The 57,671-nt window shown below is 70.1% G+C and carries 48 protein-coding genes (2 of these 48 running past the window's edge); 21 read left to right on the forward strand and 27 right to left on the reverse strand.

The features are described 5' to 3' along the window. A protein-coding gene (locus tag ACFY29_RS03485; RefSeq protein WP_386983067.1) for a carboxyl transferase domain-containing protein crosses the window boundary here: on the forward strand, positions 1 to 5,085 show its 3' portion. 375 nt of this gene lie to the left of the window's left edge; 5,085 of the gene's 5,460 nt are visible here — the last part of the coding sequence; its start codon lies beyond the left edge, outside the window; it ends in the stop codon at positions 5,083 to 5,085. Between the two features lie 132 nt (positions 5,086 to 5,217). Continuing rightward, entirely contained in the window at positions 5,218 to 6,030 is an 813-nt protein-coding gene (locus tag ACFY29_RS03490) for an endonuclease/exonuclease/phosphatase family protein (protein WP_386983070.1), read from the forward strand. A gap of 85 nt (positions 6,031 to 6,115) precedes the next feature. On the opposite strand, the gene ACFY29_RS03495 is transcribed toward ACFY29_RS03490, so the two are convergent. From ACFY29_RS03495 to ACFY29_RS03515, 5 genes are all read right to left on the reverse strand, one after another. Further along, positions 6,116 to 7,051: a hypothetical protein gene (locus ACFY29_RS03495; protein ID WP_386983072.1), complete on the reverse strand. Its 936-nt coding sequence runs from the start codon at positions 7,049 to 7,051 to the stop codon at positions 6,116 to 6,118. 72 nt (positions 7,052 to 7,123) lie between these two features. After that, complete coding sequence (locus tag ACFY29_RS03500) at positions 7,124 to 8,095, reverse strand: pyridoxal-phosphate dependent enzyme (RefSeq protein ID WP_386983074.1); 972 nt, start codon at positions 8,093 to 8,095, stop codon at positions 7,124 to 7,126. 395 nt (positions 8,096 to 8,490) lie between these two features. After that, the gene (locus ACFY29_RS03505; RefSeq protein WP_386983076.1) at positions 8,491 to 9,603 is read right to left on the reverse strand and encodes an RNA-guided endonuclease InsQ/TnpB family protein; all 1,113 of its coding nucleotides are present in this window, start codon (positions 9,601 to 9,603) and stop codon (positions 8,491 to 8,493) included. Positions 9,604 to 9,634: 31 nt separating this feature from the next. Next, a complete protein-coding gene (locus tag ACFY29_RS03510; protein WP_386983078.1) occupies positions 9,635 to 10,228 on the reverse strand; it encodes an alpha/beta fold hydrolase in 594 nt (197 codons plus the stop codon). Positions 10,229 to 10,349: 121 nt separating this feature from the next. Next, on the reverse strand, positions 10,350 to 11,876 hold the full coding sequence (locus ACFY29_RS03515; protein ID WP_386983079.1) for a glycerol-3-phosphate dehydrogenase/oxidase: 1,527 nt from the start codon (positions 11,874 to 11,876) through the stop codon (positions 10,350 to 10,352). A 45-nt stretch (positions 11,877 to 11,921) separates the two neighbouring features. Here ACFY29_RS03515 and ACFY29_RS03520 point away from each other — a divergent pair, with 45 nt between their 5' ends. The 3 genes from ACFY29_RS03520 to ACFY29_RS03530 all read left to right on the forward strand — a co-directional run bounded on the left by ACFY29_RS03520 (position 11,922) and on the right by ACFY29_RS03530 (position 14,915). Continuing rightward, entirely contained in the window at positions 11,922 to 13,487 is a 1,566-nt protein-coding gene (locus tag ACFY29_RS03520) for an FAD-binding oxidoreductase (protein WP_386983081.1), read from the forward strand. After that, on the forward strand, positions 13,488 to 14,351 hold the full coding sequence (locus tag ACFY29_RS03525) for a diacylglycerol/lipid kinase family protein (RefSeq protein WP_386983083.1): 864 nt from the start codon (positions 13,488 to 13,490) through the stop codon (positions 14,349 to 14,351). It abuts the gene before it with no gap. Positions 14,352 to 14,414: 63 nt separating this feature from the next. Further along, positions 14,415 to 14,915, forward strand: a complete 501-nt coding sequence (locus tag ACFY29_RS03530; protein WP_386983085.1) for a GNAT family N-acetyltransferase — start codon at positions 14,415 to 14,417, stop codon at positions 14,913 to 14,915. On the opposite strand, the gene ACFY29_RS03535 is transcribed toward ACFY29_RS03530, so the two are convergent. The 3 genes from ACFY29_RS03535 to ACFY29_RS03545 all read right to left on the reverse strand — a co-directional run bounded on the left by ACFY29_RS03535 (position 14,912) and on the right by ACFY29_RS03545 (position 17,210). After that, positions 14,912 to 15,505 carry a TetR/AcrR family transcriptional regulator gene (locus ACFY29_RS03535; RefSeq protein WP_386983087.1) on the reverse strand — a complete coding sequence of 198 codons (594 nt, stop codon included), beginning with the start codon at positions 15,503 to 15,505 and terminating at the stop codon, positions 14,912 to 14,914. The genes ACFY29_RS03530 and ACFY29_RS03535 overlap by 4 nt on opposite strands. A gap of 46 nt (positions 15,506 to 15,551) precedes the next feature. Next, entirely contained in the window at positions 15,552 to 16,103 is a 552-nt protein-coding gene (locus tag ACFY29_RS03540; RefSeq protein WP_386983088.1) for a YciI family protein, read from the reverse strand. 63 nt (positions 16,104 to 16,166) lie between these two features. Next, positions 16,167 to 17,210, reverse strand: coding sequence for a fatty acid desaturase family protein (locus ACFY29_RS03545; RefSeq protein WP_386983090.1), 1,044 nt, complete (start codon positions 17,208 to 17,210; stop codon positions 16,167 to 16,169). Positions 17,211 to 17,518: 308 nt separating this feature from the next. Between ACFY29_RS03545 and ACFY29_RS03550 the strand changes: the two genes are divergently transcribed. Both ACFY29_RS03550 and ACFY29_RS03555 read left to right on the forward strand, forming a co-directional pair. Continuing rightward, entirely contained in the window at positions 17,519 to 18,481 is a 963-nt protein-coding gene (locus ACFY29_RS03550) for a GNAT family N-acetyltransferase (RefSeq protein ID WP_386983092.1), read from the forward strand. A gap of 110 nt (positions 18,482 to 18,591) precedes the next feature. After that, entirely contained in the window at positions 18,592 to 19,050 is a 459-nt protein-coding gene (locus tag ACFY29_RS03555; RefSeq protein ID WP_328418012.1) for a PPC domain-containing DNA-binding protein, read from the forward strand. A 56-nt stretch (positions 19,051 to 19,106) separates the two neighbouring features. Here the strand turns inward: ACFY29_RS03555 and ACFY29_RS03560 are convergent, their stop codons facing one another. Further along, positions 19,107 to 20,015, reverse strand: coding sequence for a hypothetical protein (locus ACFY29_RS03560; RefSeq protein WP_386983094.1), 909 nt, complete (start codon positions 20,013 to 20,015; stop codon positions 19,107 to 19,109). Between the two features lie 323 nt (positions 20,016 to 20,338). Between ACFY29_RS03560 and ACFY29_RS03565 the strand changes: the two genes are divergently transcribed. Next, the gene (locus ACFY29_RS03565; RefSeq protein ID WP_386983096.1) at positions 20,339 to 21,136 is read left to right on the forward strand and encodes an SAM-dependent methyltransferase; all 798 of its coding nucleotides are present in this window, start codon (positions 20,339 to 20,341) and stop codon (positions 21,134 to 21,136) included. A gap of 82 nt (positions 21,137 to 21,218) precedes the next feature. Here the strand turns inward: ACFY29_RS03565 and ACFY29_RS03570 are convergent, their stop codons facing one another. The 5 genes from ACFY29_RS03570 to ACFY29_RS03590 form a co-directional block, all read right to left on the reverse strand. After that, positions 21,219 to 21,827 (reverse strand): hypothetical protein, encoded by a 609-nt coding sequence (locus ACFY29_RS03570; protein WP_386983098.1) that lies wholly within the window; start codon positions 21,825 to 21,827, stop codon positions 21,219 to 21,221. Between the two features lie 142 nt (positions 21,828 to 21,969). Further along, positions 21,970 to 22,482, reverse strand: coding sequence for a signal peptidase II (gene lspA, locus ACFY29_RS03575; protein ID WP_386983100.1), 513 nt, complete (start codon positions 22,480 to 22,482; stop codon positions 21,970 to 21,972). A gap of 46 nt (positions 22,483 to 22,528) precedes the next feature. Beyond that, positions 22,529 to 23,119: a dihydrofolate reductase family protein gene (locus ACFY29_RS03580; RefSeq protein WP_328418022.1), complete on the reverse strand. Its 591-nt coding sequence runs from the start codon at positions 23,117 to 23,119 to the stop codon at positions 22,529 to 22,531. Between the two features lie 186 nt (positions 23,120 to 23,305). Then, positions 23,306 to 23,986, reverse strand: coding sequence for an N-acetylmannosamine-6-phosphate 2-epimerase (locus tag ACFY29_RS03585; protein WP_386983103.1), 681 nt, complete (start codon positions 23,984 to 23,986; stop codon positions 23,306 to 23,308). Next, positions 23,983 to 24,933, reverse strand: a complete 951-nt coding sequence (locus ACFY29_RS03590) for an ROK family protein (RefSeq protein ID WP_386983105.1) — start codon at positions 24,931 to 24,933, stop codon at positions 23,983 to 23,985. Before ACFY29_RS03590 ends, ACFY29_RS03585 begins: the two co-directional genes overlap by 4 nt. 265 nt (positions 24,934 to 25,198) lie before the next feature. Here ACFY29_RS03590 and ACFY29_RS03595 point away from each other — a divergent pair, with 265 nt between their 5' ends. Then, positions 25,199 to 25,639 carry an exo-alpha-sialidase gene (locus ACFY29_RS03595; RefSeq protein ID WP_386984617.1) on the forward strand — a complete coding sequence of 147 codons (441 nt, stop codon included), beginning with the start codon at positions 25,199 to 25,201 and terminating at the stop codon, positions 25,637 to 25,639. 81 nt (positions 25,640 to 25,720) lie between these two features. On the opposite strand, the gene ACFY29_RS03600 is transcribed toward ACFY29_RS03595, so the two are convergent. Next, a complete protein-coding gene (locus ACFY29_RS03600) occupies positions 25,721 to 26,734 on the reverse strand; it encodes a hypothetical protein (protein WP_386983107.1) in 1,014 nt (337 codons plus the stop codon). 68 nt (positions 26,735 to 26,802) lie between these two features. Here ACFY29_RS03600 and ACFY29_RS03605 point away from each other — a divergent pair, with 68 nt between their 5' ends. Then, a complete protein-coding gene (locus ACFY29_RS03605) occupies positions 26,803 to 27,384 on the forward strand; it encodes a TetR/AcrR family transcriptional regulator (RefSeq protein ID WP_386983109.1) in 582 nt (193 codons plus the stop codon). Between the two features lie 67 nt (positions 27,385 to 27,451). Here the strand turns inward: ACFY29_RS03605 and ACFY29_RS03610 are convergent, their stop codons facing one another. Continuing rightward, positions 27,452 to 28,240, reverse strand: a complete 789-nt coding sequence (locus ACFY29_RS03610) for an SGNH/GDSL hydrolase family protein (protein WP_386983110.1) — start codon at positions 28,238 to 28,240, stop codon at positions 27,452 to 27,454. A gap of 285 nt (positions 28,241 to 28,525) precedes the next feature. Here ACFY29_RS03610 and ACFY29_RS03615 point away from each other — a divergent pair, with 285 nt between their 5' ends. Next, positions 28,526 to 30,769: a penicillin acylase family protein gene (locus ACFY29_RS03615; protein WP_386983112.1), complete on the forward strand. Its 2,244-nt coding sequence runs from the start codon at positions 28,526 to 28,528 to the stop codon at positions 30,767 to 30,769. 81 nt (positions 30,770 to 30,850) lie between these two features. Here the strand turns inward: ACFY29_RS03615 and ACFY29_RS03620 are convergent, their stop codons facing one another. Beyond that, positions 30,851 to 31,039 (reverse strand): ribonuclease, encoded by a 189-nt coding sequence (locus ACFY29_RS03620; protein ID WP_355603931.1) that lies wholly within the window; start codon positions 31,037 to 31,039, stop codon positions 30,851 to 30,853. 61 nt (positions 31,040 to 31,100) lie between these two features. On the opposite strand from ACFY29_RS03620, the gene ACFY29_RS03625 reads away from it, so the two are divergent. After that, the gene (locus ACFY29_RS03625) at positions 31,101 to 32,630 is read left to right on the forward strand and encodes a pyridoxal phosphate-dependent decarboxylase family protein (protein WP_386983115.1); all 1,530 of its coding nucleotides are present in this window, start codon (positions 31,101 to 31,103) and stop codon (positions 32,628 to 32,630) included. A gap of 21 nt (positions 32,631 to 32,651) precedes the next feature. Here ACFY29_RS03625 and ACFY29_RS03630 read toward each other — a convergent pair whose 3' ends face one another. Next, the gene (locus tag ACFY29_RS03630) at positions 32,652 to 34,814 is read right to left on the reverse strand and encodes an ABC transporter permease (protein ID WP_386983117.1); all 2,163 of its coding nucleotides are present in this window, start codon (positions 34,812 to 34,814) and stop codon (positions 32,652 to 32,654) included. Between the two features lie 170 nt (positions 34,815 to 34,984). Here ACFY29_RS03630 and ACFY29_RS03635 point away from each other — a divergent pair, with 170 nt between their 5' ends. After that, complete coding sequence (locus tag ACFY29_RS03635; protein ID WP_386983119.1) at positions 34,985 to 35,647, forward strand: TetR/AcrR family transcriptional regulator; 663 nt, start codon at positions 34,985 to 34,987, stop codon at positions 35,645 to 35,647. 266 nt (positions 35,648 to 35,913) lie between these two features. Here the strand turns inward: ACFY29_RS03635 and ACFY29_RS03640 are convergent, their stop codons facing one another. From ACFY29_RS03640 to tnpA, 5 genes are all read right to left on the reverse strand, one after another. Then, a complete protein-coding gene (locus tag ACFY29_RS03640) occupies positions 35,914 to 36,792 on the reverse strand; it encodes a CHRD domain-containing protein (protein ID WP_386983121.1) in 879 nt (292 codons plus the stop codon). Positions 36,793 to 37,196: 404 nt separating this feature from the next. Beyond that, positions 37,197 to 37,508 (reverse strand): NIPSNAP family protein, encoded by a 312-nt coding sequence (locus tag ACFY29_RS03645; protein ID WP_386983123.1) that lies wholly within the window; start codon positions 37,506 to 37,508, stop codon positions 37,197 to 37,199. Between the two features lie 65 nt (positions 37,509 to 37,573). After that, complete coding sequence (locus ACFY29_RS03650) at positions 37,574 to 40,135, reverse strand: M14 family zinc carboxypeptidase (protein WP_386983124.1); 2,562 nt, start codon at positions 40,133 to 40,135, stop codon at positions 37,574 to 37,576. A 293-nt stretch (positions 40,136 to 40,428) separates the two neighbouring features. Continuing rightward, positions 40,429 to 42,066, reverse strand: a complete 1,638-nt coding sequence (locus tag ACFY29_RS03655; protein ID WP_386983126.1) for an amidase — start codon at positions 42,064 to 42,066, stop codon at positions 40,429 to 40,431. A gap of 51 nt (positions 42,067 to 42,117) precedes the next feature. Further along, positions 42,118 to 42,513 (reverse strand): IS200/IS605 family transposase, encoded by a 396-nt coding sequence (gene tnpA, locus ACFY29_RS03660; RefSeq protein ID WP_386983127.1) that lies wholly within the window; start codon positions 42,511 to 42,513, stop codon positions 42,118 to 42,120. A gap of 38 nt (positions 42,514 to 42,551) precedes the next feature. Between tnpA and ACFY29_RS03665 the strand changes: the two genes are divergently transcribed. Beyond that, a complete protein-coding gene (locus ACFY29_RS03665; RefSeq protein ID WP_386983129.1) occupies positions 42,552 to 43,745 on the forward strand; it encodes an RNA-guided endonuclease InsQ/TnpB family protein in 1,194 nt (397 codons plus the stop codon). On the opposite strand, the gene ACFY29_RS03670 is transcribed toward ACFY29_RS03665, so the two are convergent. Beyond that, entirely contained in the window at positions 43,742 to 44,044 is a 303-nt protein-coding gene (locus tag ACFY29_RS03670) for a hypothetical protein (protein ID WP_386983131.1), read from the reverse strand. The genes ACFY29_RS03665 and ACFY29_RS03670 overlap by 4 nt on opposite strands. A 185-nt stretch (positions 44,045 to 44,229) precedes the next feature. Between ACFY29_RS03670 and ACFY29_RS03675 the strand changes: the two genes are divergently transcribed. Then, a complete protein-coding gene (locus ACFY29_RS03675; RefSeq protein ID WP_386984619.1) occupies positions 44,230 to 47,601 on the forward strand; it encodes a hypothetical protein in 3,372 nt (1,123 codons plus the stop codon). Between the two features lie 46 nt (positions 47,602 to 47,647). On the opposite strand, the gene ACFY29_RS03680 is transcribed toward ACFY29_RS03675, so the two are convergent. After that, positions 47,648 to 48,589, reverse strand: coding sequence for a GlxA family transcriptional regulator (locus ACFY29_RS03680; RefSeq protein WP_386983133.1), 942 nt, complete (start codon positions 48,587 to 48,589; stop codon positions 47,648 to 47,650). 17 nt (positions 48,590 to 48,606) lie between these two features. Continuing rightward, positions 48,607 to 49,053: a DUF6010 family protein gene (locus tag ACFY29_RS03685; protein WP_386983135.1), complete on the reverse strand. Its 447-nt coding sequence runs from the start codon at positions 49,051 to 49,053 to the stop codon at positions 48,607 to 48,609. A gap of 129 nt (positions 49,054 to 49,182) precedes the next feature. Here ACFY29_RS03685 and ACFY29_RS03690 point away from each other — a divergent pair, with 129 nt between their 5' ends. From ACFY29_RS03690 to ACFY29_RS03700, 3 genes are all read left to right on the forward strand, one after another. Continuing rightward, complete coding sequence (locus tag ACFY29_RS03690) at positions 49,183 to 49,434, forward strand: hypothetical protein (protein WP_386983137.1); 252 nt, start codon at positions 49,183 to 49,185, stop codon at positions 49,432 to 49,434. Positions 49,435 to 49,500: 66 nt separating this feature from the next. Beyond that, entirely contained in the window at positions 49,501 to 50,844 is a 1,344-nt protein-coding gene (locus ACFY29_RS03695) for an MFS transporter (protein ID WP_386983139.1), read from the forward strand. Then, complete coding sequence (locus ACFY29_RS03700) at positions 50,841 to 52,592, forward strand: glycoside hydrolase family 2 protein (protein WP_386983141.1); 1,752 nt, start codon at positions 50,841 to 50,843, stop codon at positions 52,590 to 52,592. Before ACFY29_RS03695 ends, ACFY29_RS03700 begins: the two co-directional genes overlap by 4 nt. Before the next feature lie 6 nt (positions 52,593 to 52,598). On the opposite strand, the gene ACFY29_RS03705 is transcribed toward ACFY29_RS03700, so the two are convergent. Next, on the reverse strand, positions 52,599 to 53,579 hold the full coding sequence (locus tag ACFY29_RS03705; protein ID WP_386983143.1) for a DUF2804 domain-containing protein: 981 nt from the start codon (positions 53,577 to 53,579) through the stop codon (positions 52,599 to 52,601). Positions 53,580 to 53,952: 373 nt separating this feature from the next. Between ACFY29_RS03705 and ACFY29_RS03710 the strand changes: the two genes are divergently transcribed. The 3 genes from ACFY29_RS03710 to ACFY29_RS03720 all read left to right on the forward strand — a co-directional run. Next, entirely contained in the window at positions 53,953 to 55,182 is a 1,230-nt protein-coding gene (locus tag ACFY29_RS03710) for an ROK family transcriptional regulator (RefSeq protein ID WP_386983145.1), read from the forward strand. A gap of 367 nt (positions 55,183 to 55,549) precedes the next feature. Next, positions 55,550 to 57,148 (forward strand): carboxylesterase/lipase family protein, encoded by a 1,599-nt coding sequence (locus tag ACFY29_RS03715; protein WP_386983146.1) that lies wholly within the window; start codon positions 55,550 to 55,552, stop codon positions 57,146 to 57,148. Positions 57,149 to 57,268: 120 nt separating this feature from the next. Then, positions 57,269 to 57,671, forward strand: partial view of a carboxylesterase/lipase family protein gene (locus ACFY29_RS03720; protein WP_386983147.1) — the beginning only. The gene runs 1,178 nt beyond the window's last position; only the first 403 of its 1,581 coding nucleotides appear in the window; its start codon is at positions 57,269 to 57,271; its stop codon lies beyond the right edge, outside the window.

A 57,671-nucleotide genomic window follows, 5' to 3' on the forward strand; every position in this document is an offset into this window, starting at 1 on the left:
CTGATCGCCGAGGAGGTCGGCGTACCGGTCGCGCCGTGGAGCCGCGGTGCCGTCGAGACCCTGGATGCCGCTCGGACGGCGGCGGCCGAGATCGGCTACCCGCTGATGCTGAAGGCGACCGCGGGCGGCGGCGGGCGCGGCATCCGCGTGGTCAGGAACGAGGCCGAGCTCACCGACGCGTACGACCGCACCAGCCAGGAGGCGGCGCGGGCGTTCGGCAGCGGCATCGTGTTCCTGGAGCGCCTGGTCACCGGTGCCCGGCACGTCGAGGTCCAGGTGATCGCCGACGGGCAGGGCACCGCCTGGGCGCTCGGTGTCCGCGACTGCTCGGTGCAGCGACGCAACCAGAAGGTCATCGAGGAGTCGGCGTCGCCGGTGCTGAGCCCGGCGCAGGCGGCCGAGCTCAAGACGTCGGCCGAACGGTTGGCCGTGGCGGTCGGTTACCGCGGCGCGGCCACCGTCGAGTTCCTCTACCACCCCGGCGACCAGCTGTTCGCGTTCCTCGAGGTCAACACCCGCCTGCAGGTCGAGCACCCGATCACCGAGTTGACCACCGGGTTCGACCTGGTCAAGGCGCAGCTGCACGTCGCCTCGGGCGGTCGGCTCGACGGCGCGCCGCCGGCGGAGCGCGGGCACGCCATCGAGGCCCGGCTGAACGCCGAGGACCCCGACCGCGACTTCGCGCCGTCACCGGGCCGTATCGCCCGGCTGGACCTGCCCGCCGGCCCGGGCATCCGGGTCGACACCGGTGTCAGCGAGGGTGACACCATCCCGGCCGACTTCGACTCGATGATCGCGAAGATCATCGCGTACGGCCGTGATCGCGACGAGGCGCTCGGCAGGCTGCGCCGCGCGATGGCGAACACCACGGTGATCATCGAGGGCGGTGCGACGAACAAGAGCTTCGTGCTCGACCTGCTCGACCAGCCCGAGGTGATCGACGCCAGCGCGGACACCGGCTGGATCGACCGCGTCCGTGGCGAAGGCCGGCTCGTGGCGCACCGGCACTCCGCGGTCGCGCTGGCGGCCGCCGCCATCGAGACGTACGAGGAGGAGGAGCGCGTCGAGCGGCAGCGGCTGCTGTCAACGGCGTCCGGCGGGCGCCCGCAGGTGCAGCACAAGAGCGGCCGGCCTCTGGACCTCAAGCTGCGCGGCGTCGGCTACCGCATGCGCGTGGCGCGGGTCGGCGCGCACCGGTTCCGCGTCGGCATCGAAGCGGCCGGCGCCGTGCGCACCGCTGACGTCGAGCTCGACCGCTTCGACCGGCACACCGGTCAGATCGTCGTCAACGGCATCCGGTACCGCCTGCTCACCGGCACGTACGGGCCGACCCACCTGGTCGAGGTCGACGGCGTGACGCACCGGGTCAGCCGCGACGAGGGCGGCGTCGTCCGCTCCCCCATGCCCGCGCTGGTCGTCGCCACGCCGCTGGAGGTCGGCGCCGAGGTCGAGGCGGGCGCGCCGGTGCTGGTGCTGGAAGCCATGAAGATGGAGACGGTGCTGCGGGCGCCGTTCAAGGCCCGGCTGAAGGAGTGCGCCGTCTCGGTGGGCAGCCAGGTGGAGGCAGGTGCGCCGCTGCTGCGGTTGGAGCCGCTCGCTGACGAGGCCGCCGAGACCGTGGACGATCCGGCCGCCGCCTCCGTGGAGCTGGACCTGCCCGCCGCCACCGAGGAGATTCCGGCGTACCAGCGCAGCCGGCGCGGCCAGGAGGACCTGCGCGGCCTGCTGCTCGGCTTCGACGTCGATCCGCACGACGACCGGCGGGTGCTCGACGACTACCTCACCGCGCGGCGGGCGGCCACCGAGGAAGGCCACCGGCCGCTGGCCGCGGAACTCGACCTGGTCACCGTGTTCGCCGACCTCACCGAGCTGAGCCGCAACCGCCCGACGGGCGAGGACGGCGACGGCCACGTCTACAGCGCCCGCGAGTACTTCCACACCTATCTGCAGAGCCTCGACATCGAGCGGGCCGGTCTGCCGAGTTCGTTCCAGGCCAGGCTCGGCAAGGCGCTCGGACACTACGGCGTCATCGACCTGGAGCGCTCCCCCGCACTCGAAGCCGCCGTGTTCCGGATCTTCCTCGCCCAGCAACGCGCGTCCGCCGACGCCACGGTCGTCGCGACGTTGCTGCGCGCGTGGCTGCGGGAGTCCCCGCCGGACGAGACGCTGCGTGAGCCGGCCGGCCTCGCGCTGGAGCGGCTGGTGGCCGCGACGCAGGTCCGCTTTCCCGCGGTCGCCGACCTCGCCCGTGGTGTGGTGTTCGCCTGGTTCGCCCAGCCGCTGCTGCGCCGCAACCGCGCCCGCGTCTACGCCGAGGTCCGCGGGCACCTGCGTCACCTGGACGCGCATCCGGACGCGGCGGACCGCACCGAGCGCGTCGCGAAGATGGTACGCAGCACCGAGCCACTGGTACGGCTGCTCGGCCAGCGGCTCGTCCGCGACCACCTCGACAACGCGGTCATGTTGGAGGTGCTGACCCGGCGGTACTACGGCAACAAGACGCTCACCAGCGTGCGCACCCGCGAGGTCGCGGACTGCACGTTCGTGGTCGCCGAGCGCGCGGACTCGAGCGTGGTGTCCGCCGCGGTGAGCTTCGACGCGCTGGGTGGCGCGCTGCGCGGGCTCGCCGGGCTGGCGAGCGACGAGGATGCCGTCGACGCCGACATCTACCTCGGCTGGGAGAACCAGCCGGAGGACTTCGACGCGATGGCGGCCGCGCTGCTGGAGGTCATCACCGCGCACCCGCTGCCGCCCCAGGTCCGCCGGCTCACCACCACCGTCGCGGGTCGCGGTGGCGCCGTGATGCACCACCATTTCACCTTCCGCCCGTCCGACTCGGGGACGACCGAGGATCGGCTGATCCGCGGCCTGCACCCGTACATCGCGCAGCGGATGCAGTTGGAGCGGCTGCACAAGTTCGACCTGACCCGGCTGCCGTCGTCGGACGAGGAGGTCTACCTCTTCCAGTGCGTGGCCCGGGAGAACCCGTCCGACGAGCGCCTCGTCGCGTTCGCGCAGGTGCGTGACCTGACCGAGCTGCGCGAGCAGGACGGCCGGCTGGTCGCGCTGCCGACGACCGAGGCTGCCATCGCCGCGTGCCTCGACTCGATCCGCCGCGCCCAGTCGCGGCGACCGTCGAAGACGCGCTTCAACACCAACCGGATCGTGGTCTACGTCTGGCCGCCGAGCGAGCTCACCCGCGAGGAGATGGAGATGATCGCCGGGCGTGTGCGCCCGACGACCGCGGGCGCCGGGCTGGAGGAGATCCTCTTCATCGCGCGGCAGCGCGACCGCCGGACCGGCGAGCTGACCAAGATCGCCGTACGGATCTCCTTCGGGGCCACCGGCGGCGCCGAGTTGACCGTCGGCGAGCCGCCGGTCGAGCCGGTCGAGCCGCTCGACGAGTACCGGCTGAAGGTGCTGCGGGCGAGCAGCCGCAACACGGTGTACCCGTACGAGTTGACCGGGCTGCTCGGCGACTTCGTGGAGCACGACCTCGACGACGACCACGCGCTGGTGCCGGTGGAGCGGCCGAGGGGGCGCAACCGCGCCGCGATCGTCGCCGGCGTGGTCACCACGCCGACCACGCGGCATCCGCAGGGTGTCAGCCGGGTCGTGCTGCTCGGTGACCCGACGAAGTCACTGGGCGCCCTGTCCGAGCCGGAGTGCCGCCGCGTGATCGCCGCGCTGGACCTGGCGGAGCAGATGCGGGTGCCGCTGGAGTGGTGGGCGCTGTCCGCCGGGGCACGGATCTCCATGACCTCGGGCACGGAGAACATGGACTGGGTGGCCGCGGCGCTCAAGCGGATCGTCGAGTTCACCCAGGCCGGCGGTGAGATCAACATTGTGGTCGCGGGCATCAACGTCGGCGCGCAGCCGTACTGGAACGCCGAGGCGACGATGCTCATGCACACCAAGGGCATCCTGGTGATGACGCCGGACTCGGCGATGGTCCTCACCGGCAAGCAGTCGCTCGACTTCTCCGGTGGTGTGTCCGCCGAGGACAACTTCGGCATCGGCGGCTACGACCGGGTGATGGGGCCGAACGGGCAGGCGCAGTACTGGGCGCCGACCCTGACCGCCGCGCGTGACGTGGTGATGTCGCACTACGACCACTCGTACGTCGCGCCCGGCGAGGACGCGCCACGGCGGGCACCCACCACGGACCCCGTGGACCGCGACATCTCCGCCTTCCCGCACACCCTGGCTGGCAGCACCTTCAACACCGTCGGGGAGATCTTCTCCACGGCGGCCAACCCGGACCGCAAGAAGCCCTTCGACATCCGGACGGTGATGCGGGCGCTCTCCGACCAGGACCACCCGGTGCTGGAACGCTGGGCGGGCATGGCCGACGCGGAGACCGCGGTCGTGCAGGACGTACACCTGGGTGGCATCCCGGTGTGCCTGCTCGGCATCGAGTCACGGGCGGTGCCGCGGCGCGGCTTCCCGCCCACCGACGGCCCGGACACCTACACCGCGGGCACGCTGTTCCCACGGTCGTCGAAGAAGGCCGCGCGGGCGATCAACGCGGCCAGCGGCAACCGGCCGCTGGTGGTGCTGGCGAATCTGTCGGGCTTCGACGGCTCACCCGAGTCGATGCGCAAGCTGCAGTTGGAGTACGGCGCCGAGATCGGCCGGGCGATCGTGAACTTCCGCGGGCCCATCGTCTTCTGCGTGATCTCGCGGTACCACGGCGGAGCGTTCGTGGTGTTCTCCAAGGCGCTGAACCCGAACATGACGGTGCTGGCGCTGGAGGGCTCGTTCGCCTCGGTGCTCGGTGGCGCCCCCGCCGCCGCGGTGGTGTTCTCCGCCGACGTCAACGCCCGTACGGCGGCCGACCCGCGCGTGCGCGACCTGGAGGCCCGCGTCGCCGCTGCGGCTGGCACCGAGCGCGCCGCGTTGACCGCGGAACTCGACGAACTGCGCTCGTCGGTCCGGGCGGAGAAGCTCGGCGAGGTGGCCACGGAGTTCGACCGCGTGCACAACATCCAGCGCGCCGTCGAGGTCGGCTCGGTGGACGCTGTCGTCCGCGCCGCCGACCTGCGACCACGCATCATCGATGCCATCGAATCCCGTCTGGGCTAGGTGGCGGGAGGTGCGGGCAGAGCGCCAATGATCACCGACCGGAGCATCAGGTGGGGTCGTCCCCGCGCGGGGACGACCCCACCTGCCGGGCGGGATCGTTCGTACGGAAGTCTCCGCCGAGTCCTGGCCATCTTGTGCCTGATCGCCGCCGCCACGGTGCCGGCCGGTTCGTCGGTGACCGGCTCGTCGGCGGCCGACACCCCCGCACCCACGGTCCTGCGGGTACTCCAGATGAACCTCTGCAACAGCGGCCGCGCCGGCTGCTACACGGGCCGATCGGTGACCGAAGCCGCCACGGTCATCAGCGCAGAGGTGCCCGATCTGGTCACCCTCAACGAGATCTGCCAGGACGACGTGACAACCCTCGAGCACACGTTCTCGCAGGTCCACAGTGGTGACACGGTCGTGTCCGCCTTCATGGCCGCCGGAGACCGCCCTTCCGGCGCCGTCACCCGCTGCCGCAACGGCCAGCCGTACGGCATCGGACTACTGACTCGCCTTGAGGCACCGGACACGCGGCACACGGTGCACAGCGGAATCTACCCGACGCAGGATTTCACGGACCCTGAGGAACGAGCCTGGCTCTGCGTCGATGTCGCCGACGTGCTGCACGCCTGCACCACACACCTGGCCGCCACGAGTTTCACCGTCGCGCTCGCCCAGTGCGGTCACCTGCTCGACACGGTGGTACCGACGATGCGCAGGAGTGCCGGATACGCGCCCACCGTGCTGCTGGGCGACCTCAACCTCCGGCGCGGCGGCTCCCCCGACGTGCGGTCCTGCGTGCCACCGGACTACCTGCGGATCGACGACGGCGCGCTACAACACGTCATGGCGACAACTGACGTCAGGATCTGTTGCGGCCGGTCGGTGGGCATGCACGGGGCGACCGACCATCCGGGGCTGCTGGCCACACTCACGATCGACGGAGACCCCCCGCCGTGACGGCCCCGTACCCACGCGCTGTACCGGCGGCGCGTTCGTGGTGTTCCCCAAGGCACTGACGCGGCCGCCGACCTGCGACCACGCATCATCGATGCCATCGAGTCCCGCCTGCGGTAGGGACCCCAGGCCCACCATCCCGGGCCGGTGCCGCAAGCACCAGCAGCACGATCGCGAGGACCGGCACGAGCGCCAGCAGCGGTTCCGTGACCAGGCCTGGCGAGAAGAGGTCGTCGAGCGCCGTCATGCCCTCCACATCGGAGCGGAAGCCCGCCTGGAGGAACACCGCCTGGTGGCTGAACAAGCCCAGCTCCTGCCGGTTGACCGGCCGGACCGGCCCCGCGGCCGCCAGGTCAGCGGCGAGTACGGCAGCGGTCAGCAGCAACGCGCCCAGCATGGCCGGGACGCCGAACCGCCACTGCCGACCGGCGGCCACCACGAGCACCGCAAGCCCGGCGGCGACCACCACCATGGTCGGCAACTGGACGCCGAGCGTGACCAACAGCCGGGCCAGTCTCCCTCCGCCCAGGTCGGCGACCAGCATGACGGCCACCCCCGCGACGGCGGTCCAGGCGATCCACCGTAGCCATCGTGCGTCGGTCCGCGGCCGGCCGGCCAGCGTCACCACCGTTCCCACGCAGATCAGCGGTATGCCCAGCAGTGCCGACCAATGCTGCGTGACCTGCGCCGACATCGCCTCACCCAGCCACGCGAGATCGTCGCCGACCGAATACGGGCGCGGCGCGCTCAGCGGCGCGTAGAACGGTGACAGGTACCGTGGCCCGCCCGAGTCCGCCGCCGACGTCACGGCGTCGACGGCGAGCAGGCCGATACCACCAGCGACGGCGAGGCGGCCGCGCCCGGCGCCGAGCAGCACGATCGCCGCGAGAGCGGTCAGCGCCACCCCGGTCGCCTGCCCTGCGAGGACCGACGCGTCCGACAGCACGCCAAGGACATGCACCACTGCGGCGCCGGCGACCACCGACCAACACACCGATCCGGGAGACAGCCACACGGCGCACATCCAACCACGGTGCCGCCCCCGCCGTCAGGGACCGGCCCCGGCGATGGGAGGCCCCGTGGCGTTTCCTCCCGGTCAGGTGACCTTTTGCACGCTCTCGGCGAACGCCGGAACGTCGGCGTGGCCGAACAGCCCGGGAACCCCGCCGGTGTGGATGAAGACGGTCGTGTTGCCCGGTTCGATCTCGCCACGCCGAGTTGCCGCGACGAGTGCCGCCATCGCGCGCCCGGTGTACGTGGGATCGAGGATGATCCCCTCCAGCCGGGCGACGAGGGTCAGCGCCTCCTCGACCGTGTCGGTGAGGCTCGCGTAGCCGCTCCCGATGTGGTCACGGTCGACGCGCAGGTCGTCTGCGCGAACGTTCGGTGAGAGTGCGGCGACGAAGGCCGCCACGCGCTGTCGGGAGTCGTCGACCGCCCCGACATCGACGCCGAGCGTGCGGTCCGGGCCGAGGCTCGCGACGAGCCCGGCCATCGTGGCGCCCGAGCCGAGCGCCACCACAGCGGTACGCAGGTCAGGCACCTGGGACATCAACTCCTCGCCGCACCGTGCGTAGCCACGGGTCGCCAACGCGCTGGACCCGCCGAACGGGATGAGGGCCGGACGCGCCCCTTCGGCACGCAGCCGGTCGCACACCCGCGTGGCGGCGTCTGCGAGTGCCTGCTGACCCGTCACCCCGGTGAAGACAATTTCGGCACCGAGGAACGCATCGAGAACGAGGTTGCCGGATCGCGCCACCCCGGGTTCACCCGGGAACACCAGCACGGCGCGTAGACCGAGACGCGCGGCGGTCGCGGCGGTGAGCCGCGCATGGTTGCTCTGTGGTCCGCCGGTGGTGACGAGCGTGTCGGCGTCATTCGCGAGTGCTTCGGCGGCCGTCCATTCCAGCTTGCGGATCTTGTTGCCGCCGCCGCCGAGGCCGGTGAGGTCGTCCCTCTTGATCAGAAGGTCACCGCGACCGAGCCCGAGAGCGGCGGCCAGTCGGGGCATCGGCTCCACCGGTGTGGGCCACGTGCCGAGCGTGAGCGGAACGATGGGTTCGGACATGCTGCCATTTTGGCAGGACCACCCGGTCGACAGCCGCCGAAGGATGCCGGGCGGCCGTCCGGCGCGGCCGCCCTCGGCGCTACTTCAGGAAATCCAGCAGCTGCCGTGTGGTCTCCTCGGTCCGCCTCGTCCTTCTGGTAGTCCAACGTCGCGGCCGCGCGGAACTCCTCGCAGATCGCGTGGACGGTGGCGGGATCGCTGAACTGCTTGACGTATTCGGCGCGTACCTCGGCCAGGAACGCGTCCTTCCAACCTCAGGCCACGTGTCGAGCTTGACATCCTCCACCGCCCTGAAGGGCGGGGATTCCCTCGGTCACCCGAGGGGGTTCCTGTTTCACGGGGCCGCGCCTTCACCGCTTTCGCGGGTCGGGTCTTATCGGCCCTCCACAGGCGTTTTACCTCTCCGCCAGCCCGGCGGCGAGAATGTTCTTCGCGGCGTTGACGTCCCGGTCGTGCACGGCATCACAGCCGGGACACGTCCAGACACGGACGCCAAGAGTCATGGCCGTGTTGATCCGCCCGCACGCCGAGCAGGTCTTCGTGCTCGGATACCAGCGGTCGACGGCGATAACGGTCCGCCCGTACCAGGCGGCCTTGTACTCGATCATGCTGCGCAGGTGTGTCCACGCCGCGTCGGAGATGGCGCGGGCCAGGCTGTGGTTGCGCAGCATGTTGCGCACGCTGAGGTCTTCGATCACGACCGTTTGGTTCTCGCGGACGAGTCGAGTCGACAGCTTGTGCAGGTGATCCCGCCGCCGGTCGGCGATGCGGGCGTGAATGCCGGCCACCGCAAGCCGGGCTTTGGCCCGGTTCTTGGTGTCCTTGCCCTTACGGGACAGGTTCCGCTGCGCCTTGGCCAACTTGCGCCGGTCAACGCGCTCATGACGCGGGTTGGCGATCTTCTCCCCGGTGGACAAGGTGAGCAGACTGGTGATGCCCGCGTCCACCCCCACCGCCGTGCTGAGCGGAGGAAGGGGCTCGACGGCGGGGTCTTCCACCAGCAGGGACACGAACCACCGACCGGCCGCGTCACGGGACACCGTGACCGTGGACGGCTCCGCGCCCGCCGGCAGGGCCCGGGACCACACGATGGTCAGCGGGGCGTCCATCTTGGCCAGGGTGAGCTGTCCGTCGCGCCAGCGGAACGCCGAGCGGGTGTACTCCGCCGACGCCCGAGACTTGCGCTTGGACTTGAAACGCGGGTAACGCGACTGCTTGCCCCAGAACGCGGCGAACCCGGCTTGCAGGTGCCGCAGGGCTTGCTGCAACGGCACGGAACTGACCTCATTGAGGAACAAAAGCTCCTCGGTGCGCTTCCACTCGGTCAGCCACGCCGAGGACTGCACATAGGTGCTGCGCTGCCGGTCGACCGCCCACGCACGGGTGCGCGCATCCAGGGCGAGGTTGTATACCTTGCGCACGCACCCGAAGGTGCGGTTGAGCTGATCGGCCTGCCCTGGGGTCGGATAGAAGCGGTACTTGTACGCCCGCTTCACCACCTCACCCATACCTCGCATTTTACCAGTGGTTCATGTAAGTCTATCCCTGAGGGGAGGGAGCTGCGTTTCCTCCCCCGCCTGAAGGCAGGGGTATCCACGCCGCGACACCGATGAAATTGACGAGGACGGCGGGCGCCGCGTCGATGAACTGCTCGGGCAGCGGCTCCGGTGCCGCCAGGAAGGACCAGACCCAGTAGGAGAGGCTGAACTTCATGTCGGCACGGTCGTACGCGTCGCCGCCAGGGACGACGTCCATGACGGCGAGCCGGGTGACAGCGTCTGGCTCATCGAGCGCCAGACGGTAGGCGCACCGGGCCCCGCGATCGTGCCCGACGAGCCTGAACTGCTCATAGCCCAGACTCCGCATGGCGTCGATCTGGTCGCGAGCGATCGCTCGCATGCTGTAGGGCTCATGATCGGCACTGCTCGGCGGTTTGCCGCTGGCGCCCCAGCCCCGCATGTCAGTGACGACCACGGTGTAATTCTCGGCCAGTTGCGGCGCTACGCGATGCCACATGAGGTGCGTCTCAGGAATGCCGTGCAACAGAAGAACGGGGGGTCCGCTTCCGCCGTGACGCCCATGAATCGTCGCCCCAGGCGTAGGAATGTCGAACTCTTCGAATCCGTCAAACATGGCCCCGGACCCCTCCGCGACTGTTCAGTCCCTGACCACAACGCTATCGACAGTCGGCCCGCCCCCTGAGCAGATCGCGGGAACGCCCTCGCGACCCCGGGGTGCGACCGGCCGGGTTCGGTCACCCCTCGGCGGCCAGCGCGAGGACGTCTCGCGCGGTGGGCAGCGCGACCTCGCGGTGTGCTGGGACGAGACCGATCCGGGTGCGTCGGTCGAGCAGGTCGTCGACGGTGAGGGCGAGTTCGTGCCGGGTGGCCCAGAGGAGCTCTGCGCCGGTGACCGGGATGTCGGGGCTGATCGGCTGGCGGAGTTCGGCGGGCGCCTCGGCCAGGACGTGGACCGCCTCGGTGCCGTACCGGTGGACGAGCCGGCGTGGCGCGGGGACCCGGGTCAGTTGCGCTCTGCTCGCGGCGCCGGGTAGGGGGAGGTCGCGGGTGCGGCAGGGGCCGGCACGGAGGCGGCGCTGACGGACGGCGGTGTCGACGGCGTCTTCGGCCATCCGGCGGTAGGTGGTGAGCTTGCCGCCGATCACGCTGATGATCCCGTCGGGGTCGTCGATGACAGCGTGTCGGCGGGAGAGGTCGGCGGTTCGGGTGTCGGCGTTGGCGAGCAGCGGCCGTAGCCCGGCGTAGGCACCGAGGACGTCGGCGGGTTGGAGGGGCTGGTCGAGGACGCTGTTGAGGACGTCGAGCAGGAAGGCGATGTCGGCGTCGGTGGGTTGCGGCACGTCGGGGACGGGGCCGGTCACCGGCTCGTCGGTCAGTCCGGCGTACACCAGGCCGTCGGTCTGGGGCAGCGCGAAGACGTAGCGGGTGAACTCACCGGGGACCGGGATGGTCAGGCCGGCCCAGAGTCCGCCCAGGCGGGCGGCGGACAGGACGATGTGGGTTCCTCGCGACGGGCGCAGACGTACGTGTGGGGTCAGGCTGCTGGCCCACACGCCTGTGGCGTTGATGACCGCGCGGGCGGCGACGTGCATCCGCGTCCCGGTGCGGGTGTCTTCGATGGTGGCGCCTTCGCGGTGCAGGCTGATCGCCCGGCAGCGGGGCAGGATGCGGGCGGACCGCGCTGCGGCCGCGCGCGCCAGACCGACGACGAGTCGCGCGTCGTCGCAGAGCTGCCCGTCCCAGGACAGGTGTGCTCCGCGCAGGCCCGCCGGCCGCAGTGCGGGCGTGATCGCGCCCGCCTCGGCCGAGCCGAGCCTGCGCGTTCCCGGAAGGGTCCGTCGGGAGGTTCCGGCGCAGGTACGCAGCACGTCTCCGGCGCGAAGGCCGACCGCTGCGGCGCGCGCCTGCCAACGGCTGGTGTACGCCGTCGCCGGTAGCAGCATCGGCAAGGGGCGCGTCAGGTGCGGCGCAGTGCGGGTCAGCAGCAGGTGGCGCTCGGCGGCACTCTCGTAGGCGATGCCCACCTGGCCGTGTGCGAGATATCGCAGGCCACCGTGGACCAGCTTGGAGCTCCAGCGGGACGTGCCGTTGGCCAGGTCATGGGCGTCGACGGCGACCACGGACAGTCCACGGCTCGCGGCGTCGAGCGCCACTCCGGCGCCGGTGACGCCCAGTCCGACGACCAGGACGTCGACGGGCGTGCCGGCGACCAGTTCGGTGAGGTCACGTTCCCGGCGGGAGACGGTCAGCGAGGTGTTCACACGCCTCCTTGCGATGTAGTGACATTGAATGTCACTCTGTCACACATGAATATGGAAGGGGAAGCATCGCCCGTCGGGTGGGCCCGCTGGGGCACCACGAAGAACGCGCAGGTGCTGCCGGAATCCGCTTCGACGCTGTTGGCGCAGGTCCTCGAGCTGACACCCCCGCCGCCGGTCGTACCGCTGGCCGAGGTGGCGGTGCCGGACTGCGAGCTGGACGGCGCGGTCCTGGGCGCGTTGCGGCAGGCGCTGGGCGCCGGGCACGTGGTCACCACCCCTGACGCCCGGGCACGTCACGCGTCGGGCATGTCGACGCCGGACCTGCTCCGCCATCGACAGGGCCTGGTACGGACGGCCCCGCAGGCCGTGCTGCGCCCGGCCGACCACGCCGAGGTGGTGTCCATCCTCGACATCTGCTCCCGGTTCGGGGTAACCGTGGTCCCCTTCGGTGGTGGCACCTCGGTCGTGGGCGGGCTGACGCCGTCCGCAGAACGGCACGTCGCCGTCGACCTGAGTCGGCTGAGCAACGTCGTCGCCGTCGACCCGACGTCGCGGACCGCCACGCTGCAGGCAGGGCTACGCGCCCCTCGGGCCGCCGAGCTGCTCGCCGAGCACGGGTTCACCCTCGGCCACGTCCCGCAGTCCTACGAGTACGCCACGATCGGTGGGTTCGCCGCCACCCGGTCATCCGGCCAGGCGTCGGCTGGCTACGGCCGCTTCGACGACATGGTCATGGCGCTGACGGTCGCCACGCCCCGGGGCACCGTACGGGTCGGGCGCGCCCCCGCCTCGGCCGCCGGTCCCGATCTGCGGCAACTGTTCCTGGGCAGCGAGGGGACGCTCGGCGTCATCACCGACGTGACCGTCCGGATCCGACCAATACCGGCCCAGTCGCACTACGAGGGCTGGCAGTTCGAATCGTTCGCCGAGGGCCTGCATGCCGTGCGGCGGCTGGCACAGGACGGGCCGCGGCCCACGGTGCTGCGGCTGTCCGACGAGGTCGAGACGATGATCGGGGCGACCGGCGCCGGCCGCTCCGACGGCGGCTGCCAGCTGATCGCCGGGTACGAGGGCGCGGATGTCCGTTCCACCGTCGAAGCGACCGCCGCCGTGCTGGCGGCGCACGGCGGCGTGCCACTGGGCGAGGAGGCGGGCCAACAGTGGGCGCGGCACCGCTTCGACGCCCCGTACCTGCGGGACGCGCTGCTCGACGCGGGGGCGTTCGCGGAGACTCTGGAGACCGCGGCGTACTGGTCGGTGCTGCCGGAGGTGCACGACCGGGTGCGGCAGGCGATCCTCGCGGCCTTGCCGGACGGGGCGCTGGTGCTGGCACACGTGTCCCATGTCTACGAGACCGGCGCGTCTCTGTACTTCACGGTGATCTGCTCCCCCGGACCGGATCCGGTCGCCCGCTGGCGGAAGGCGAAGGCTGCGGCAAGCGACGCGATCGTGGCCGCGGGTGCCACGATCAGCCACCATCACGGTGTCGGCGCGGACCATCGGGCCTGGTACGCCGCCGAGATCGGCGACGTCGCCGTCGACCTGCTCCGGGCGGTCAAGCAGCAGCTGGACCCGGCCGGCATCCTCAATCCCGGCATCCTGGTGCCGTAGGTGCGGTCCTTCGCAGTGATCCTCGGGCCCACCGCACGCCGAGGACTGTCCCGCCTGATGCCGGTGGCCCATCGGCTCCGCGGCGCCGGCGCCCGGATCCGGGTCGAATACACGCAGACGGCCGAGCAGGCCCGCCAGCGCGCCACGGCGGCGCTGCACGGCGGTGAGGTTGTCGTCGCCGCCGGGGGCGACGGCACCATTGGCCTGCTCGCCGGAGCGGTCGCCGACACCGGCGGTCTGCTCGGCGTCATCCCCGCCGGTCGCGGTAACGACTTCGCCCGCCAGCTCGGGTTGCCGCACTCCCCCGAGGCGGTCGCGGACCTGCTGTTGCACGGACGACCACGGCACCTCGACGTCCTCCAGGTCGCGGGGCAGATCATCGTCGGCAGCGTCTATGTCGGCGTCGACGCGGCGGCCAACGAACTGGCCAACCGGTCACGTCTGCCCGCAGCGCTGGTGTATCCCACTGCCGGGCTGCGGGCACTGCTGCGCTGGCCGCGCACCCGGTACACGATCAGCGTCGACGGCCGGACCGAGCACCGGCACGCCTACACGGTGGTGATCGCCAACTGCGGGTACTACGGCGGTGGCCTGCACGTCGCCCCGGCGGCGCAGCCCGACGACGGGACCCTGGACGTCGTGGTGATCGGCCACGCCCCGAAGGTGCTGTTCCCGATAGCGCTGCGGCAGATGCGCACCGGCCGGCACGTACGGCGCGGGCACGTCTTCTCCTACCGTGGCACGTCGGTCACCGTGCGCGCCGACCGTCCGATGACCGTGTACGGCGACGGTGATCCCGTCGGTCGCGCCGACGAGGTAACCGTCGAGGTCCGCCCGCAGGCACTGCACGTCATCGCCGGCTAGGTCCCGTCAGGCCCCGGCTTCGGCATCCGGATCATGTCGGTGGTGAGCACCAGAATGGGTGGCATGAGTGACCAGGTGCAGTTGAGGGATGTCGAAGAAGCCGATCTGGAGGCGTTCCACCAACAGGAAAACGATCCCGAGTCGGTCCGTCGGTCGAGGTTCACCCCACGCGACCGGCCGACCTTCATGAAGCACTGGGCGACGAAGGTCCTCGGCGATCCCGGCGTCTTCGTGCAGACGGTGACCGTCGACGGTGCCACGGCCGGCAGCATCGTGGCCTGGTGGATCCAGGACCAACGGTTCATCGGCTACTGGCTCGACCGCCAGTACTGGGGTCGGGGTGTGGGGACCAAGGCGTTGCGGCTGTTCCTGGGCCGGGAGAAGACCCGGCCGCTCTACGCGGACCCGGTCGGCACGAACACCGGCTCGGTCCGCCTGCTGGAGAAGCTCGGCTTCCAGCAGATCGACACCGTGCGTCACGGAGAAGACGAGCACGTCCTGCTCATGCTGGCCAGTCACACCAGTGCGCCGATCGGACCTCAGGACCCGCGAGACAACCCCTAGCCCGGCTCCAGGTAGCCGTCGACCAACAGCGCCAACTCCCGGTCGAACTCGGCAACCGGCACGTCGTCCGCGACCGTGCGCACGGACAGCACGAAGGACTGCGTGGTCAGGAAGACCGCGCGTGCCATGACCTCGGGCCTGCCGGGCCGGACGGAGCCGTCCTCGTGCCCCGCGACCAGCGCCGCCATGAGGAACCGCAGCATCTCGTCCTGGCCGTTGCCCCGCCGGTCGAGAAGGTACGGGAGCAGCACCTCCGGATCGACGTCACGGATCTTGCACAGCAGCGGGTGTTCCCGTAGCTCCCGCGCCACCGCCACCACCCGCGACACCAGGCGGGACCGGCCCGAGCCGTCTGTCTCGGCGGCCGCGGCGGCCATCAGCACCTGATGCCACTCCCGGCTCATCAGGTCCCCGATCAGGGACTGCACGTCCGGCCAGCGCCGGTAGACGGTCATCCGCGACACGCTGGCGCGCCGCGCCACATCCGTCATCGTCGTGCGACGTACGCCGTAGGCCAGCACGCAGTCACGGGCAGCGTCGAGAACCGTGTCGTCGACGCTGCGCTCGCCGGACTGGCTCACCTCCACCACGCGGATTGTCTATCACAGGGGCGATGTGTCCAGAGCCATCCGTGCGTCATGACGGCCGCCCGCCGAATGCCCAGTTGTGCACCTCGATCTCGGCGTACCGGCCCGGGGTCAGGACGGCACGCGCTTTGTCCGGGTCCGGCGCCCGGACCAGCGCCGCCGTACCCAGCCAGGTGGTGTCGTCGTCAGACAGCAGCGGCCCGTACGCGATCAGCTCGTCCCGCTCGGGCGGCACGGCGAGATCGGCTGCCTGCCCCGCTCCGAGCCCGAGCACCAGGTACCGGCTGCCACCCGTCCGGCCTCCGGAGAAGTCCCACATGGTGCGGCCCAGCGTGTTGCGCCACCGGCGCAGCAGCACATCCCGGTACACGCCCGCCTGGTAGTTGGGCTCGTCGAAGGCGAACGCGCGGGCGGCGGCGGCATCGGGGAGGTCGATGATGTGCACGCTGCCGGTGGGCGTGTCACCGTCCTCGGCGAAGGTCGGGCCGCGCGCGATCATCTCTTCCGCGTACCGATCCATGTACGACCAGTGCTCCGCCAGCAGCTCGTCGCGCAGTGCCATGGAGTCGTGCCGGTCGCGGTGGTAACAGAAGAACTCCATGCCCCAAGTCTTGACCAGTGCCCGACAGCGATGCGTGTCGGGCCGCCATGGCGCTGTGGCAGCTCAGCGCACCGCGGCATCGGTACGAGGTTCGGGGCTTCCGACGTCCTGCAGATGGCGCAGCCCCTCCGCCCAGGAGCGGCCCAGACTGGTTTCGTGGTAGCTGATCTCGTGCTCGGCGCAGAACCGCTGGATCAATGGCCGGGCGCGGCCCAGGTTGGGGCACGGCATGCTCGGGAACAGGTGATGTTCGATCTGGTAGTTCAAGCCACCCAGAGCGGCGTCGAGGAGCCGCCCGCCACGGACGTTGCGGGAGGTGAGCACCTGCCGCCGCAGGTAGTCGAGGTTGTCGTCGGCGCCGAGGATCGGCATGCCCTTGTGGTTGGGGGCGAAGGAGCAGCCGAGGTAGAGGCCCAGCAGGCCCTGGTTGACGACGATGAACACGACCGCCTGCGCGGGGCTCAGGACCAGGAACACGGCGGCGAGGTAGCCGCCCACGTGCAGGGCCAGCAGCCCGGCTTCGGCGGGTCGACGCGCGAGGCGACGTGGGCTGAAGACGGCGCGGAGGCTGATGGCGTGCAGGTGCAGGCCCTCCAGCAGGAGCAGCGGGAAGAAGAGAAACGCCTGGTGACGGACGAACAGTGCGGCCAGGCCACGCCGTCGCCGGGCCTGGTCGGTGGTGAACGACAACGGCGCCACGGAGATGTCCGGGTCCTTGCCTTCGGTGTTCGGGTGGGCGTGGTGCCGGTTGTGCTTGTCCACCCACCAGCCGTAGCTGATCCCGGTCAGGAGGTTGCCGTGCACGATGCCGATCAGGTCGTTCGCCCGGCGCGAGTGGGCTATCTGCCGGTGTCCGGCATCGTGGCCGATGAACCCGGCCTGCGCGATGACCACCGCGAGTGCTACTGCCACTGCGAGCTGCCACCACGATTCGCCCAGTCGAGCGAACAGGACCCACAAGCCGGCGAAGGAGCCGACGACGAGGCCGATCCGCAGCGCGTAGTAGCCTGGCCGCCGATCGAGCAGACCCGCTGCGCGGACCTGCCGGGAAAGATCTGCGTAGTCGCTGCCCCGCTGGCGGTCGACGCCAAGATTGATGTCGCTCACTTTGCAGCTCCCGCTGGTCCCTGTCCGCCGGATCTCTCAGCGGCGTCGGCTCGACCAGCCGGTCAGGCGGGCCATGAGCTGTTGACTCTTCTGCTGCGTGCTGGGTTTGGCCGCCTGGCGGCCGGCTCCCGCTGGATCAGATTACGCCTCCGTGGATCGTTGAGCAGGCCGTTGAACAGCTTGCGCCGGAAGGGATTACGCGGATTACGCGGGACCGCGGGCCGGGCGCCGACGGCGAAGATCGATCTCCGCTTCGGGCCGAGCATTTGTCTAGCGCCGACCCTACATGCCTGACTAAAGTCAGCTATATGAGATCGGAGTTCGTCGCCGCGGTGCGGCGTTTCAACCGGACGGTCACCCAGCGAGTGGGGGCACTCGACGACGAATACATGGCCTCCGGACGCCCCCTCGCGCAGGCCCGGCTGCTGTGGGAGATCAGCCCCGACGGGGCCGAGGTGGCCGCGCTACGGGCCCGACTCGGGCTGGACTCGGGTTACCTCAGCCGGCTGCTGCGTGCCCTGGAAAACGACGGGCTCGTCACCGTCGGACCGGCCGACCAGCCCGGCGGCGACGCACGGGTACGGGCCGCCGCGCTCACCGGAGCCGGGCAGGCGGAGTGGGCCAAGCTCGACGAGCGCTCCGACGAGTTCGCCTCGGCTATCCTCGCACCGCTCACCGAGCCACACCGCGAACGGCTCGTCGCGGCGATGGCCCAGGTCGAGCGGCTGCTCATCGCGTCGATGGTGGTCATCGAGCCCTGCCCGCCGGGTGACCCCCGCGCCCGGGCGTGCGTGCGCGCCTACGCCCGGGACATCAACCGGCGGTTCGACGGCGGGTTCGATCCGGCGCTCAGCAACCCCGTCCACGACGAGGAGCTCATCCCGCCCGCCGGCGTGTTCCTACTCGCCACCCTCAACTCCGAGCCCGTCGGCTGCGGCGCGGTCAAACTCCACCCCGACGCACCCGCCGAGATCAAACGGGTCTGGGTGGCAGACACCGTGCGCGGGCTCGGCATCGGCCGGCGGATACTGCGCGACCTGGAGCGGTACGCCGGCGAGCGGGGCTGGACCACCGTCCGGCTGGACACGAATCGAAATCTCACCGAAGCGATCGCGATGTACCACGCGGCCGGGTACCAGGAGATCGAGCCGTACAACAACGAGCACTTCGCGCACCACTGGTTCGAAAAGAAGCTTGATGGGCCAGGGCAACCGGGAGAACAACCACCTCAGCGGACGAGCTCGAGGCGGGAATCACGCCGCGATCCGTGAACGTGCGCCGGCAACGGGTATCGCAGGTGACGCGACACCGGGACGCGGGCGCCGTCCGACGCCGTATGCGTCACCCGGTGCCGCCCGCTATCCGACCGGGAGGAACGATCATGAGAAAGACCGAGCTGGCCGACGGTGGCCGGCGGGTCGTGGTGGTCGCCGTGGACAAGGGTGAGGACGCGGTGGCCGCCATCCACCAGGCGGCAACCCAGAGCGATATCCGCGGCGCGCGGGTCACCGCTGTCGGCGGGTTCCACTCGGCCGAGGTGGGCTACTTCGACCGCGAGAGGCGTGACTACGTCCGCATCCCCGTGGACGAACAGGTCGAGGTCCTGTCTCTGCTGGGCGACATCGCGGATGACCGGGGCAAGATCGCCCTGCACGTGCACACCGTCCTCGGCCGCCGGGACGGCACGACCGTCGGCGGGCACCTCATGCGGGGTGAGGTCTGGCCGACGCTGGAGGTCATCCTCACCGAGGTTGGCGCCAGCCTCACCAAACAGGTTGATCCAGAGACCGGCCTCGCCCTGCTCCCGGCAACCACCTACGGGCCACCATCCGCTGCGTGAAATCGCACTGCCCGGTGCGGCGGCAGTTGCAGCGGTGGGGCGTCATGCCTCCGGCCTCAGCGCGCGGCGCCGCCCGGTCGACCCGGGGCGGTCCCGGAGGGCCGGTGACCGACGCGTGGAGCCCGTACCACCGAAGAGTTGCCCGATCCTGGGCGGAATTCCCGTGCCGCACTGGCCACCGTTTCGTCGGGATCACGCTCAAGTGCGTGCCGGATGTGCGCCGGGATGACCTCGGACTTCGCCATCGCCAGGCGGACCTGCACCGAACGGTCGTCAACCAGGAGTTCCAGATCCGCCTCGTCCAGCTCGACCGCACGGACCAGCGCGGCACGGACGTCGACCACGGGGTCCTGGGCGAGCGCGCGGCGCTGCTCGGCCGTGGTCCGCGGGTTGCGGGCGACCCCCTTGCGTACGCGTACGGTGCGATCGGCCAGCAGAGCGGTGATCACATCCGGGTCGTGGCTGTGGGTGGCGAGTCGTTCCCGTACCTCGGGTGAGACGTCGTCGATCAGCTTGGCGGCGAGATCAGGCTCCAGCTCCCGCGTCTCCGCGAGGAGACCACGAAGCTCCTTGTCGGGTGCCTCTGACATCACACGGCGAACGGACTCGTCACAAGCCGGGTTGCCGGCGACCGCCCAGCGGACCCACCGGTCGGCGTCCTTGACCAGTCGCAGGAGATTGGCGATCGAGGTCGAGGGGTTTCTCGCCACGGCCTCCCGGACGTCACGATCGGGGTCCCGGGTCAGCGGGCGCAGTGCCTGCGCGGGTGCGTCAATCCGGACCGCGACCGCCTTACGGACCACGGGCGACGGGTCGGACGCCAGGTCGAAAAGGGTCATCTGTGGCGTTGCGGGGTCCTGTGCGAGGGCGAGCCGCGCGTCGGCGCCACCACCGATCTCCCGGTAGGCGGTGGAACCTGACCCGTTGTGACGGTCGGGCCCGCCGACGTCCTGCTGCTTTGCCATGGGTCCAATCATGTCACGGGCTGACCGGGGGCAACGCGAGCCTGACCAGCGCCTCGATCTGGCCGAGGGAGTGCGTCAGCCGGTGGTGGGCTGGTCAGACCGCCGAGCATGACCTTGATCGCCTTCGCTCGGGCTACGTCGCTGTCGGCGCTGAGGGTCATCCTGCAGAAGGCGGCGATGTCCCCGGCGGTGATGCCGGGTCGGGCGGCCGAGACACCGGCGTGCCGACGACCGACCGGCCCAGCCGGGCAGTACGTCGACAGTGGACGTGGGTACGATGCCAGCGATCCACACAGGATGACATTTCTCGAGGGGAGCCTCGCATGGCTAGCCTGGAATCCGAACTCGCCGCGAAGCTTCAGCCCGACGTGCCGCACGCGGCACGGATCTGGAACTACTGGATGGGCGGCAAGGACAACTTCCAGTCCGACCGGGCGGCCGGTGACGGTGTGGCCGAGGTCTACCCGGAGATCGTCCTCATGGCGCAGCAGTCCCGCCGGTTCCTGGTGCGAGCCGTACGATTCCTGGCCGCCGAGGCCGGCATCCGCCAGTTCCTGGACATCGGCACCGGCCTGCCCACCATGCAGAACACCCACGCGGTCGCCCAGGAGGTCGCGCCCGAGTCGCGGATCGTCTACGTGGACAACGACCCGATGGTGCTCGTGCACGCCCGGGCACTGCTGGCCAACACGACCTCCGAGGGCGTCACCAACTACGTGCCCGCCGACTACCACGACCCCGAGAAGATTCTCACCGAGGCGGCGGCGACGCTGGACTTCAGCCAGCCCATCGCCGTGATGTACATGGGCGTGATGGGCTACGAGCCCGACATCAACGTCGTGCGCTCGATCGTCCAGCAGACGATGAACGCCACCGCCTCCGGCAGCCACCTGGTGCTGTGGGACGGCACCGACACCAGCCCGGCGGTGGTCTCCGGCGCTGCGCGGCTGGCCGAGAGCGGGGGTGTCCCGTACATCCTGCGCAGCCCCCAGGAGCTGGCGAGCTGCTTCGATGGGCTGACAATGGTGGAGCCCGGCCTGGTGCCGATCCCGCTGTGGCGGCCGGACGAGCCCGACGCACAGGCAATCGACGCGTATGGTGCGGTGGCCCGCAAGCCCTGACCGTTCACCTTCGGTCCGGGAGCCCGGGCCGGTCTCGCACCGGCCTGGGCCCGCCGGCAGGGTTTCCGTCGGGTCGATCTCCCTACCCGGGCAGGGAGATCGACCTGCGATTGATGTAGACGACCTGGGCGGCGAAGGCCAGCAGAGCCAACACGCTGCCGACGCCGATCGCGAGCCCGGACGACAACCCGGCAAGTCCGACCAACAGCGTGACCACGAGCCCCGCCAGCAGTGCGTTCACGGCACCGACCAACGCCGCCGTCGTCAGCAGCAACTGCGCTCGCCCGGGCGTGCTGCCAACCGCCGCCCAGGTCGCCTGCGTGGTGACCTCGCCCTGCACCGCGTCGGCGAAGAACTTGTGATCGCCGGCCAGTCGGCGGTGGTAGTAGGCCCGGATGCGTTGGATCCGCGCGAGATCCAGCTCGTTCTCCACCATGTTCTGCACGAGCCGCAGGAACGTGAGCATTCCGGTGATCACCAGCGTCGGCAGCACCGCCCCGAGGTACGGCCGGACGAGCGCGGCGTTACTGGCAACGAAGCCGAGCCCGATCAGCGCGGCAGAGAGCATGGACAGGAAGATCGTCGCCCGGCCCACCGACTCGGTGATGGTCGCGCTGCGCGAGGTCTGCAGCACGAAATGCTCGGTGGTGAGGGCGCTGAGCAACGCCTGTTCGCGTTCGCCGTCGTCCATGCACCTCACCGTCCGTGACTGACCGGGGTCATCGTCACGATACGAGCTTCGGGAACGGCCGGACGGAAAACCGACGGTCATGCGCGGGACATTGAGCATCGCCACCGCGACGCCGCCCGGCCGACCGAGACGCTGGGCCGACTCAGGAACTGGGCAACACCTGGTCAGTGGTGCTGGCCCCGGCGGAAGCGGTCGGCTCGCGCAGCGGAATGCCTCGCAGGTTGAGCACCATGACGAGGCCGACGCCGACGACCAGGGCGATATCAGCGACATTGCCGACAAAGAATCCGGCGTAGTCGATGAAGTCCACAACGTGTCCCCGGGCGAAACCCGGCTCGCGGAAGAGGCGGTCCAGCAGATGCGTCGCCGCACCGCCGAGCACCAACCCCAACGCCACCGCCCAGGGCCGCGAGGTGACCCGCCGCGCCACGACCGTCACCCCGACCACCGCCGCAGCCGCAGTGATCGAGAAGATCCAGGTGGACCCGGAGCCGATGGAGAAGGCGGCACCGGGGTTGTAGACCAGTCGCAGTTGCAGCAGGTCACCGACGACGGAGATGGTCTGGCCGGCGGACAGCGTGGACTGGACCCAGTACTTGGTGGCCTGGTCGGAGACGAGCACCAGGGCAGCGATCAACACAACGGCGCGGAACACACCGGAACAGTAACGGGTCGCCTCCAGAGCACACCAACGATGACCGTCAGGCGGTGGGGCGGTAGGTAGCGATGATCACGCCGGTTGTCGTCGGTACGGCCTCGACCAGTTCCAACGTGCCGTACGCGTCCTCACCCTCGGCGAACAGCTTCATCCCGGTGCCGAGCGTGAGTGGGTGGATCGACAGCGTGTAGACGTCGACCAGGCCGGCTCGGGCCAGCGACCGCACCAACTCGCCGCTGCCGAGCACGATCAGGTCGCCCTCGACGTCGCGCTTGAGCGTGGCCACGGCGTCGGCCGCGTCGCCTTCGAGCAGGGACGAGTTCTCCCAGGGCAGCGGCTCCGCCAGAGCGCGCGAGGCGACGTACTTGCGCCTCCGGTTGAGGACCTCGGTGTACGGGTTACCGTCGGTCTGCTTCGACCAGAAGCCGTAGAACTGCTCGTAGGTGCGGCGGCCGAAGAGCATCCCGCCACCCTCGCTCATGCCCTTGCCCATCGTCTCGGCCATGACCTGGTCGGCATACGGGCGGGCCCAGCCGCCGTACGGGAAGCCTCCCCGCGTGTCCTCGTCGGCCCCGCCCGGCGCCTGCATGACCCCGTCGAGTGTCACGTTCTGGACCACGACGACCTTGCCCATGGTGCTCTCCTCGCGTAAGCGGTCGGCCCTTCGCCGGCCTCTCACCAGCTACACGAACGACCCGCCCCCGGATCGACAACACCGGGAAAAGCCACCTTGCCCGCAACTGTTGCGTCGCTTCGACGGATCCTCCGCCCGGCCAGCCTTCTCCCGCTCCTGGCAGCGCAGCAGGTCGTGCCTCGCGCCCTACCTGGCGTCGGCGATCGCCGACGCGAACCAGCCGGTGATGGTGGTGGGGTGGGTGATCGCAGTGCCCACCACCACCGCCCAGGCGCCGGCCCGCAACGCCTGCGCCGCCTGCGCCGGTGTGTGGATCCGGCCCTCCGCGATCACCGGCACGTCGATCGCGGTGGCGAGCTGGGCGACCAGATCCAGGTCCGGACCGGGCTGCTTGCTGGTGTACGACGTGTAGCCGGCCAGGGTGGTGCCCACCAGGTCGGCGCCCGCCGCGGCGGCGGCGATTCCCTCGTCGAGGGTGGAGCAGTCGGCCATCACCATGGCTCCGGTCTGCTCGTGCAAGGCGGCGACGGTCTCGGTGAGGGACCGGCCGTCGGGCCGTGGTCGAGTGGTGCCGTCGAGCGCGACGATGTGCGCACCGGCCCGGGCGACGGCCAGCGCGTGGTCGAGCGTGGGAGTGATGAAGACGTCGTCGTCCCCGTCCTTCCACAGCCCGATCAGCGGGAGGTCGACCGCGTCCCGGATGGCCGCGATGTCCGCCAGGCCCTGGGCGCGGATGCCCGCGGCTCCGCCCTGGACGGCGGCGAGGGCGACCCGGCGCATCGTGTCCGGGTCGCGCATCGGCTCACCGGGATACGCCTGGCACGAGACGACCAGCCGGTGACGGAGCTGCGCGATCAGCGTGTTCATGCCAGGGCCTCCCAGGCCAGCGAGGCGGCACCGAGAAGTGGGGCGTGCGAACCGAGGGCCGAGGCCAGGACGGGCACGTCGTCCAAGCTGGGCAACGTCTCCCGCTTCACCGCGTCACGAAGTGCCTGCCACCAGAGCTCGCCCAGGCCGGTGACACCGCCACCGATCACGACCGCGTCGGGGTCGAGCATGTTGACCAACCCGCCGACGGCCGAGCCGACAGCGGCCCCGCCCAGCAGGATGATCTCTCTGGCCGTCTCGTCGCCGTCTTCGGCGAGTGCGGCCACGGACCGCAGGTCGTCGACCGGCTGACCGGTACGCCGCGCGTACTCGGTGGCGAGGCCGGGCCCGGAGGCGATCGCCTCCAGGTGGCCCTGTCCGCCGCAGGTGCAGCGCAGTGACCCGGCGTACGGGGAGGACTGGTGACCGGCGTGGCCGGACGCGGAGTGCGCGCCGGCGAGCACGGTGCCGCCGACGACGAACGAGGCGCCGATGCCGGTGCCGACGGCGATGAAGAGCACCGTTTCGCACCCGGCCGCGATGCCGTGGCGCGCCTCACCGAGGGCGTGCGCGTGCACGTCGTTGATGACCGTGACGCGCAGCCCCAGCCGCTGGTGCAGGGTGCCGCGCAGGTCCGTGCCGGCCCAGCCGGTCAGGACATCGGTGGCCGAGAGCACCCGGCCCGTCCGGCTGTCGATCACCCCGGCGCTGCCGACCCCGAGAGCCCGGACGGCCGTACCCGCCGACCTCGCCATCAGTTCGCTGACAAGGCCGGCAGCGGTGTCGAGTACGGCGGACGCCCCCGCCCTGCCCGGGGTCGCGGCGGTGACAAGGTCGACGACCTTCCCCTGCCTGGTCACGATGGCGGCCGCCGTCTTGGTGCCCCCGATGTCGAGCGCGGCGACCGCCTCGGCGGAGACCGCTCGGGGCTTGCTTGCCTCGGTCATGGTCAGAGGTGCCCCGCCAGTTCCAGCTGGGTACGCACGCGGGCCGTCTCGTCCGCGTCGAGCGGTCGCATGGGAAGTGACACCGCGTTGGTGGCGATGACACCGAGCAGGGCCAGCGCGGTCTTGAACGCGCCGACACCCCTGGTCGCTCCTGCCGACGTGCCGAGGTCGGCCGCGTCGACGATGCGGAACAGTCGAGTCAGGCGGTCCTGCTCACGGCGGGCGCGGTGGGTCCGCCGGCGGGACCATCAACGAGAGCAAGGCGATCGAGCGCAACACCGGGGCCGTCGTGCAGAACATGCGCCACAACGGCACCCGCAGCCGGTTCTACGCGACGTCCACCAACGGAGGCGCGACGTTCGGCCCGGCCACGGCCAGTGCCGTGCTGACCGATCCGCTGTGCAACGCCGACGAACTGTCCTACCTGCGCCCGTCGGAGCTGGGCACGAACGGTGCGCCGATCCGCACCCGCACCGCTCTGTTCAGCAACAACGCTCACCCGACCGCGCGCAATGACCTCACCGTCCGGCTGTCCACCGACGACGGCGTCAGCTGGCCGGCCCGGGCGCTGATCAAGCCGGGCGGCGCGGGCTACTCCACGATGGCCGTGCTGTCCAACGGACAGATCGGCAACCTGTACGAGGTCGGCAACACCGGCGGCATCCACTTCGCCCGATTCAGCCTCGACTGGGTCAAGGGGGCCTGAGAGCTGTGATATCTCGACGTGGTCTTCGCTGGCAGTGTCAGCGAAGACCACGTCCTGGTGTCACCAAGTGGCCGACCGGCCCTAAGCGGCCAACCGGCTCTGCACACGCGAGCGGCCGTACGCGGCAAGGGCGTGGAAGGCAGCCTTCGGCGTCCACGAGCCGTCCGGCAGCACCCGCACGATCCCGCGCGCGGCCAGGTCGAAGTCGCGCTCCGGGTCGTCGGTGGTCGGCAGGTGCCGGTTCGCGAACGTGTACACGAATGCCGCCTCCACCCCGCCGGCCTCGTAGTCGCGCAACAGGTCCACGACATAGCGGGCCTGGCCCTCCTCGTCGCGCTCCAGCAATGCGGTGAGCTTCGCGGCGCAGCCGTGCTCGTCGTACGTCACCGGCTCCGCCCCACCCGCGACGTCGGCCGCGCCGCGGAACGTGCAGCAGCCGAACTCGGTGGCGGCGTACGGCTTGCCCTGCCCCACCGCGGCCGCCAGGGTCTGCGGGAACGCCGCGGCGTTGGTCGCGTCGCGGTACCCGGCGTCGCTGGCGATGATGTCGAACGGCGCCCAGTCCACGGCCTCCAGCGGGATCGAGGCGTAGCCGACGGGCCCTCCGAACCGCTCCCGCACCGCAGGCACCGCCTCGGCGAGGAAGTCGCGCACCGCGGCGCGCGCGGCCGGGACCGCCTCCCGCATCCGCATCGGGTCGGTGAACAGCGCCATGCGCTCGGCCAGGTCGCGGCCGGGCAGGAAGCCGTCGGTGAACATGGCGATTTCGGAGCCGGTGAGGTACACGACCGACGCCCCGCTCTGCCGCAGCCGCTCGGCCCGCTCCGCGCCGTCGAGCACGAACGCCATGAGCCCGTCGCGGTCGAGGCCGTTGGTGAACGGGCAGTACCAGACCTCGAGCCCGGCCTCGGCGGCGAACCTCGCGGTCAGCTCGAGCCGGTCCTGGACCCCGCCGGTGATGCGCACCGCGTCGCAGTGCAACTCGTCGCGGATGACGCGCAGGTCGCGCCGCACGGTCTCGGGGTCGAACGGCTCGTGGGTCGTGGAACCCGCGCTCACGAAACCGGTGTCGTAGTTCATGCCGAAGACGCGCATCGGACGGCTCTCCTCGCTCTTAAGGTACGGCGCGTACCTTATAGGGTACGCGCAGTACCCTGCAAGACATGAGTACGAGGCGCCGGGGCGAGGAGCTGGAGCGGGCGATCCTGCACGCGGCGGCTGAGGAGTTGCGCGAGTCCGGCTACGCGGGGATGACCATGGACCGGGTCGCCGCCCGGGCCGGGACCAACAAGAACGCCATCTACCGCCGGTGGCCGCACCGGGCGGCGCTGGGCATCGCGGCGTACCGCCACCTGTCCGACGCCGTGCTACCGAACCCGGACACAGGCGCCCTGCGGGGCGACGCGCTGGAGATGCTGCGGCGGGCGAACGAGACGTGGTCGTCGCCGTACGGGGCGATCCTGCGCGGGTTGCTCGTCGCCGCGGCCGACGACCCCGAGCTGCTCACTCTCATGCGGGAGCGGTCCGGCGCGGACACCATGGACCGCGCCTGGCTGGCGATGCTGGAGCGCGCCGCAGCCCGAGGCGAGGCACCGGCCGCGGCCGTGCACCACCGGGTGGCGACGACGCCGATGATGCTGCTGCGCGCCGAGTACGCGATGCGCGGCATCCCCTCCGTGCCCGACGAGGTGCTGGTCGAGATCGTGGACGAGGTGTTCCTACCGCTCGTGCGCGGCCGCCACTGAACGTGCGCGGCGGCCGCGCGGAGGCTGGTCGGGGTGATACCGCTGCTGGCCGACCGCGTATCCGGACTCAGCCGGCCTTGGAGCGGAAGACCGGGTAGTAGCCGCCGGACTGACCGGCTGCGGTCGGGTGGTAGGAGATCCCGATGCTGGCGAAGTTGAGCGCGTGCAACCACTTCGTGCCGCCGCTGCACAGCTGGTGCCCGACGAACTGCGACTGGACGTCGGCGAAGGTGAACCCGGCGGCTGCGGCGGCAGTGCGGATGATGTCGTCCACCAGGTTGATGCCCTCGTTGATCTTCGTACGCGAGGTGACACTGAGCCCGACACACGTCGTGCCCAGCTGGTAGAAGACCGGGTAGCCGACGACCACCACCCGGGCCGAGGGCGCTCGGTTCCGGATTCCGGTGTAGACGTTGCGCAGCAGGGTGGGCAGGTCGGCCCGGGCCTTGTCCTCGGCAGCCTGCACGGCGGCCACGCAGTCGGTGGTGCCGTAGAGCACGCAGGTGGTCATGATGTTGGCAAAGCCGACGTCGTTGCCGCCGACCGTGACGCTGACCAGGGTCGTGGCGGCGCTGAGCGCGCCAAGCTGCGTGTTGATCACGCTGGTGGTGGTGGCGCCCGAGCAGGCGACCGAGCGGTACGACGCGGGCTGCACATTGGTGGCGTACAGCGCCGGATACGCCTTGGTGCTGCGCTGGCAGGAACCGCTCTCGGCGGTGTAGCTGCCGGCACCGACCCCGGAGGAGTAGGAGTCGCCGAGGGCGACGTAGTGGTCGCTGGGAGCGGCCTGGGCGGGCGCTGCCAGGGCGAGGGTGGCGCCCAGAGCCGTGACCAGGCTCAGGACGAGGGTTGCCAAACGGGATCTCCGCACGTTGCACTCCGGTGGTGTAGGAGGGTCGGTGGGAGATTGATATCACCTAATATTGATGCTGGAAAGATCCTTCCGGCAAGTTCCGTGGTTGCGGCAATTTCCGCCGGTGGTCGCAGGGGTCCAATGAGGACAGTCGCGGGCAACTCCCGCGGAACCGGTCGTCCAGAACGGCTCGGCCGCCCCTGCGAGGCGCCCATCGGGCGCGCCCGCCACCGCTCCGATCGGCACTCCGGCAGGATCCGTTGACCCCCGAGGAAGGTGGACCACCTCATGAACCACCCGCAGAACGAAAGGTTGAGCCGACGCCGCGTACTGGGCGGAGCAGCCGGACTGGCAGCGGGCGCCGCGGTCGTCGCGGCGGGGCTGCCGTCCGGCGCCGCCGCCGCTCCCCCGCGGACCGCGCCCGACGTCGCCCGCTGGCACCGGCAGGCGGCGCACGTGACCATCACCCGCGATGACTGGGGTATCCCGCACGTGGTCGGCAGGACCGACGCCGACGCGGTCTTCGGAATGATGTACGCCCAGGCCGAGGACGACTTCAACCGGATCGAGAGGAACTATCTGGTGAGCCTCGGCCGCCTCGCCGAGGCCGAGGGTGAGGGTGCGATCTGGCAGGACCTGCGCCAGCGGCTGTACGTCGACCCCGGAGCGCTGAAGAGGGACTACGCGCAGAGCCCGTCCTGGCTGCGCAAGCTGATGCAGGCCTGGGCCGACGGGCTGAACTACTACCTAGCGACACACCCCGAGGTGCAGCCACGTGTGCTCACGCGGTTCGAGCCGTGGATGCCGCTGAGCTTCTCCGAGGGCAGCATCGGTGGTGACATCGAGCGGGTGCCGCTCACCCAACTCGAAGCTTTCTACAGCAAGCGCACGGTGCCGATGACCGATGACGAGCGCGGTCTGCTGTTCCGCGAGCCCAGCGGCTCAAACGGCATGGCGATCGCGCCGAGCCACACGCGCAACGGTCACGCCCTGCTGCTGATCAACCCGCACACCAGCTTCTTCTTCCGCTCCGAGCAGCACGTGACGAGCCGGGAGGGGCTCAACGCCTATGGCGCGGCCACCTGGGGGCAGTTCTTCATCTACCAGGGCTTCAACCCGAACACCGGCTGGATGCACACGTCGAGCGGCGTCGACAACGTCGACGAGTTCGCCGAGACGATCGTGACCCGGGCGGACGGCCGACACTCCTACCGCTACGGCAACGCGCTGCGGCCGGTGACGACGAAGACGATCACGCTGTCGTATCGCACGACGGATGGCGGGCGGGCTCGGCGTAGCTTCACCACCTTCGCCACGCACCACGGCCCGATCGTCCGGGAGGCGGACGGCAGGTGGATCGCGTTCGCGCTGATGAACAAGCCGGTCGAGGCGCTGCAGCAGAGCTTCCTGCGCACCAAGACGCGGGACTACGCGGACTTCATCCAAGTGGCGGGCCTCAAGGCCAACAGCTCGAACAACACGCTCTTCGCGGACTCGAAGGGTGAGATCGCCTTCCTGGTGCCGCAGTTCATGCCGCGCCGCGACGATCGCTTCGACTACCGCAAGCCCGTCGACGGCAGCGACCCGGCGACGGATTGGCGCGGACTGCACAGCCTCCGGAGCCTTCCGCAGGCGGTGAACCCGAGGAACGGCTGGGCGTTCAACGCCAACAACTGGCCCTGGACCGCGGCCGGCCCGGACAGCCCGGACGCCGCCGACTATCCGCGCTACTTCGACCAGGCCGGCGAGAACCCCCGTGGACCGCAGGCGATCCGGGTGCTCACCGCGCGCGACGACTTCACCCCGCAGACGCTCATCGCTGCCGCCTTCGACACCTACCTCACCGCCTTCGCCCGACTCGTGCCCGGGCTGATCGCGGCATGGGACAGGCTGCCCGGGGGCAACCAGCAGAAGGCGGCGCTCGCCGACCCGATCGGCCTGCTACGCGGCTGGGACTACCGCTGGAGCGCGCAATCGACCGCGACGTCGCTGGCCGTGTTCTGGGGCGAGGCGCTCTGGGCGCCGCTGGCCCAGGCGGCGAGAGACGCGGGCATGTCGATGTGGGACTACCTGGCCGAGCGCGCCACCGATGCGCAGCGACTCACCGCGCTCGAAGCGGCGACGCAGCGGCTGACGCAGGATTTCGGCAACTGGCAGGTGCCCTGGGGCGAGATCAACCGCTTCCAGCGCAACGACGGCGCGATCGTCCAGACGTTCGACGACGCCAAGCCGAGCAGGCCGGTGCCCTTCACCTCCGCGCAGTGGGGCTCGCTCGCCTCCTTCGGGGCGAGGCGCTACCCGGGAACGAAGCGCTACTACGGCACCAGCGGCAACAGCTTCGTGGCGGTCGTGGAGTTCGGCCCGAGGCTGCGCGCCTGGGCCGTGACGGCGGGGGGCGCGAGCGGCCACCCGGACTCGCCGCACTTCAACGACCAGGTCGAACGCTACGCGAGCGGCAACCTCCGCCCCGTCTACTTCTATCCGGAGGACCTCAGGGGCCATGTCGAGCGAAGCTACCGGCCGGGTAGGTGATCACTCGCCCACAGTCAGGTCGTCGACGCCGTCGCGTGCCCAGGCCGGCCATCCGGTCGGGCACGCCTCGGCGCCGGCTGCCTACTCCTCCGGGATGCCCGGCCCGACCTCGCCACGCCTCAGGTGCTCGGCGTTGCGGTCGGCTTCGCTGTTGGCGTGCGCCGCCCCGGCGCCCGGGTCTCTGGTTCGGCGTCCTTCGGCGTCCTGATACACCTCGCCGCTTTCGAGTGCATCCTCCTGCTGCCGCCGGCTCTGCTCAGGTGTGGTCACAACGCCCAGTTACCCTGCACCCACAGCAGCAAACGGCAAGATCCAGACTATCCTCCGGGCCATGACCTCGATTCCACCCGATCGGCGCGGCGTCGAATCGGCCCTGGACCCCTCCACGGAGCAGATCCGGGACATGGTGGCCCGATCCGTCGACTGGGTAACCGCCCACCACGACTCGATCCGTGACCTGCCCATCGCCCCGCGCACCTCCGCCGCCGCGCTGAAGGAGACGCTCGCCGAGCCCCTGCCCGTCGAGGGCCGTGACTTCGCCGACCTGCTCAGGGTCTTCCGTGAGGTGGTCGTGCCCGGCACCCGGCACAACGGGCATCCCCGCTTCTTCGGGTACGTCTCGGCGCCGGGCACCGCCGTCGCCTCGGTGGCCGACTTCCTCGCGTCGGCGCTGAATGCCAACCTCACCGCGTGGCGGTCGGCACCGGCTCCCGCCGAACTGGAGCATGTGGCCATCGACTGGATCAAGGAGGCCCTCGGCTGCGACCCCGGTGCCGGAGGCCTGTTCATGAGCGGCGGTTCGATGGCGAACTTCACCGCGCTCGCCGCCGCCCGACACCGGCACTGCGGTGACACGGTCGCCACCCACGGGGCGGCCGCCCACCCGGCGCCGCTACGCGTCTACGCCTCCACCGAGACCCACCACTCGATCCACAAGGCCGCCGCGCTGCTCGGCATCGGGCGGGCGAACGTCCGCGACATCCCGGTGGACGCCCGTTTCCGGATGGACGTCGACGCCCTCGTCCGCGCCATCGAGGAGGACCGGGCCGCCGGGGCGGAACCGCTCTGCGTGGTGGCGAACGCCGGCACCGTCGTCACCGGCGCGGTCGACCCGCTCGCCGACATCGCAGCGGTCGCGCGGGAGTACGGGCTGTGGATGCACGTCGATGCCTGCTATGGCGGCTTCGCGCGGCTCTCCCCCACGGCCCGTCCGCTCTTCGACGGCCTGTCCGAGGCCGACTCGATCGCCCTCGACCCGCACAAGTGGCTCTACCTGCCCGCGGACTGCGGCTGTCTCATCTACCGCGACCCCGAGGCGGCGCGGCCCGCCTTCAGCCTGGACGCCGACTACACCCGGGTCACGCAGACCGAACCGGCCGAGGCCTTCGCCTTCTGGGACTACGGCCCCGATCTGTCCCGACGATTCCGGGCACTCAAGGTCTGGATGACGCTGGCGCACGCCGGTTCGCGAGCTGTCGGCGACGCGATCGAGAGCAACCTCGACTGTGCCCGGCACCTGGCCGAACTCGTCGAGGGCAGCGCCGACTTCGAGCTCCTCGCCCCGGTCGAACTCTCCATCTTCTGCTTCCGCTACCTGCCGCCGAACGCACGGGCCGGCTCACGGTCGCGCACCGAAGAGGAGCAGCTCGACCGCCTCAACGAACGGATCATGCTGGCAGTCCAGCAGGCCGGCAGCTCGTACCTGTCGAACGCCACCGTCAACGGCCGCTTCGCGCTGCGCGGCTGCGTGCTCAACTACCGCACCACGCGGCGCGACATGGAGATCCTGCTCGACGACGTACGCCGCGCCGCCGAGCAGGTGGTCGAGAAGACCCCTGAAGACTCGACGGACGCGGCGTAACGCGCGTCAGCGTGGCGGCCGTCAGATGGCGGCGGTGCCCGTCAGCTCATCGCGGACCTCGCGGCGGTCAGCATCGACGTCGGGTGCCTTCGCGAGGTGAGCCGGAGGGGCCGCCTTCGTCGACTTTTCCCGGCGCCGCAGCCAGAGGTCGACCACGAGGTTCAGCGCAAGGCCGATCACACCCCAGATCGCGATGACCAGCAGGTTCCGGCCGACCCCGTTGCCGTCGAAGTAGATCAGGGATCGAGCGGTGTCGACCGCGGCCGGCAGCGGCAGGATGTCCTGCAGATGCCGGAACAACTCGGGCACCATGTACACCGAGAGTCCGCCGCCGGACGCCGGCACGCCCGCCAGCATCAGCACGACCATCACCGGGATGATGGCGGCCAGGCCGAGGGTACGTGTGAAGACAGCGGTGGCCAGGGACACGGCAAGGATGGTCGCCGCGCCGAATCCGATCATCTCCCAGGCGTGCCCGTTGACCGCGCCGATGATGACGTCGAAGAGCACCCACAGCCACACGGACATGCCGATCGCCCAGCCGCCGAGCAGCGGCAGGAACTGGCGCAGGCGCTTGAGCTCCGGCGCACCGCCGCGCAGTACGGCCAGCATCAGGAACCCGGCCATGATCCACGACATACCGACGTACAGGCTGTTGCTGCCCATGGTGTCGGTGTCCGTCAGTGGCGTCACGTCGGAGGTCGTCAACGGGGCCTGCTGCTGGGCGGAGATCTGCTGGAACATCGCCTGCACCGCGCTCTGCTGGCTGACCCCGGCAGCTGAGGAGGTGTAGAGCGTCGCCGCGGCGTCGGGCGCCGCGGGCAGGACGTAGGCGGCGACCACGTCCTGGGAGCGGATCCGGTCGGTGGCGTCGTCGACCGACGTGGCCACGCCGACGTCGAGGATGTCGCCCAGGTTCGACCTGAGTCCGGTGGCGACCTGGTCGGCCTGCTGCGCGTTGGCGCTGACCACGATGACGGGAAGGCTGTGCACCTGCGGCTTGTGCATGGAGAAGCCCATCAGGCCGACCACCATCACCAGGATCGACAGCGGGAAGGCCGCCACCGCCAGGTACCGCGTCCACAGCGGTCGATTCGGACCACCGGCCAGCGCCGGCATCGGCGTGCCGGGGTGGACGCCCGGTGCCACGCCCGGAATCGCCTTCCCGCTGACGCGCTCCTTGAGCAGGGACAGCAGCAGCCCCGCGACCAGCCAGATGGCGAGCGTCAACAGGTGCCCGCCTGCGCCGCGACCATCGAAGTAGAGCAGCGAGCGCAGCGCTTCCCCGGCGGCCGGCAGGGGAAGGACGCCGTGCAGGAACTGGAAGAAGCCAGGCATCACGTCGATCGACAGCGCCAGGTTCGACGACGGCATGCCGAACACGACGTACAGCAGCATGCCGACCAGGACGGCGAGCGGACCCATCAGCTTGGTGAACAGCAGCTGGGCCGCGCCGACAGCGCCGACGGTGAGCATCCCGACGCCGAGGAACTGCAGATAGTGGCCTTCGACTGCGCCGACGACCGGCCCGAGGAGGAGCCAGATGATCGTGCTGGTGGCCGCCGCCCAGCCGGTCAGCAGCGGCACGAACCGCCGCAGCGACAGCAGGTGCGGGGTGGCGATCACCAGCAGGCTCAGGGGGACGTACCCGGCCAGCATCATGCCCATGGCGGCGAACAGCACCGAGATGCCGGCCAGGTCGCCCTCGGGCAGCGGGGCCACGTCCTGAGTGGTGGTGGTCCAGTCCTGCTGCACGGCGATCGGGGCAAGTAGTTGCTGGGCGGTGGTGGCCTGGGAAGCGCCAGCCGCCATCGCGGTGTAGACGGTCGCCTCGCGGGAACCGGCGGCCGGGATCTCGATCGCCCCGGCGATCTCACGTTCTTCGAGCAGCTCGACGGCATCACTGCCGGAGGGGACCAGGCGTGCGTCGACGGCCCGGCCTGGCGCGGAGTTCAGCCCGTCGACGACTGCCTGAGCCTGCGCGCCCGATCCCACCACGGCCACCGGCATGTCGCGCGGCTGCGGGGAGTGCATGGTGGCCACGTAGGTGGCGAACATCATCGTGACCATGAGGAACGGCATCACGAAGAGCGCGACATACCGGGCGATCCGGGTCTTGCGGTCCTCGACAGGCGGGCCGGTGCCAGCCTCGGCGGCGGGAGCAGAAATGGTCGAGCTGTCCAAGGGGATACTCCAGGCGGGTTGCGGGAGGCGTCTGCGTCACACGTGGAACGGAAGGCTTGCCCCGCGTAAGCCACGTGACTTATAAGAGTAAGTCACGTGGCTTGTAATGTCTTGGAACGGCTACCTTGATGTAGATCACACCGCCACGCCAACTAGAGGAGAGGGCTGCGATGACCCAGGCAGAACCGGCTCGTACCGCGCTGCTCGACGCGGCAGAGCGCCTATTCGCCGGGTCCGGCATCGCGCAGATCTCCGACCGCAAGGTGGCCGAGGCGGCCGGAAACACCAACCATTCCGCGGTGCGGTACTACTTCGGAGGCCGGGACGGGCTGTTGCACGCGCTGATCCTTCGCCATGCGGCCGCGCTGGAAGAACCGCGCCGGGCGATGTTCGAACACTCCGACTCGGTTCTCGGCGACGTCCGCAGCCTGGTCATGCCGACCATGAAGGTGCTCGCCGGGCTACCGCAGCCGACCTGGCGCGCCCGGTTCCTCGGTCAGGCCCTGCACGATCCGGCCACCAGGCCACTCCTGATCGAAGCCGCGGACGCCGTGCCCACCGCGAGAATGATCGTCCGGTCACTCGCAGCGCGCCTCGAGCACCTGGATCCGGACATCGTGGCCGCCCGGGCGGGGCTGATCACCATGATCGTCTCCACGGCCGCCGCCGAGGTCGAGGCCCGCACCGAACGCAGCGGTCAGGATGCCCGCTGGGCGTCAGTGGGCGACTTCCTCTGCGACGCCATCGCCGGCATGCTGCTGGCCCCCGTCACCCAGGCGACCAGCAGTAACCCGCTCACCGAGGACCCCGCATCCGCCGACACCACGGGCTGACCACCGCGTCGACCCGCGGTTCCGGCCGAGGGCGCGTTCAACCAGACGGCAGGAGCGGACGACGGGCCAGCCGCCGTGCAGACTGAACCGGATCTGCTCGACCGGCCCCGACCGCCTTGGTGCCGCTGTACGCAGCTGCTGCCGCTGAGGTCGCCGGCGGTGGTCGACGTGGCGGCGGGTGGGCCGACGCAGGGCGGAACGCCCAACCCGTCAAGGGTTGGGCGTTCCCCCCGTCGCGAGGCGACAGGTTACTTCTCGTCGTTGGGTCAAGCGTCCCCGTGGTCGTGGCCCTTGTCCCGGCTCTCGTCGCCCTTGTCGTCGTGGCCCTTGTCCCGGTCCTTGTCGCCCTTGTCGTCGTGGCCCTTGTCCCGGTCCTTGTCGCCCTTGTCGTCGTGGCCCTTGTCCCGGTCCTCGTGGTCCCGGTCCCAGTTCTTCTTGAACTCGTTCCAGTCCCGGTCCTCGTCGCTGCTCCACCACGAGTTCCGGTCCTCGTCCTTGTCGCGGCTCCGGTTCTGGTCCCGCTTGTCGTCGCTCTTGATCTGGCCGCGGATTTCGCCGTTCGGGTACTTCTTGGTGTGCACGTTCACGTAGGTGACGCCGGCCTCGATCGCGTCGACGAGTTCGTCGAACTCGCCCGGCTCGATGCCCTGGTCGGCGGGGCCGACCACGTCATCGGGCTTGATGGTCCCCTTGATGGTGGCTGGGGCCTGAGGGCAGGACTGGACGTCGTGCGACGCGCCGCCCTTCGCGTCCTTCAGGTTGGAGCACAGGAAGACGGCGATGCCGCCGCTCTGGTGCCTCCCTCCGAAGTGGATGTGGGCCTGCTGGACGTCCTTCAAGTCCTCGTAGCTCAGCTTGAACTCGATCTTCTTGTCCCGCTCGTCGATCGTGGCTTCGAACTGGCCGGAGCCGGGCGTCGAGATCGGCTTTGGATCTTCCTCGAAGCCGCTGAGCTTGGCCCGGACGTTCACCTCCTTACGGTCCCGCGAGTCGCTCCAGTCCCGCGAGTCGCGGGAGTCGTGCGAATCCCGCTTGTCGCCCGAGTCGTCCCGGCCGTCGCCCATGGCGGCGGTACCGATGGCGGTTACCGCCACCGCTGCGCTGGCCGCCATCGCGACCGCCCAGAGTCGGGTACGTCCCATCATTGCTGCTCCCTTCTCCGTGGAGTCCTGAGCCGCGGGATCACCGGCGGACGAACCACCCGTGACCGGACTCAGGCAGGCAAAGGTGCCGTGCGCCGGAGGTCGTTGTCGTCGAGACCGTCCCACGCTCGGTTCGATTGGCACCCTTTGTGAAAATTGTTCCACGTTCGCGGCAAACATGAGCCGGCTTCCCTGATCCGACCGTCAGGGATCTTCGGGAGGTGTGGATCGGACTGGGTGCTGTGCGGCCCACCCGGGCGGTTCGATTGATCGACTCGGTGTCGGCGATGTCGCCGTATCCCGACGCGAGGATGCCTCCATGTCGGCGATCTGGAGTTGACCATCACCAGCCGGAGGCACGGCGCGGTGACCCTCACGCCGACCCGAGGCTCCGGCCGACGGCGCGTTCAATCAGACGGCAAAAGCGGACGCATGAACGTCCGCTCGTAGCGCACGACACAACCCGACTCGTCGCGAATCCGATCAGCCGCGACGAACTCCGGGTCATCGCCGAACCGTGCGCGGTAACGCTCGTAGGCCGCCAGACTCTCGAAGCTGAACAACGCCTCGGCCTTGTCGCTCGCGCCCTCGGCCGGCAGGAAGTAGCCGTGGTGCACACCACCGTGCTTGCCCACCAACCGCATCCACTCCCGGGCGAAGCGTTCAAATGCTTCGATCTGTGCGGGATTGATGGTGTAGTGCACCACGCAGGTGATCACGCATTCACCATACGCGCGCGGTGGCCGAGCGCAGAGCGCGCTCGGCCACCGCGACCGACGTCAGGTCAGCGCTGACCCCCCAGGTACATCGCGTTGAACAGCAGCCGGTACGTACCGTGCGACTGAGCCCGGTGCTGCGGCTTGAAGCCGATCATCACGACCTGCCCGTCGCCCACCTTCGCCGTCACCACGGCCGCCTTGCCACCGATGACGTCCTCGCCGAGGAGGAAGCCGCTCTTCAGCAGGTTGGTCTTCGGCCAGGTGGCCGCCACCGTGACACCCTGCGCGCCGTCCTCGACCTCGAACGCCGGCCCGTCGGCGACGAACGCCGACGCGGTCGATCCGAACCCGGCGGCGACCGGGTCACTGGCGTCGACGTTGAGGTTCAGCACCGAGCCCGGAATGTTGTAGCTGGTGTCCGGCACCCCCTCGGTGACGTCCTTGACCGGCACGTCGAACGCCTTGATCGGCAACTCGGCCGCCTTGTTGAGGGTGACCACCGTGCCGCCCGCCTCGACGAACGCCTTCAGGTTGGCCACGCCGGCGTCGGTCATCCCGCCGGTGTACTCCGGCGGCAGCGAGCCCGCCGCCCGGCCGTTGCGCATCGAGTTGTACGTGGCGTCGGGCAGCACGATCGTGTCGAACTTCGCCCGCAGATCGCCGGCCCGGACCGACGCGTTCGTCAGCTTCTGGTAGCCGAAGCCGAACTGGTCCAGGGCCAGCCGGGTCCAGCCCTCGTCGTAGTTGTTGAAGCCGTCGTACAGTCCGATCCGAGGCGCGACGAGCTCCCGAACCTTGGCCGGCTTCGCATCCACCGCGGCGATGCTGAGCCCGTACCGGGTGGCGAGCGCCGTCACCCGAGCCTCGGTGCCCGGACCGGGCGTCACCAGGAACGTGCCAGCCGGCAGCTTGCCACTGCGAGTGGTCACCTCAGCGCTGCTGAGGAAGACCTTGTCCCCCGCCGCCAGCAGGGAGTTCACGGCGGCGGAGCTGTCGTTGACCCGGGGGTCGAGGGCGTACGCGTACTTCGGCGCGCCGGCCACCACACCCGCCGGCACCTTCGGCGAGTCGACCCGGACAGTGCTGGCCTGCACCGCCTGGCCGAGCTTGTCGACGGCGACGCCCATCTGGAACGACAGGGTGTAGCCGGTGATGTCGTACGGCGGCTCCAGCGGGCCACCCGGGTAGAGCCGCCGGTCCGGGTAAACCTGCGGGTTCAGCAGGTCCAACACGGCTGCCCGGTACGGCTGGGCCTCCCGCACGAGGTAGCTCCCGGCCGGGTAGGTGCGCTTGCCGACGGTGAAGGAGTTCACCGCACGCTCGACCTGGATGTTGTTCCAGCGCAGCTTGTCCACCAGCTTGGTGGCGGTCGGGAAGTCCGCCTGATCCGCGGGGATCACGTAGGTGGTGCCGGCACCGTTGCGGGCACCGTCCCGGGCCATCTGTGCCACGCCGTAGAGCAGGCCCTCGCGGTCGTCGCTGGCCACCCGCAGCATCGCCCAGGAGGCCGTCTTGATGTAGTCGCAGCTCTGCGACAGATGCCACTCGCCGCCCTTCCAGGGGCTGGGGTAGAAGACCGACGGCTCGCTCGTCGAGGTGCCGTCCGCGAAGGTCTTCGGGAAGGTCGCCGGGTCGTACACCCTGGGGGTCGCCGAGGCGTGCGCGGTCTCGGTCAGGATGCCGATCTGGTTGTGGTAGTACGGCGCGGTCCGCGCGCCGCCGTTCCACCAGATGTCGTACGACTGGCGGGCCAGCGCGCCGACCTTGCCCTCACGATCCAGCCGCTGCCCCATCGCGTCGCCGACGAGGTTGACGCCCCGGACCACCTGGGGGTTGATGTTCGGGTTCAGCGGGTCCTCGTACGGCGGGATGCTGATCCGGGCGGGGAAGACCGCGGTCTGGTGCACGTTGTGCATGACCTGCGGAATCCACTCGTGGAACAGTTGACGCCCGACGTTCTGCGTCTCCTGCAGGTTGAACATGTACCAGTCCCGGTTGTTGTCGTGTCCGGCGTACTTCTGGTACAGCTCGGGATAGCCGGCATCCTGGTAGGGCCCACCCAGGTTCTTCTTGTACCACTCGGCGACCTTCGTGCCGCCGTCCGGGTTCACGTTCGGCACCAACAGGGTGATGACGTTGTCCCGGATCGCTCGCGCCTCGGGCGTCTCGCTGGTCACCAGGTCAAACGCGAACTGCGGGGCGGTCTGGTGGCCGGCCACCTCGGTGGAGTGGATGCCGAAGTCGACCCAGGCGATGGCCTTGCCGTTCTTCGCCAGGTCACGCGCCTGAGACTCGGACAGCGAGTCGCCCTGCGAAAGCCGCACCGAGGTTTCCCGGTAGCGCTTGAGGTTCGCGTCCTTGAGATTCTTCTCGGAGGAGACGATCGCCATCAACTGCGGCCGTCCCTCGCTGGTCTTGCCGATCTCGACCAGCTTCATCCGGTCGCTGGCCTTGTCGATTGCCCGGTAGTACTCGGCGATCTGCTCGTAGGTGGCGAGCTTGTAGTCGGCACACGGCGCCCAGCCGATCACCGACTCCGGCTTCGGTACGCGGTTCGAGGCGGTAGCGGTGGTCGCCGACGTCAACACCGGCGTACCGACCAGAGCCAGCGCGCAAGCAACCGACACCGTTGTCCGAGACAGTCTTCGTTTCACCTGATACCCCTTCGCAGTACGTACACGACGGAAAAGGGTCCGGTAGGGGCGGCCGCGCCAATCGGATAGCTTGATTCAACAGGTTTCGATCCAGGTCCGGAATGCTCAGGATGGCAGTTGAGGAAATCTTGAGACTCACCACTGTGCCGGATCGGACCAGGACCAATTTTATTTGGGCAACGACAATTCCACCAAGGACGTAATGGACAGTCCTTGGCGTTGGCGTGGCCACAAAGGGCGGGCATCGAATGCCCGCCCTTTGCACGTCACTGGCTGAGCTCGGCGACCTCCTCGGCCGTCAGGCGGAGCGCTTCGGCGGGAGCTGCGCCCCGCGCGGCGGCGGTGGCCGGGTCGGCCGGCCGCCGCAGATGCCAGTCCGTCACCGCCTGGTAGGCGGCCACCACGGACAACAGCCGGTCCTCGGCGTACGGAAGGCCACCCAGGATGGTGCCGACCGGTAGCCCCGCGGTGGTGAACCCGATCGGGAAGGCGATCTCCGGCAGGCCCAGGATGTCGAAGGGCACCGGGTCGGTCTGCACCACCACGTCGCAGTCGTCGAAGAGGTCGTTGAGCACCCGGTCCATCAGCAGCAGCTTGGCCCGCTGACCGGTGATGAACTCGTTGCCACCCATCAGCGCTCCTTGCAGCCAACTGGTCACCGACACACCGAAGCCGCGCAGGTCGGTGCGCAGGTACGGCATGAACGGCTCGGCTCGCTCGGGCAACCGGATGTTGTTGAAGGTGCTGCCGGTCAGCTGACTCCACTCGGCGGGCAACTGCACGTCCACCAGGGTGACGCCCGGGATCGCGGCGAGCTGCGCCAGGTACGCCGTACGGGCCAGCGCACTGGACGAGGTGCCGTTGGCGAAGCCCGGCAGCACGCCGATCCGGGTTTTCCAGCGCAGCTTGACGCGGCGTCCCTGATAGACCGGGCTCGCCGCGTCGATCAGGTTGGGTACGTGGGGCAGGCCCTGGCTACGCGGGTCCATGGGATCCTCGCCTGCCATCGCGGTCAGCATGATCGCAGCGTCCTTGGCGTCGCGCGCCAACGGGCCCGGATGGTCGCGGCTGTACGTGAGCGGAATGATGCCGGCCGCCGAGACCCGACCCATGGTCGGCTTGAGGCCGGTGAGGTTCTGCGCGTTGGACGGGGCGGTGATCGAGCCGCCGGTCTGCGTGCCGATGCCCGAGGTGGCCATCCGGCCGGCAACCGCGGTGGCGGTGCCGGTGGACGACCCGCCCGGGTCGACGCCGCGGTCGGTCGGCGTCCAGGCGTTCACCGTGGTGATCACACCGGCCGGCGTGGTGGCACGGGTGGTCGCCAGCGGGCCCATCTGAGTCTTGCCGAGCACGATCGCGCCGCTTGCCTTCAACCGGGCCACCGCAGTCGCGTCGTACGGAGGCACGAAGTCCTTGAAGAGGAACGAGTTCGCGGTGGTGGGGACCCCTTCCGTGTAGTAGTTGTCCTTGATGGCCAGTGGGATGCCGTGCAGCGCACCGTGTCGGGGCCCGCGTCCGGCATTTCTCGCGGCCGCAACGGCCGCGTCGGCGAGCACCCGGTTGAACGCCTGGTAGCTGCCGTCGTACCGGGAGATGCGATCCAGGTACGCCTCGACCAGGTGCTCGGGGGAGAGTTTGCCGGCGCGGATGAGCCAGGCTGCCTCGGCGATGGTGAGCTCGGACAGATCGGCGAGCGCCTCCGGCCGGGGCTTGGTGTAGGCGTTCGGCTGGTCCAGCGGCCGTCCCCCCAATCCCGGCTTGGCGTTGGTGGACAGGCCGCTGCTCGCCAGCGCGACCGAGGGCAGTCCAACGTTGACACCGACGGCTGAGACGGTGGCCAGAGCCGCGGCGCGGGCCAGAAACGCGCGACGGTCGACCGTGCGGTCGAGTGGTTCGGACGTCATCGTGTCCCGCCCGTGAAACCCCTGGCTTTGGCCATGGGGAGGTAAGGGCCGTTAGGCGTTGCGCTGGTTCTCGACATATCTCTTGACGACCTCCGAGGTTGCGCCGCCGATGGTGGCGACGAAGTAGCTGTTGGTCCACAGGGTTGGTAGCCGCGAGCGCAGGCTTGGGAACTCCGCGCGTAGCAGGCGAGACGATCTGCCCTTGATCTGCTTGACGAGCCGGTGGATGCCGAACTGCGGGTCGCATGTGACCAGCAGGTGCACGTGGTCGGGCATGGTCTCCAGCTCGAGGATCGGTGCGTCTCGCTCAGCGCAGACTTCGCGAATGACCTTTTTGAGTCGGGTGTCCACCTCCCCGGCGATGACGGGCCGGCGGTACTTGGGGCACCACACGACGTGGTAGGTGCAGCGGTACACGACGTTGTTGGTCGACCGAACCTCATCCATGCCGACATTATATAGAGTGATGGTGTATAGTGTCTGGTGTGTACGAAACAGTGCGGTACACCTACCGGTTGCGCCCCGGCGCGACCGCGGTAGCCGCGCTGCTGTCTGAGTGGGGCCGGTGCCGGTGGCTGTGGAACGAAGCCGTCCACCAGCAGAAGTCCGGCGGCAAGCCCACCTTCTGCAAGCTGTCCAAGCTGCTCACGGAGGCGCGGAGCCGGTCGCAGTGGCTGCGGGACGGATCCCAGGTTGCCCAGCAGCAGACGCTGCGCACCTACGCTCTCGCCCTCCAGCACTCCTTCAAGGTCAAGGGACGCGGGCGGCCGACAGTCAAGAGGCGCAAGACCACCCTGCCCAGCCTCGAATACACCGTCCGAGGCTTCACCGTCCGCCAGCAGCGGCTGCGACTGGCCGGCGGTATCGAGATCCCGGTGGTCTGGTCCCGCGACCTGCCCTCCGAGTCGACCAGCATGCGCGTCTACCAAGATTCCCTGGGCCACTGGTACGCCTCCTTCGTGGTCCGACGTGAAGCCACGCCGACCCCCGCCACCGACAGATCGATCGGCGTGGACTGGGGTGTCACCACCACCGCCACAACCACGAACCCGGCCTACGACCTGCCCCACCTCGGCCACCGGAGGCGGTGCGCCGCCGAACTGGCCCGCGTGCAGCGGAAGATGAGCCGCCGACGCCGCCCGCGAGGCAACCCGCCCTCCAAGGGCTACCTGCGGGCCAAGCGGCAGGCCGCCAAGGTCCACAAGAAGGCGGCCAGGCAGAACACCCACGACTCCCGCCAGTGGGCGAAGAAGGTCGTGGACGACCACAGCGTGATCGCCGTGGAGGACTTCAAGCCGACGTTCCTGACGAGAACGACGATGGCCCGCAAGGCCGCAGATGCTGCGATCGGCGCTGCCAAACGAGAACTGATCAACCGTGGCACGCGGGCGGGCCGGAAGGTGGTGCTGGTTCCGCCCGCCTACACCACGATGACCTGCTCCGAATGCGGTACGAGAACCAAGGAACGCCTGGGGCTGGGTGTCAGAACTTTCAGGTGCCACGACTGCGGGTACACCGCCGGGCGCGACCTGAACGCCGCTAGGACGATCCTGGCCACGGTAGAGCGCGACCGTGCTGGTGTTGATGATGTAAGACATCCGGTCGGCTCCCTTCGGGGCGGCGGCTCGGGTGCGGTCAGAGTCAGAAATCCCCCGGATTCATCCGTGGGGAAGTGTTAAGCCTTCCGCCATTCGGTGCTGTTGGAGGGGTAGAGGACCGGCACGTGCTGCTGCGACAGCGCCTTCGCGGTGTCGGGCTCGGTGCCATCGGGAGCGGGCAACTGGTATGCGGCGAGCGTCGCCACGGTGCTCCGCATGAAGGAGCGCAGGGAGGCGAGCACGGAGTCCCGGCCGGGCGAGCCGGTCTCCGGGTCGGGGCTGGTCCCTGGCGGAAGTTGGTCGAGGTCGATGCCGAGGGCGGCGAGCCGGGCACGGATCAGAACGTTCAGCTCAGCATCCGTGGGCGGAGTAGGTGCCATGATGCTCCCAAGTCGTGCGACAGGGGGTGTCGCGGGTCCCGGTCGAAGTGACCTTGACCGTAGGCCGGTAGCAACTCGCGGCGGCGGGGCGCGCGTACAAGTTGAGCAATATTTGAGTTTGCCGATGATGCGCCACTCGGCACCCGTCGGAAACGGGTCGGCGGGGTGACCCTGTGCCGGTCACAATGAGCGCCGTGCAGAGATCAACGCAGCGCCTGCTCGACGTACTGGACGTCCTGCCGTACCGGGAGCGGATGGCCACGCTCGCGCGCCGGGCCGTCGATCTCAGCACCACCGGCGAGCTGCCGGGAGTGCTGACGGACCTCAGTGGCGGGACGACGTACCACCGGTTCCTCGCGGTCACCGCCGGGCAGGTCGTCGGCGACCTCGCGGCGGTGCGGGTGGCGCTGGCCGACCCGCACCGCCCGATCCGGTCAGTCGCGGTGAAGGCCGGCCTGCGCGCCGGTTGGCTCTCCGGTGCCGAGCTGCTGACCCTCGTGCTCGACGCGTCGGCTGATCTGCGCCGCCTGGTCTACCGGTCGCTGCGCAACCTACGCCGCTCGGAGGTTGCGGACGCGCTGGTCGACGCCGTGTGGGATCGCTTCGGCGCGGTGGAGGCGGTCGCTCTGCTGCCGGCCTGCGGTCCGGACACCGTCCGCCGGCTGCTCCCAGCGGTCGAGCACGCGGTGGAAGGTTGGGTTCCACTGGCCCGTCGCCATGCCGACGTGCTGCTCGACCACGCCGAGGCGGTGCTGCCCGACCTGGACCCGAAGGGGCCTTCGCGGTGGTGGTCGGCGCACTCCAGGGGCGTCCTGGTGGCTGGCCGGGGCCGACCGGATCGCGCGCTGACGCTGCTCGAACGCCACGCCCCGGCCGACTGTCTCCCCGGCGACCTGACAGATTACGGTGCGCTCGCCGCCGCGGCGCCGAGCCGGGTCCTGGCGCTGCTGACCGCTCCCTCCCGGGCGGGCTGGGTGGCCTACCAGTGGCTGCCTCCGGCGCTGCTGCGTCGGTTCGTGGGGCTGCCGGACGCGGAGTTGGTCGAGCTGGGCCGGCGGGTACGCGGCCACAACAACTCGCTGGACCGGCTGTTGGGAGCAGTGCCCCCGTCGCGTCGAGGCGCCCTCTACGACGCGGTGCTCGCGGACCTGGAGACCGCCGACGAGATCCCGGACGTGGCGTTGATGGAGGTGCTGCCACTGCTCTGGCGGGAGCGGGAGGCCCGCCGGGTGCTCGCCCTGGACCGGGTTCGCCACGACGAGGCCGCAGTGCGGTCGTGGAGCGCGTTCCTGCCCTGGCCGGAGGCGTCCGCAGCGCTCACCCCGGCCCTGCGCGCCGCCGACGCCCAGGACCGGGCGGTGGCATACGAACTGCTCCTCGACGCCGCGCGGCGTAGCCGAGACCCGGCCGTCGTGGCCGAGGCGGTGGCCCGGTTGGGTCGGTTGCGCAACGAGCAGGACCCCGTCCGCGCCGCAGCCCTGACGGCCCTGGCAAGCCTCGCCCGGTTGCTGCGCGCGGACTCCGTCGAGGCGCTGACCCAGATCACGGTCGACGCGACGACCACCCGGGACGCGTCAACGCGCACCCTCGCCGCACTCGGCAGCCTCGCCACCGGGGTGCTGGGCCAGCACATCGACGAACCGGCCCTGCTGCGGTGGGCGCTGGACACCCTCGACCGACTCTTCGGCGGCCACCGGCTACCGACGCTGGGACGGTTCGACAAGACGCTGCGCCACGGCCAGGAGGAGATGGTTTTCGCCCAGTTGCGAGGGTGGATCGAGGCGGGCTCGGCGCGGGGGCAATTCAGCGCGCTGTTCGCGGTGACCCGGGCCCTGGGACGGCGGGCCTGGCGGCTGCCCGAGCTTCAGGAGTTGCTGAGCAGGGCGGGCGACCCGGGCAGCGTCGCCGTGGTGGTCCGGGAAGCCGTCGAGCTGTGGCTGGCTGACCCGAGGACCCGGGCGCAGCGCGTGGCGCACGTCCTGGACCGCGACGCCTCCACCATCACGTTCCCGACGGTGTGGCGGACGGTCAGCGCCCGGCGTACCGATCTGCTCGACCGGGTGCTGCTCGGCCCGCCGCCCACCGGGGCGTTTCTCACCGCCGGCACCCGCTGGATTCCGGGCCCACCCGTGCATCCCGAGCGGTGGCTGCCCCGGCAACAGGAGGCGTTCGTGCGGTTGCAGGCCCGGCTCGCCGCCGACGCCGGCACGCCACTGCACGGCCGGGCCGCCGCCATCCGGGCCGCTGCGCCGGTCCCCGACGCCGGGCGCGAGCTGGTGCTTCGGTACGTCGAGTCGCCGAACATCACCCTGGCCGAGGCGGCCCTCGGGGCGCTGCCGTGGACCGACCGACCGGACGAGGCGCTGCCGGTGCTGATGTCGCACGCCGACGACGAGCAGGCCCGCGTCGCCCTCTACGCCGCCGGCCGCGCAGTCCGGTTCACCCGGCCGGCCGCGCTACTGACGCCGCTGTCCGGCGTGGCCCTTGGCCGAGGCAAGGTGACCAGCCGCAAGGAGTCCCTCCGACTGCTCGGTCGCTACGGACCGCCAGCGGCGATGCCGGTGCTGCTGGCGGCGTGGCAGCAGCCCGACCAGCACCGCGACGTCCGGGCGGCAGTCGTCGCCGCCGCCCGGCAACGGCTGCACGCGCCGCAGAGCTGGACCATCCTCGAAGAGGCGGTCGTCGGTAGCCGCGAGGAGTCCCTGACCGTTCTGACGACCCCGCCTGATCGTGTCGCCCGACCGGACCGCCCCCGGTACGCCGCCCTCATCGTGCGGGCCTGCGCGAACCCGGACCGCGAGGTCACCCGGGCCGCCTGGCCCCGACTCGCGCACTGGATGCCGTGGGCGCCAGACGTCACGGACCTGATCACGGCGGCGCTCACCGACCTGGGCGAGCACCACGCCTGGCCGTCGCTGCACCCGATGGTGGGCGCGTTGCTCGACCACCCGGACCGACCCGAACGGGGAGCGCTCGCTACGGCCCTGCACGCCCTGGTCCAGATCGACGAGGCCGACCTGAACGTCGGTGGGCCGGCCGCCGACCGCCCGGCCCGACGGCGGATCAGCGCCATCCTGGACCAGGCAGGGGCCTGGGCACGGTCGGTGGGCTCGCAGATCGACCGTGCCCCGGCCCGAGCGGCGGGCCGCGACCTGGGTCGACACCCGGCGTACGTAGCCAAGGCAGCTGAACTGTTGACCGCGCTGCTGCAACTGGGCGGCACGACACCCCACCAGCTCACTGCCGTCGTGGTGGAGATCGCCGAACTGGTCAGCGGGCGGCCGGCGCTCGCCGCCCGGCTGGCCGACCGCCTCGGTCAGCAGACAGAGCGGCGGTGGTCCGGGACAACCATCGACTCGGACCTGCTGTTCGACACCACCCGCAACCTCACCGCGCGAGGCGAGGCGACCACAGGCCTGTTCGCGGTGGCGCTGGTCCGCGAGGGCAGGTCACTCGGCTGGCCGGAGCCGTGGCGGGACCTGCTCCGTTCGCTGCGGGAGCACCCGGTCGCCGACGTCCGCGATGCCGCCTTCGACATCTCGATGGAGGCAGTCTGACCGTACACACCGCCTGCCCTGCCCCGTCGTCACGGCCCGCCGCCGGTCAGGTACTGCGGAACGCGCGGCGGTAGGCCTGCGGGCTGGTACCGGTGATGAGTTTGAAGCGGTCCCGAAAAGCGGTGGCGGAGCCGAATCCGACCTGGGCCGCGACGCGGTCGATGGGATGGGCCGTGGCCTCCAGGAGGTGCTGCGCCTGGTGGACGCGCACGCGGTGCAGCCACTGCAGAGGCGTGGTGCCGGTCTGGTCTCGGAATCGGCGGTTCAGGGTGCGGGTGCTCATGCCGGCGTGCTGAGCGATGTCGGCGAGGGTCAGTTCGCGTCGTGCGTTGTTCCGCATCCAGGACAGCAGCGGCTCCAGGGTGACCCCGTCAGGGGTGGGCGGTTCGTGCACGATGAACTGGGCCTGTCCGCCAGCGCGTTCCAGCGGCATGACGGACAGGCGGGCGGCGTCGGCTGCCACGGTGGCGCCGTAGTCGCGCCGGATCATGTGCAGGCACAGGTCGAGTCCGGCCGCGGCGCCGGCGGAGGTCAGGAACTGGCCATTGTCGACGTAGAGGACGTTCGGGTCGACCTGGATCTGCGGGTACTGGGTGGCGAGCTGGTCGGTGGCGATCCAGTGCGTGGTGGCGCGGAGTCCGTCGAGCAGGCCGGTGGCGGCCAGGGTGAACGCGCCGCCGCAGATCGACGCGATGCGGGTGCCGTTGGCTGCGGCGGTCCGTAACGCGTCGAGGGCCTCGGCGGGTGCTGCGGCGGTGGGGTCGGCGACGCCCGGCACGATGATGGTGTCGGCCTTGACGAGGATGTCCAGTCCCCACGGCACCGCGATGCTGAACGCGCCGGTGGTGACCTTCGGCGTCACGGCGCAGATCCGGACCTGGTAAGCGGCGCGGCCGTCGTGCAGACGGGTGCGGTGGAACACCTCCATCGGGGTGGCGAGGTCGAACGGGACGACGCTGTCGAGAGCGAGCACTGCCACGGTGTGCATGGCCGAAATCTAGCCAGCTAGGGCGTCACGGTGACGGGTTGCGCGGGTCTGCCCGCATCGGCGGCGCGGCGGCGGCTGAAACGGTGGTAGAGGTCTTTGATCGACGGGCCGCCCACGAAGCACCATAGGGCGATGACGGGATCGCAGATGGCGCAGCCGAACGACGAGTCGTGCAACGACGGGATGAGCGGGGTGCCGCGGCGGTGGTGCATGACGTCCCAGGCGGTGTGCAGAAGCCACCCGATGCCGATGAGGGTGTAGGAGTTGAGCGCGGCGTAGCCCACCGCCACCAGCAGGGCGCAGAAGGCCAATTCCCACAGGCCGAATCCGCCGCCGCTGATGTAGGCGGCGCCAGCGCCCGTAACGATGAGTGCATTCAGACGACGCCGGTGCGGCTCGGGAACGAAGGAATTGAGCCCGACGTAGACCAGCCCAATGACGACTGGCATGACATAGCGAAGCACGATCTCAGTCCTGTCACCTTTTCCGGAATGCCGTATCGAAAGGCAGCCTAGGGAGGCGTAAGCCCGGTAGCGAGAGGCGAAGATGCCAGACCCCAACGGATTCTGGCCGCGTCAGGCGGGAGTCAGGCGGTGGGCCGAAGGCGTTGCGCGTTGCTGGAGGCGGTCTTCCGGGAACGGGTCGAGGCCCTGTGCGCCCTCGCCCGCGACGTGACCAGCAGGGCCGACACCCGGGCCGCACTTCTGGAGTGGCTGAGCGCCGTCACCGCGTCCGCACGCTGGTCACCGGCATTGCCCTGGCAACGGAACACCACCCGGACCGCCGCCGAAGCGGCTCGACTGCTGGGCCTGACCGTGGCGGGGATCAGCCCCCGTCAGGATTGAGGCAGCATATGTAGAATCCGTCTCACCTTCGGGCCGCCCCGGTCCGGCCTGTCAGGAGGGTGCGCTGTGTCCGTACCCACCGTGACCGGCCCCGCGACGCACTCCGCCGCGGGCCGCGACGGCGAGCGGCTCGGCAGGCGGGCCTGGACCTCGCTGGTGCTGCTCGGCTTCGTCGGCCAACTGGCCTGGACGGTCGAGAACATGTACCTCAACGTGTTCGTCTACGACACCATCACCGACGACCCCAATGCCATCGCCACCATGGTCGCGGCGAGCGCGCTGGCCGCCACCGTGGCCACGCTGCTGATCGGTGCGATCTCCGACCGGTCCGGCCGCCGCCGGGTCTTCATCGCCGTGGGCTACGTCGTGTGGGGTGCCACCACGGCGGCGTTCGGCCTGCTCACCGTGGATGGCGTGGCCACACTGGCGCCGGCAGCCGACGCGGTGCTGCTGGCCGTGATCGCCGTGATCGCGCTGGACTGCCTGATGTCGTTTCTCGGCTCCGGCGCCAACGACGCCGGGTTCCAGGCCTGGGTGACGGACGTGACCCGGCCGGCGAACCGGGGTCGTGTGGAGTCCGTGCTGGCCGTGATGCCGCTGCTGGCCATGCTCGCCGTCTTCGGCGGGTTCGACGGTCTCACCCGGGCCGGCCAGTGGCGGACGTTCTTCCTGATCGTCGGTGGGATCATCGCGATGGTCGGGGTGCTGGCCTGGTTCCTGGTACGCGACGAGCCCGTGCCCGTCCGTCGTGGCGAGCGCCTGCTCGGCTCTGTGCTGCACGGGTTGCGCCCGGCGACCGTACGCGCCAACCCCGGGCTGTACCTGGCGCTGGCCGCGTGGTCGATCTGGGGTGTGTCGACCCAGGTCTTCCTGCCGTACCTGATCATCTACGTGCAGCGCTACCTCGACATCGACGGCTACGCCCTCGTGCTCGGTGTCGTGCTGCTCGGCGCATCCCTGGTGAGCGTCATCGTGGGCCGGTTCATCGACCGGGTGGGCCGGGTCAGCTTCCTCCTGCCCGCCGTCGGCGTGTACGCGGCCGGCCTGCTCGCGATGTACCTGGCTCGCGGCACGGGCCAGGCGATCGCCGCCGGGCTGCTCATGATGTCCGGGTTCATGCTGGTGCTGGCCCCGATCGGGGCGCTGGTACGGGACTTCTCACCGCCGGAGCGCGCCGGTCACGTGCAGGGCCTGCGCATGATCTTCGCGATCCTGGTGCCGATGCTCATCGGGCCTTATCTCGGTGCGGCGGTCATCACCGGCGCCGGTGAGACCTACGCCGACCTGGGCGTGGTCAAACAGGTGCCGACGCCGAACATCTTCCTGGCCGCGCTGGCGGTGCTCGCCCTCATTCTCGTACCGGTGCTCACGCTGCGCCGCCGGCGGTACGGCTCGGCGGCGCGAGCATGACCCGGCCGCTGCTGACCCCGTGGGGCGAGGGGCTCGACCCCGACCGGCCGTTGCCGGAGTATCCACGCCCGCAGATGGTCCGCGACAGCTACCTCAATCTCAACGGCCGCTGGCAGTACGCGATCACCGACAGCGGCCGGCAACCGGACGAGTACGACGGCGAGATCATCGTGCCGTTCTCGCCGGAGACGCCGCTGTCGGGCGTCGGCCGACAACTCCTACCAGGCCAGACGCTGTGGTACCGCCGGATGTTACGGCTGCCCGACGGGTTCCGACCCGATCCGTCGGCGCGGGTGCTGCTCCACTTCGGAGCCGTCGACCAGACCTGCGAGGTGTTCGTCAACGGCACGCTGGTGGGCGGGCACACCGGGGGCTACCTGCCGTTCCACTGCGACATCACCGACGCGCTGCGCGACGGTGACAACACTCTGGTCGTCGCGGTACGGGACGGCACCGACACCGACCACCACTCGCGCGGCAAGCAGCGGCTCCGCCGCGGCGGAATCTGGTACAGCCCGCAGTCCGGGATCTGGCAGACCGTGTGGGTCGAGTGCGTGCCCGCGCTGCACGTACGGCGGCTCACCCTGACCCCGCTGCTCGGCGAGGGCTGCCTCGATGTGACGGTCCACGCCGGCCCGGACGCGCCCGACGCGACGGTGACGATCCTGGCCGGCGACGACGTGGTGGGCGTGGCGCAGGCACCTGCCGGACAGCCGGTACGCGTTCCCATCCCCCAGGCGCGACGGTGGAGCCCCGAGGACCCGTACCTCTACGGTGTGATCGTGGACCTGGGCGACGACCGGGTCCGCGGCTACGTCGGCATGCGCTCGTTCGGCGTCGGCCCCGGCCCGGACGGCACACCACGGCTGCTGCTCAACGGCGCTCCGTATTTCCACGCCGGCATCCTCGACCAGGGCTACTGGTCCGACGGCTGGTACACGGCTCCGTCCGACGAGGCGATGGTCCACGACATCGCCACCATGAAGCGGCTCGGCTTCACCATGCTCCGCAAGCACATCAAGATCGAGCCAGCGCGCTGGTACCACCACTGCGATCGCCTCGGCATGCTGGTCTGGCAGGACATGGTCAACGGCGGTGGCCGTTATCGGCCACTGGTGGTCACCGCACCCGCGGTCAGCCCGCTCCGGCTGAACGACCGTCACCGGCGGTTGTTCGCCCGCGACGACGACGCCGGGCGCGACCAGTTCCGCGCCGAGCTGCACGACACCGTCGAGCACCTGCGCAACGTCGTCAGCATCGCGGTGTGGGTGCCGTTCAACGAGGGCTGGGGCCAGTTCGACGCGGCCGCGATCGCCGCCGAGCTCGCCGCGCTGGACCCGACGCGCAGCGTCGACCACGCCAGCGGTTGGCACGACCGGGGCGGCGGAGACCTGCGCAGCCTGCACGTCTACTTCCGCCGCTTCCGGGTGCCGCGGCGCGGGCGTGACCGCCGGGTGCTGGTGTTGTCCGAGTACGGCGGCTACAGCCTCGCCGTCAGCGGGCACACCACGACCGATCGCGAGTTCGGCTACCGCCGTTTCCGCGACGAGGCGTCGCTCGGTGCGGCTTTCCGCCGCCTGCACGCCGAGCAGATCGCCCCGGCGATCGCCGATGGCCTGAGCGCCACCGTCTACACCCAACTGTCCGATGTTGAGGACGAGGTCAACGGTCTGCTCACCTACGACCGCCGGTTGCTCAAACTGCCGGCCGAACTGGTGGCCGAGGTGAACCGGCAACTCCGTCTCTGACCGGAGTTACCAGCGGTTGCGCGCCTCCTCGGCCCAGCCGACGAGCCCGTCGAGACTCACCTTCGTCCCGTCGTCCGTCTTCGCCCAGCCGGAGAAGTGCCCGAAGCACTGGTGCGTCTCGTTCCCGACGACACCGAGGTTGGTGCGGGCCACCTTCTCGTGGAACGGCTGGAACTCGGCCTCGACCCGTTCCCCGCTGATCCGCCACGGGCGTAGCCAGTCCGACCGGTCGTAGGTCCAGCGCAGCTCGTCGCCGATCTTGTGTAGCCGGCCGTCGACGAACAGGCCGTTCTCGGTGACGCCGGTGCCGTCGGTCCACTGACCGCCGAGCTGGATCGCACGTCCCGGTGCCGCGCCGGCGGCCCAGTTCCATGTGATCGAGTACGGCCACCTGCCGCGACCGTGGTCCAGCACGGCGAACGCGTCCGGCCCACCGATCTCGTACGCCTGGCCGTGCAGCTCCAGGATGCCGAGAACAGGGCGGCCGACGTCCTTGACCGTGTACTGGAACTGGGTGCGGCTCCACGGCACGACCACGCCGAGTGACTCGTGACCGGCCGGCAACGGTACGTCCACCTCCAGCCGTACGCCAGGGGCGCTCGCCGAGATGGTGGTGCCGTCCGGACGCTGAGCGATCCGGATCGCCAGCCCGTTACCCCGCGCACGAGCCTCGCCGACACCGCTCTGCGGCGGTAGCACCGTCCCGCGCGCCAGCGGCACCACCACGTCGGCCTTCGTCTCGACGCCGGTGTCCCGGTCGAGCACGTAGACGCCGTGCACACCGGCGTAGTCGAGCGACGAGGCGACCAGCCCGACGATGTGCTGGGGCGTGACGATGCCCCAGTACTCCCACCGCTTGGTACGGCCCCAGCCGCGCAGGTTCGCGGTGTGCAGGGGACGGCGGGTCCAGCCGACCGCCGCCGGATTGAGCCGCCCGTTCGACTGGCACAGATCGACAGGTGAGTCCAGTTCACGTTCGTGCGTCACGACGTGCAGGATAACCCCCGCCGCCATCTCCGGCACTCGATCACGGGCCCGAGACTGTGCGCCACGGTCCGTCGCGATCCTGTCCAGGAAGGACCGCCGGCACTCAGGAAACCCCGACTGCGGGTGCAGCCAGCTGCGCACTCGCCAGAGTTCCACCACAGCTGGCCGCGATCCCACAGCCGGCCGGCTGGCAGGTCCGCGACGTGGCCACGTCCCAGTCCTGTTCGCCGATCGGCGTCCGGCTCGGCCGACCGGAGCACCTTTTGGCTCATCTCGTTCTAAGTGAGCCGTAATCGAGGCTATCTGCGGCAAGTTGCTTGGTCAACGGCAAGTATTAGAACCATTTTCGTCTTAAAAACGGTATGGTCACGTCGTGACGCCGCCTGATGTCCCCGTCATTCCGAGCCACGGCACCACTGGCAACGAGCGGCTGGTCCTCGCCGCCCTACGGGGCGGAGTCGTTCTCAGCCGTGCGGAGTTGAGCGCCACGACCGGCCTGCCGAAGACGACGGTGACCGGCATTGCCAATCGCCTCCTGCAACGGGGCATGGTGGTCGAACACACCGCCGACGCGGGACGGCGGCACCAGGGTCGCGGCCGGCCCGCGAGTGGACTTGCGTTGGCGGACCCAGGCGGCCTGGTTGCCGTCCTCTCCTTCAGCCACACCACGATCCGGGCCGCGGCGGTCGGCTGGGATGGCACCCTTGCCGCCTACCGGGCGATCGACATCCACGGGGATCGCGACCAGCAACGCCTGACCGACCAAGGGCTCGGCCTGCTCGCGGAGGCGTTCGCCGAGACGGGGTCGACGCCAGAGCAGGCAGGCTTTGCCGTCATCGGCGTTCCGGCAGCCTTCGAGCAAGGGGTGGGGGCGGTATTCGGCCAGGTGCCCGACGCAACCCGCAAGGCCGTACCCGAGCTGGAGAAGCTCTTCGGGTGGTTTCGGTCGGACCCGGTACCCACCGTCACCGAACGACTCGGCATCCCGGCGATGGCGGAGAACTACGCCAACCTCGCAGCGCTGGGCGAGGCGACCGCTGGCGCGGGGCGCGGCCTGGACGACTTCATCTACATCAAGCTGGTCGAGGGGGTCGGTGCCGGGCTGATCCTCGGTGGTCGGCTGCATCGGGGTGCGCGCGGGCTGGCTGGGGAACTGGCGCACGTACAGGTGGTCCGCAACGGACGATGGTGCCTTTGCGGGAGTCGCGGCTGCCTCGCGGCAACCTATGGCGGCTTCATGGAATCGATCGGCCGCTCAACGTATCCGCGACCGTTGAGCGCCGCGGACATCCGCGGGCTTGCCGCCGCAGGCGAGGTGGGCACCCGGCGCATCCTGGCCGACCTCGGTCGGGGCTTCGGACGGGCGCTCGCCGACGTCTGCGTGATGCTCAGCCCGGAAGCGATCATCGTGGACGGAATGCTCGGTGCGGCCGCAGAGCCGTTTCTCACCGGCATGCGCGATGCGATCGACCACCGCATGCCGAGCGTCATGGCCCAGGCCGTGCAGTTGCTTCCTGGTGCGCTCGGGGAGCGGGCCGAGATGCTCGGCGCGGTCGCGCTTGCCCGGGCGGGACAGCTGCCCGCCGCGACCGCCGGCTGGTAGCGGGTAGGTTACGGCTGCACCATGTCCGCGACACTCATGTTTCCCACGTGTTGCGAAGTCCCCTGGCAGAGGATATGTTCTGCCCCACAACAAAGTCTTCCTCCGTCCTCGGCCGGCCGGGGGAAGCGCCAGCGTCGCGACCGTTCCACTCCGGCTCCTTGCCCGGTACTCGCCTGAACCGTCGCCTGGCCTCCTTCACGGGCCGGTGCACCCGTCAACCGGATGCACCTCCCGTTCAACGTGGACTCCCCCGTCCACGACCAACTGCGGCACCGGACCCGGTGCGAGCCGGGGACCTCCCCTGCCGCAAAAAAGGGAGGTACGACCACCGATGAGAATCCGACCGACCGCTCGATGGGTGGCGGGGATGTCAGCCGCAGCGATCGTTGCGCTGACCGCCACCGCGGGCCTGCCCGCCGTGGCGAACTTCGCCAGCCCCTCGCGTGGCGCCAGCAGCTACCCCGGCCAGTCCCCCGTCGTCCAGACCGACAAGGGCGCGGTCCAGGGTGCGGCCAAGAGCATGGTGACCTCCTTCAAGGGCATCCCCTTCGCCGCGCCGCCGACCGGCGACCTCCGCTGGAAGGCGCCGCAGCCGGCCGCCAAGTGGAAGGGCACCAGGGACGCGACGCAGTTCGGCGCCTCCTGCGTGCAGGGCACCGGATGGGACCCCGGATATGACAAGCCCACGCTGACCGAGGACTGCCTCTACCTCAACGTGTACCGCCCCAGCGACGCCTCGAAGAAGAACCTCCCGGTCTTCTTCTGGATCCATGGCGGCGGCAACACCGCCGGGGCCGGGCGCGACACCAACCCGGACAAGTTCGTGACGCGAGAGGACGTCGTCTACGTCACGATCAACTACCGGATCGGCGCCATGGGCTACCTCGTGAATCCGGCTCTTGAGGCGGACAACCGCGACGGCTCGGCCGGCAACTTCGCGATCCTGGACCAGCAGGCGGCAATGCGCTGGGTGCAGAAGAACATCAAGGCCTTCGGCGGCAACCCCAACAACGTCACCGTCGCAGGGCAGTCCGCGGGCGCCGGCAACACGGCGGTGCAGCTCGCCTCGCCCTCCGCGCGAGGTCTCTTCGACCGCGCCATCCTCCAGAGCGGAGGCGGCAGCCCTCTTCGGACGTTGCCGGCGGCCCGGCAGAGCGGCGAGCAGTTCAGCACCGAACTCGGCTGCCCGACAGGCGCGGGCCAGGTCGACTGCCTTCGCTCGAAGAGCCCCACCGAGATCCTCGCGGCACAGGCCAAGGTCCGTCAGTCGGGCGCTGTCGCCGGCACTCGCGTCGTGCCGACCGACCCGATCGACCTGATGAAGACCGGCAAGCTGACCGATCTGCCGGTCCTGGTCGGTGGCACCTCCGACGAGTCGCAGCAGAGTGTCTTCGCCGCCTACGACTACCTCGACAAGCCGCTCACCAACGAACAGCTCAACACCCTGATCTCCACCACGTACCCGAACGGTGCCGACCAGATCCGTGCCGCCTACCCGGTGGCGAACTACAAGTCGCCCACCGTCACCTGGGGTGCGATCCAGAGCGACCAGCGCGCGTGCCGGGACCAGACGCTGCGCGACCGGTTGGCGACGAACACCAAGACGTACGCCTACGAGTTCGCCGAGAAGAACGGTCCGGCCTTCGTCTCGATCTGGCGCCTCAACACCGACTATCCGTTCGGTGCCACCCACGTCAACGACCTCGGCTACCTCTGGGACTACCTGGGCACCGCCCTGCCCTTCAGCACCGAGCAGGTCGACCTGTCCAACCAGATGATCAGCTACTGGGGCAGCTTCGCTCGGGACGGCAACCCGAACGTGCGGTTCGCGCCGACCTGGCCCCGGTACGCCCCGCAGGGTGACCTCCTGCAGTTCGCGGCCCCCAGCGCCCAGCGGGCCACCCACGCCCAGATCGACAGCTCGCACAACTGCTCCCTGTGGGACGCGGTCAGTCCCGCTGTCTGACGACGTCAGCAAGGTCCGCGATGTGGTGTCTCGGCACCACATCGCGGATCCCGGGAAGGAGCGCAGCCGGCGAGCCGCCGCTGCGCGGAACCCCTCAGTCCAACCGAAATGGAGTGTTACGTGAGACCTCTCTCCAAGCGTCGCCTGGCCACCTGGGCGGCGGCCGTGGTCGCTCCCGTGCTGCTGCTCGGCGCGGGTGTCGGCGCCGTCGCTCAGGCGGACGGCAAGGGTGACGGACGCGGCGGTGACCCCGTCGTGCAGAGCCAGAGCGGGCTCGTCCGTGGCGTCGCGACGCCCCAGTTCGACCAGTTCCTCGGGCTGCCGTACGCGGCGCCTCCCGTACGCGACCTCCGGTTCGCCGCTCCGGCCGCGCCGGAGTCGTGGCGGGGAATCCGGTCGGCGGATCGGCAGTCCCCGGCGTGCCTGCAGTTCGAGCCGACCGGCATCCGCGAGGAGCAGGCGGTCAGCGAGGACTGCCTCTACCTGGACGTCTACCGGCCGCGCAACGTCGCGAAGAACGCCA

Origin of the sequence: Micromonospora sp. NPDC000668, assembly GCF_042897975.1 — a bacterium.
GTDB lineage: Bacteria > Actinomycetota > Actinomycetes > Mycobacteriales > Micromonosporaceae > Micromonospora.

Excerpts from the sequence above, each read along its gene's own strand:
- ACFY29_RS03495 (WP_386983072.1), bottom strand. The coding sequence starts at position 7,051 with ATGTGCGCCGTGTGGCTGTCTCCCGGATCGGTGTGTTGGTCGGTGGTC.
- ACFY29_RS03500 (WP_386983074.1), bottom strand. The coding sequence starts at position 8,095 with ATGTCCGAACCCATCGTTCCGCTCACGCTCGGCACGTGGCCCACACCG.
- ACFY29_RS03505 (WP_386983076.1), bottom strand. The coding sequence starts at position 9,603 with ATGGGTGAGGTGGTGAAGCGGGCGTACAAGTACCGCTTCTATCCGACC.
- ACFY29_RS03510 (WP_386983078.1), bottom strand. The coding sequence starts at position 10,228 with ATGTTTGACGGATTCGAAGAGTTCGACATTCCTACGCCTGGGGCGACG.
- ACFY29_RS03520 (WP_386983081.1), top strand. The coding sequence starts at position 11,922 with ATGAATATGGAAGGGGAAGCATCGCCCGTCGGGTGGGCCCGCTGGGGC.
- ACFY29_RS03530 (WP_386983085.1), top strand. The coding sequence starts at position 14,415 with ATGAGTGACCAGGTGCAGTTGAGGGATGTCGAAGAAGCCGATCTGGAG.
- ACFY29_RS03540 (WP_386983088.1), bottom strand. The coding sequence starts at position 16,103 with ATGGAGTTCTTCTGTTACCACCGCGACCGGCACGACTCCATGGCACTG.
- ACFY29_RS03550 (WP_386983092.1), top strand. The coding sequence starts at position 17,519 with ATGAGATCGGAGTTCGTCGCCGCGGTGCGGCGTTTCAACCGGACGGTC.
- ACFY29_RS03555 (WP_328418012.1), top strand. The coding sequence starts at position 18,592 with ATGAGAAAGACCGAGCTGGCCGACGGTGGCCGGCGGGTCGTGGTGGTC.
- ACFY29_RS03560 (WP_386983094.1), bottom strand. The coding sequence starts at position 20,015 with ATGGCAAAGCAGCAGGACGTCGGCGGGCCCGACCGTCACAACGGGTCA.
- ACFY29_RS03565 (WP_386983096.1), top strand. The coding sequence starts at position 20,339 with ATGGCTAGCCTGGAATCCGAACTCGCCGCGAAGCTTCAGCCCGACGTG.
- ACFY29_RS03570 (WP_386983098.1), bottom strand. The coding sequence starts at position 21,827 with ATGGACGACGGCGAACGCGAACAGGCGTTGCTCAGCGCCCTCACCACC.
- ACFY29_RS03580 (WP_328418022.1), bottom strand. The coding sequence starts at position 23,119 with ATGGGCAAGGTCGTCGTGGTCCAGAACGTGACACTCGACGGGGTCATG.
- ACFY29_RS03585 (WP_386983103.1), bottom strand. The coding sequence starts at position 23,986 with ATGAACACGCTGATCGCGCAGCTCCGTCACCGGCTGGTCGTCTCGTGC.
- ACFY29_RS03590 (WP_386983105.1), bottom strand. The coding sequence starts at position 24,933 with ATGACCGAGGCAAGCAAGCCCCGAGCGGTCTCCGCCGAGGCGGTCGCC.
- ACFY29_RS03600 (WP_386983107.1), bottom strand. The coding sequence starts at position 26,734 with ATGCGCGTCTTCGGCATGAACTACGACACCGGTTTCGTGAGCGCGGGT.
- ACFY29_RS03605 (WP_386983109.1), top strand. The coding sequence starts at position 26,803 with ATGAGTACGAGGCGCCGGGGCGAGGAGCTGGAGCGGGCGATCCTGCAC.
- ACFY29_RS03615 (WP_386983112.1), top strand. The coding sequence starts at position 28,526 with ATGAACCACCCGCAGAACGAAAGGTTGAGCCGACGCCGCGTACTGGGC.
- ACFY29_RS03625 (WP_386983115.1), top strand. The coding sequence starts at position 31,101 with ATGACCTCGATTCCACCCGATCGGCGCGGCGTCGAATCGGCCCTGGAC.
- ACFY29_RS03635 (WP_386983119.1), top strand. The coding sequence starts at position 34,985 with ATGACCCAGGCAGAACCGGCTCGTACCGCGCTGCTCGACGCGGCAGAG.
- ACFY29_RS03640 (WP_386983121.1), bottom strand. The coding sequence starts at position 36,792 with ATGATGGGACGTACCCGACTCTGGGCGGTCGCGATGGCGGCCAGCGCA.
- ACFY29_RS03655 (WP_386983126.1), bottom strand. The coding sequence starts at position 42,066 with ATGACGTCCGAACCACTCGACCGCACGGTCGACCGTCGCGCGTTTCTG.
- tnpA (WP_386983127.1), bottom strand. The coding sequence starts at position 42,513 with ATGGATGAGGTTCGGTCGACCAACAACGTCGTGTACCGCTGCACCTAC.
- ACFY29_RS03670 (WP_386983131.1), bottom strand. The coding sequence starts at position 44,044 with ATGGCACCTACTCCGCCCACGGATGCTGAGCTGAACGTTCTGATCCGT.
- ACFY29_RS03675 (WP_386984619.1), top strand. The coding sequence starts at position 44,230 with ATGAGCGCCGTGCAGAGATCAACGCAGCGCCTGCTCGACGTACTGGAC.
- ACFY29_RS03680 (WP_386983133.1), bottom strand. The coding sequence starts at position 48,589 with ATGCACACCGTGGCAGTGCTCGCTCTCGACAGCGTCGTCCCGTTCGAC.
- ACFY29_RS03700 (WP_386983141.1), top strand. The coding sequence starts at position 50,841 with ATGACCCGGCCGCTGCTGACCCCGTGGGGCGAGGGGCTCGACCCCGAC.
- ACFY29_RS03715 (WP_386983146.1), top strand. The coding sequence starts at position 55,550 with ATGTCAGCCGCAGCGATCGTTGCGCTGACCGCCACCGCGGGCCTGCCC.